The 55,462-nt window shown below is 56.8% G+C and carries 63 protein-coding genes and 1 tRNA gene (1 of these 64 cut by a window edge); 41 read left to right on the forward strand and 23 right to left on the reverse strand.

All coding sequences use genetic code 11. The features are described 5' to 3' along the window. From CMO10_RS05140 to trxB, 4 genes are all read right to left on the reverse strand, one after another. On the reverse strand, positions 1-1,576 hold a 1,576-nt coding region (locus tag CMO10_RS05140), incomplete at its 3' end, for an elongation factor G (RefSeq protein ID WP_297019276.1). Between the two features lie 823 nt (positions 1,577-2,399). Then, positions 2,400-3,833: an adenylate/guanylate cyclase domain-containing protein gene (locus CMO10_RS05145; protein WP_472910349.1), complete on the reverse strand. Its 1,434-nt coding sequence runs from the start codon at positions 3,831-3,833 to the stop codon at positions 2,400-2,402. Between the two features lie 995 nt (positions 3,834-4,828). Continuing rightward, entirely contained in the window at positions 4,829-5,755 is a 927-nt protein-coding gene (locus tag CMO10_RS05150; protein ID WP_044827851.1) for a LysR family transcriptional regulator, read from the reverse strand. Between the two features lie 330 nt (positions 5,756-6,085). Next, positions 6,086-7,036 carry a thioredoxin-disulfide reductase gene (gene trxB / locus CMO10_RS05155; protein ID WP_297019280.1) on the reverse strand — a complete coding sequence of 317 codons (951 nt, stop codon included), beginning with the start codon at positions 7,034-7,036 and terminating at the stop codon, positions 6,086-6,088. 324 nt (positions 7,037-7,360) lie between these two features. On the opposite strand from trxB, the gene CMO10_RS05160 reads away from it, so the two are divergent. The 3 genes from CMO10_RS05160 to CMO10_RS05170 all read left to right on the forward strand — a co-directional run bounded on the left by CMO10_RS05160 (position 7,361) and on the right by CMO10_RS05170 (position 10,074). Continuing rightward, positions 7,361-7,846 (forward strand): Lrp/AsnC family transcriptional regulator, encoded by a 486-nt coding sequence (locus tag CMO10_RS05160; RefSeq protein ID WP_044827853.1) that lies wholly within the window; start codon positions 7,361-7,363, stop codon positions 7,844-7,846. A 369-nt stretch (positions 7,847-8,215) separates the two neighbouring features. Further along, entirely contained in the window at positions 8,216-8,593 is a 378-nt protein-coding gene (locus CMO10_RS05165) for a hypothetical protein (RefSeq protein ID WP_297019283.1), read from the forward strand. A gap of 17 nt (positions 8,594-8,610) precedes the next feature. Next, positions 8,611-10,074 carry a methyl-accepting chemotaxis protein gene (locus CMO10_RS05170; protein ID WP_297019285.1) on the forward strand — a complete coding sequence of 488 codons (1,464 nt, stop codon included), beginning with the start codon at positions 8,611-8,613 and terminating at the stop codon, positions 10,072-10,074. A 151-nt stretch (positions 10,075-10,225) separates the two neighbouring features. On the opposite strand, the gene greA is transcribed toward CMO10_RS05170, so the two are convergent. From greA to carA, 3 genes are all read right to left on the reverse strand, one after another. Beyond that, positions 10,226-10,699: a transcription elongation factor GreA gene (greA, locus tag CMO10_RS05175; protein ID WP_044828214.1), complete on the reverse strand. Its 474-nt coding sequence runs from the start codon at positions 10,697-10,699 to the stop codon at positions 10,226-10,228. Positions 10,700-10,801: 102 nt separating this feature from the next. Beyond that, complete coding sequence (carB, locus tag CMO10_RS05180; protein WP_297019287.1) at positions 10,802-14,044, reverse strand: carbamoyl-phosphate synthase large subunit; 3,243 nt, start codon at positions 14,042-14,044, stop codon at positions 10,802-10,804. A 96-nt stretch (positions 14,045-14,140) separates the two neighbouring features. Beyond that, positions 14,141-15,307 (reverse strand): glutamine-hydrolyzing carbamoyl-phosphate synthase small subunit, encoded by a 1,167-nt coding sequence (gene carA, locus CMO10_RS05185; protein WP_297019289.1) that lies wholly within the window; start codon positions 15,305-15,307, stop codon positions 14,141-14,143. A gap of 368 nt (positions 15,308-15,675) precedes the next feature. Here carA and CMO10_RS05190 point away from each other — a divergent pair, with 368 nt between their 5' ends. From CMO10_RS05190 to CMO10_RS05205, 4 genes are all read left to right on the forward strand, one after another. After that, complete coding sequence (locus CMO10_RS05190) at positions 15,676-16,131, forward strand: GatB/YqeY domain-containing protein (protein WP_044827857.1); 456 nt, start codon at positions 15,676-15,678, stop codon at positions 16,129-16,131. Positions 16,132-16,292: 161 nt separating this feature from the next. After that, positions 16,293-18,191 carry a DNA primase gene (dnaG, locus tag CMO10_RS05195; protein WP_297019295.1) on the forward strand — a complete coding sequence of 633 codons (1,899 nt, stop codon included), beginning with the start codon at positions 16,293-16,295 and terminating at the stop codon, positions 18,189-18,191. Between the two features lie 116 nt (positions 18,192-18,307). Beyond that, complete coding sequence (gene rpoD / locus CMO10_RS05200; RefSeq protein WP_044827859.1) at positions 18,308-20,377, forward strand: RNA polymerase sigma factor RpoD; 2,070 nt, start codon at positions 18,308-18,310, stop codon at positions 20,375-20,377. Positions 20,378-20,483: 106 nt separating this feature from the next. After that, positions 20,484-20,560: transfer RNA gene (locus CMO10_RS05205), tRNA-Ile, on the forward strand. A gap of 83 nt (positions 20,561-20,643) precedes the next feature. On the opposite strand, the gene CMO10_RS05210 is transcribed toward CMO10_RS05205, so the two are convergent. From CMO10_RS05210 to CMO10_RS05270, 13 genes are all read right to left on the reverse strand, one after another. Then, positions 20,644-21,732 (reverse strand): tyrosine-type recombinase/integrase, encoded by a 1,089-nt coding sequence (locus CMO10_RS05210; RefSeq protein WP_297019298.1) that lies wholly within the window; start codon positions 21,730-21,732, stop codon positions 20,644-20,646. After that, on the reverse strand, positions 21,719-21,919 hold the full coding sequence (locus CMO10_RS05215) for a hypothetical protein (RefSeq protein ID WP_297019300.1): 201 nt from the start codon (positions 21,917-21,919) through the stop codon (positions 21,719-21,721). Before CMO10_RS05215 ends, CMO10_RS05210 begins: the two co-directional genes overlap by 14 nt. A gap of 2 nt (positions 21,920-21,921) precedes the next feature. Next, on the reverse strand, positions 21,922-22,731 hold the full coding sequence (locus tag CMO10_RS05220) for a hypothetical protein (RefSeq protein ID WP_297019302.1): 810 nt from the start codon (positions 22,729-22,731) through the stop codon (positions 21,922-21,924). A gap of 257 nt (positions 22,732-22,988) precedes the next feature. Then, positions 22,989-23,585: a hypothetical protein gene (locus tag CMO10_RS05225; protein WP_296988143.1), complete on the reverse strand. Its 597-nt coding sequence runs from the start codon at positions 23,583-23,585 to the stop codon at positions 22,989-22,991. Continuing rightward, the gene (locus CMO10_RS05230; RefSeq protein WP_297019304.1) at positions 23,582-23,884 is read right to left on the reverse strand and encodes a hypothetical protein; all 303 of its coding nucleotides are present in this window, start codon (positions 23,882-23,884) and stop codon (positions 23,582-23,584) included. Before CMO10_RS05230 ends, CMO10_RS05225 begins: the two co-directional genes overlap by 4 nt. Next, the gene (locus CMO10_RS05235) at positions 23,881-24,351 is read right to left on the reverse strand and encodes a hypothetical protein (protein WP_297019305.1); all 471 of its coding nucleotides are present in this window, start codon (positions 24,349-24,351) and stop codon (positions 23,881-23,883) included. Before CMO10_RS05235 ends, CMO10_RS05230 begins: the two co-directional genes overlap by 4 nt. Further along, positions 24,348-25,106, reverse strand: a complete 759-nt coding sequence (locus CMO10_RS05240; protein WP_297019306.1) for a hypothetical protein — start codon at positions 25,104-25,106, stop codon at positions 24,348-24,350. The genes CMO10_RS05235 and CMO10_RS05240 overlap by 4 nt, the downstream gene beginning before the upstream one ends. Next, complete coding sequence (locus CMO10_RS05245; RefSeq protein ID WP_297019307.1) at positions 25,103-25,489, reverse strand: ASCH domain-containing protein; 387 nt, start codon at positions 25,487-25,489, stop codon at positions 25,103-25,105. The genes CMO10_RS05240 and CMO10_RS05245 overlap by 4 nt, the downstream gene beginning before the upstream one ends. Further along, positions 25,486-26,013 carry a hypothetical protein gene (locus CMO10_RS05250; protein ID WP_297019308.1) on the reverse strand — a complete coding sequence of 176 codons (528 nt, stop codon included), beginning with the start codon at positions 26,011-26,013 and terminating at the stop codon, positions 25,486-25,488. Before CMO10_RS05250 ends, CMO10_RS05245 begins: the two co-directional genes overlap by 4 nt. Then, positions 26,013-26,429 (reverse strand): hypothetical protein, encoded by a 417-nt coding sequence (locus CMO10_RS05255; RefSeq protein ID WP_297019310.1) that lies wholly within the window; start codon positions 26,427-26,429, stop codon positions 26,013-26,015. The genes CMO10_RS05250 and CMO10_RS05255 overlap by 1 nt, the downstream gene beginning before the upstream one ends. Before the next feature lie 97 nt (positions 26,430-26,526). After that, on the reverse strand, positions 26,527-27,306 hold the full coding sequence (locus CMO10_RS05260) for a hypothetical protein (RefSeq protein WP_297019311.1): 780 nt from the start codon (positions 27,304-27,306) through the stop codon (positions 26,527-26,529). 105 nt (positions 27,307-27,411) lie between these two features. Beyond that, entirely contained in the window at positions 27,412-27,684 is a 273-nt protein-coding gene (locus CMO10_RS05265; RefSeq protein WP_297019313.1) for a hypothetical protein, read from the reverse strand. A gap of 394 nt (positions 27,685-28,078) precedes the next feature. Beyond that, positions 28,079-28,807 carry a S24 family peptidase gene (locus CMO10_RS05270; RefSeq protein WP_297019315.1) on the reverse strand — a complete coding sequence of 243 codons (729 nt, stop codon included), beginning with the start codon at positions 28,805-28,807 and terminating at the stop codon, positions 28,079-28,081. 89 nt (positions 28,808-28,896) lie between these two features. Between CMO10_RS05270 and CMO10_RS05275 the strand changes: the two genes are divergently transcribed. From CMO10_RS05275 to CMO10_RS05320, 10 genes are all read left to right on the forward strand, one after another. Beyond that, positions 28,897-29,169: a helix-turn-helix domain-containing protein gene (locus CMO10_RS05275; protein ID WP_297019317.1), complete on the forward strand. Its 273-nt coding sequence runs from the start codon at positions 28,897-28,899 to the stop codon at positions 29,167-29,169. A gap of 89 nt (positions 29,170-29,258) precedes the next feature. Further along, positions 29,259-29,780: a hypothetical protein gene (locus tag CMO10_RS05280; protein ID WP_297019319.1), complete on the forward strand. Its 522-nt coding sequence runs from the start codon at positions 29,259-29,261 to the stop codon at positions 29,778-29,780. After that, positions 29,777-30,199 carry a hypothetical protein gene (locus tag CMO10_RS05285; RefSeq protein ID WP_297019320.1) on the forward strand — a complete coding sequence of 141 codons (423 nt, stop codon included), beginning with the start codon at positions 29,777-29,779 and terminating at the stop codon, positions 30,197-30,199. The genes CMO10_RS05280 and CMO10_RS05285 overlap by 4 nt, the downstream gene beginning before the upstream one ends. Continuing rightward, positions 30,196-30,870 carry a hypothetical protein gene (locus tag CMO10_RS05290; protein ID WP_297019321.1) on the forward strand — a complete coding sequence of 225 codons (675 nt, stop codon included), beginning with the start codon at positions 30,196-30,198 and terminating at the stop codon, positions 30,868-30,870. The genes CMO10_RS05285 and CMO10_RS05290 overlap by 4 nt, the downstream gene beginning before the upstream one ends. Beyond that, positions 30,867-31,580 (forward strand): class I SAM-dependent methyltransferase, encoded by a 714-nt coding sequence (locus tag CMO10_RS05295; protein WP_297019322.1) that lies wholly within the window; start codon positions 30,867-30,869, stop codon positions 31,578-31,580. The genes CMO10_RS05290 and CMO10_RS05295 overlap by 4 nt, the downstream gene beginning before the upstream one ends. Before the next feature lie 283 nt (positions 31,581-31,863). Further along, complete coding sequence (locus CMO10_RS05300; protein ID WP_297019323.1) at positions 31,864-32,208, forward strand: hypothetical protein; 345 nt, start codon at positions 31,864-31,866, stop codon at positions 32,206-32,208. After that, complete coding sequence (locus tag CMO10_RS05305; RefSeq protein WP_297019324.1) at positions 32,205-32,621, forward strand: hypothetical protein; 417 nt, start codon at positions 32,205-32,207, stop codon at positions 32,619-32,621. Before CMO10_RS05300 ends, CMO10_RS05305 begins: the two co-directional genes overlap by 4 nt. Beyond that, positions 32,621-33,022 (forward strand): hypothetical protein, encoded by a 402-nt coding sequence (locus tag CMO10_RS05310; RefSeq protein WP_297019326.1) that lies wholly within the window; start codon positions 32,621-32,623, stop codon positions 33,020-33,022. The genes CMO10_RS05305 and CMO10_RS05310 overlap by 1 nt, the downstream gene beginning before the upstream one ends. A gap of 3 nt (positions 33,023-33,025) precedes the next feature. Then, positions 33,026-33,373, forward strand: coding sequence for a DUF4406 domain-containing protein (locus CMO10_RS05315; protein ID WP_297019328.1), 348 nt, complete (start codon positions 33,026-33,028; stop codon positions 33,371-33,373). A gap of 249 nt (positions 33,374-33,622) precedes the next feature. After that, entirely contained in the window at positions 33,623-33,763 is a 141-nt protein-coding gene (locus CMO10_RS05320; protein ID WP_297019330.1) for a hypothetical protein, read from the forward strand. A gap of 25 nt (positions 33,764-33,788) precedes the next feature. Here CMO10_RS05320 and CMO10_RS05325 read toward each other — a convergent pair whose 3' ends face one another. The 3 genes from CMO10_RS05325 to CMO10_RS05335 all read right to left on the reverse strand — a co-directional run bounded on the left by CMO10_RS05325 (position 33,789) and on the right by CMO10_RS05335 (position 35,370). Beyond that, positions 33,789-34,154, reverse strand: a complete 366-nt coding sequence (locus tag CMO10_RS05325) for a hypothetical protein (protein WP_297019332.1) — start codon at positions 34,152-34,154, stop codon at positions 33,789-33,791. Further along, positions 34,147-34,437 (reverse strand): hypothetical protein, encoded by a 291-nt coding sequence (locus tag CMO10_RS05330; protein WP_297019334.1) that lies wholly within the window; start codon positions 34,435-34,437, stop codon positions 34,147-34,149. Before CMO10_RS05330 ends, CMO10_RS05325 begins: the two co-directional genes overlap by 8 nt. Before the next feature lie 177 nt (positions 34,438-34,614). Further along, entirely contained in the window at positions 34,615-35,370 is a 756-nt protein-coding gene (locus CMO10_RS05335) for a hypothetical protein (RefSeq protein ID WP_297019336.1), read from the reverse strand. Positions 35,371-35,525: 155 nt separating this feature from the next. Here CMO10_RS05335 and CMO10_RS05340 point away from each other — a divergent pair, with 155 nt between their 5' ends. From CMO10_RS05340 to CMO10_RS05455, 24 genes are all read left to right on the forward strand, one after another. Beyond that, positions 35,526-36,173 carry a DNA methyltransferase gene (locus tag CMO10_RS05340; protein ID WP_297019338.1) on the forward strand — a complete coding sequence of 216 codons (648 nt, stop codon included), beginning with the start codon at positions 35,526-35,528 and terminating at the stop codon, positions 36,171-36,173. 218 nt (positions 36,174-36,391) lie between these two features. Then, a complete protein-coding gene (locus tag CMO10_RS05345) occupies positions 36,392-37,267 on the forward strand; it encodes a BRO-N domain-containing protein (RefSeq protein WP_297019340.1) in 876 nt (291 codons plus the stop codon). Further along, a complete protein-coding gene (locus tag CMO10_RS05350; protein ID WP_297019341.1) occupies positions 37,260-37,574 on the forward strand; it encodes a hypothetical protein in 315 nt (104 codons plus the stop codon). The genes CMO10_RS05345 and CMO10_RS05350 overlap by 8 nt, the downstream gene beginning before the upstream one ends. Next, positions 37,574-37,801, forward strand: a complete 228-nt coding sequence (locus CMO10_RS05355) for a hypothetical protein (protein WP_297019343.1) — start codon at positions 37,574-37,576, stop codon at positions 37,799-37,801. The genes CMO10_RS05350 and CMO10_RS05355 overlap by 1 nt, the downstream gene beginning before the upstream one ends. Next, positions 37,801-38,205, forward strand: coding sequence for a DUF6210 family protein (locus tag CMO10_RS05360; RefSeq protein WP_297019345.1), 405 nt, complete (start codon positions 37,801-37,803; stop codon positions 38,203-38,205). Before CMO10_RS05355 ends, CMO10_RS05360 begins: the two co-directional genes overlap by 1 nt. 54 nt (positions 38,206-38,259) lie before the next feature. After that, on the forward strand, positions 38,260-38,910 hold the full coding sequence (locus tag CMO10_RS05365) for a hypothetical protein (RefSeq protein ID WP_297019346.1): 651 nt from the start codon (positions 38,260-38,262) through the stop codon (positions 38,908-38,910). After that, positions 38,907-40,700, forward strand: a complete 1,794-nt coding sequence (locus CMO10_RS05370) for a hypothetical protein (RefSeq protein WP_297019348.1) — start codon at positions 38,907-38,909, stop codon at positions 40,698-40,700. Before CMO10_RS05365 ends, CMO10_RS05370 begins: the two co-directional genes overlap by 4 nt. A 530-nt stretch (positions 40,701-41,230) precedes the next feature. Then, on the forward strand, positions 41,231-41,821 hold the full coding sequence (locus CMO10_RS05375) for a hypothetical protein (RefSeq protein WP_297019351.1): 591 nt from the start codon (positions 41,231-41,233) through the stop codon (positions 41,819-41,821). A 470-nt stretch (positions 41,822-42,291) separates the two neighbouring features. Further along, positions 42,292-42,906: a hypothetical protein gene (locus tag CMO10_RS05380; RefSeq protein WP_297019353.1), complete on the forward strand. Its 615-nt coding sequence runs from the start codon at positions 42,292-42,294 to the stop codon at positions 42,904-42,906. Further along, positions 42,881-44,893 (forward strand): phage terminase large subunit family protein, encoded by a 2,013-nt coding sequence (locus CMO10_RS05385; RefSeq protein ID WP_297019354.1) that lies wholly within the window; start codon positions 42,881-42,883, stop codon positions 44,891-44,893. The genes CMO10_RS05380 and CMO10_RS05385 overlap by 26 nt, the downstream gene beginning before the upstream one ends. Positions 44,894-44,900: 7 nt before the next feature. Next, a complete protein-coding gene (locus tag CMO10_RS05390; protein ID WP_297019356.1) occupies positions 44,901-45,098 on the forward strand; it encodes a phage head-tail joining protein in 198 nt (65 codons plus the stop codon). A gap of 1 nt (position 45,099) precedes the next feature. Next, positions 45,100-46,608, forward strand: a complete 1,509-nt coding sequence (locus CMO10_RS05395; protein WP_297019357.1) for a phage portal protein — start codon at positions 45,100-45,102, stop codon at positions 46,606-46,608. Between the two features lie 8 nt (positions 46,609-46,616). Beyond that, complete coding sequence (locus tag CMO10_RS05400; RefSeq protein WP_297019359.1) at positions 46,617-48,716, forward strand: ClpP-like prohead protease/major capsid protein fusion protein; 2,100 nt, start codon at positions 46,617-46,619, stop codon at positions 48,714-48,716. Between the two features lie 75 nt (positions 48,717-48,791). Next, positions 48,792-49,154: a capsid cement protein gene (locus tag CMO10_RS05405; RefSeq protein ID WP_297019363.1), complete on the forward strand. Its 363-nt coding sequence runs from the start codon at positions 48,792-48,794 to the stop codon at positions 49,152-49,154. Between the two features lie 64 nt (positions 49,155-49,218). Further along, positions 49,219-49,530 carry a head-tail joining protein gene (locus CMO10_RS05410; RefSeq protein WP_297019365.1) on the forward strand — a complete coding sequence of 104 codons (312 nt, stop codon included), beginning with the start codon at positions 49,219-49,221 and terminating at the stop codon, positions 49,528-49,530. After that, positions 49,530-50,201, forward strand: coding sequence for a DUF6441 family protein (locus CMO10_RS05415; RefSeq protein WP_297019367.1), 672 nt, complete (start codon positions 49,530-49,532; stop codon positions 50,199-50,201). Before CMO10_RS05410 ends, CMO10_RS05415 begins: the two co-directional genes overlap by 1 nt. After that, on the forward strand, positions 50,188-50,622 hold the full coding sequence (locus tag CMO10_RS05420) for a hypothetical protein (protein WP_297019369.1): 435 nt from the start codon (positions 50,188-50,190) through the stop codon (positions 50,620-50,622). The genes CMO10_RS05415 and CMO10_RS05420 overlap by 14 nt, the downstream gene beginning before the upstream one ends. A gap of 29 nt (positions 50,623-50,651) precedes the next feature. Further along, positions 50,652-51,632: a phage tail tube protein gene (locus CMO10_RS05425; RefSeq protein WP_297019371.1), complete on the forward strand. Its 981-nt coding sequence runs from the start codon at positions 50,652-50,654 to the stop codon at positions 51,630-51,632. Between the two features lie 43 nt (positions 51,633-51,675). After that, positions 51,676-52,200: a hypothetical protein gene (locus tag CMO10_RS05430; protein ID WP_297019373.1), complete on the forward strand. Its 525-nt coding sequence runs from the start codon at positions 51,676-51,678 to the stop codon at positions 52,198-52,200. Between the two features lie 35 nt (positions 52,201-52,235). Then, positions 52,236-52,472: a hypothetical protein gene (locus CMO10_RS05435; RefSeq protein WP_297019375.1), complete on the forward strand. Its 237-nt coding sequence runs from the start codon at positions 52,236-52,238 to the stop codon at positions 52,470-52,472. Further along, on the forward strand, positions 52,462-54,267 hold the full coding sequence (locus tag CMO10_RS05440; protein WP_297019377.1) for a hypothetical protein: 1,806 nt from the start codon (positions 52,462-52,464) through the stop codon (positions 54,265-54,267). Before CMO10_RS05435 ends, CMO10_RS05440 begins: the two co-directional genes overlap by 11 nt. Continuing rightward, positions 54,264-54,890, forward strand: a complete 627-nt coding sequence (locus CMO10_RS05445) for a hypothetical protein (RefSeq protein ID WP_297019379.1) — start codon at positions 54,264-54,266, stop codon at positions 54,888-54,890. Before CMO10_RS05440 ends, CMO10_RS05445 begins: the two co-directional genes overlap by 4 nt. Then, on the forward strand, positions 54,887-55,450 hold the full coding sequence (locus CMO10_RS05450) for a hypothetical protein (protein ID WP_297019381.1): 564 nt from the start codon (positions 54,887-54,889) through the stop codon (positions 55,448-55,450). Before CMO10_RS05445 ends, CMO10_RS05450 begins: the two co-directional genes overlap by 4 nt. 10 nt (positions 55,451-55,460) lie before the next feature. Further along, positions 55,461-55,462 carry a 2-nt sliver of a DUF6950 family protein gene (locus CMO10_RS05455; protein WP_297019383.1) on the forward strand. The gene runs 418 nt beyond the window's last position, so a 2-nt sliver of its 420-nt coding sequence is all that appears in the window; the start codon is cut by the window's right edge — 2 of its three bases fall inside, at positions 55,461-55,462; its stop codon lies off the right edge, out of view.

Raw genomic sequence — 55,462 nt, forward strand, 5'->3', positions numbered from 1 at the left:
GGCGGGGAATGGCACCGCCGACGATTTGTTCGCTGAATTCGAAACCTTCGCCACGGCCAAGCGGGCGAATGTCGATTGCTACATCTCCAAACTGGCCGTGACCGCCGGTCTGCTTTTTATAGCGTCCACGTGCGCTGGCCGGTTTGCGTATGGTTTCCTGATAGCCTGTCTGGACGGGTGCTGTTGAGATATCCAGATGGTAGGTCTCGGCAAGGTGTGCCAGCGCGCATTGCAAATGAATGTCGCCCTGACCCGATAACAGAAGTTGTCCGGTTGCCTGATGATGGCCAAAACCAAGCGCGCGATCCTGTTCGCAAAGATGACGCAGGGCTTCGTTCAGTTTCACATCGTCGCCGGGGTTTGCAACCTTAAGCCCTGTTTCATAAAGCGGGGGCAGGGGATCGGGCCAGAGATTTTCCATTTCACCATCCGGACCGATCAGCATGCCGGTGCGCAAGCGTTCCACCCTTGGCAGACCGACAATCGCGCCAGTCAAAGCCTGATCAATCTTTTCATGTTTGTCGCCCAAGACGGTGCAGATTCCAGATAGCTTGTGGCCACCCAAAGTATCACCGTTTGACAAGCTGCCCGACAGAACGCGGGCAAAACAAAATCGTCCGGCATGGGAAAGGTGAACGGTTTTGAAAACTTGCAGGATCGTCTGGTCTGGGTCGGGTTCGGCGCCAAGGCGGTGGGCGCAGACATCTGAGCAAGGTGCTTCATGACGCAGTGCTTTTAGCAGTCGGATGATCCCGCGGTCATGTTCGGCAGACCCGAAAAACACCGGTACGATCAGGTCCTGTGCCAAATCGCGTTCAAGATTGTCATAGATGGTGGCCGTGACGGGTGTCTGGTCTTCAAGAACCTGTTCAAGCAATGCGTCATCAAAGTCCGCCAATGCTTCGAGCAATCCTTCGCGGGCCTCGTGTTCGCGATCCTTGATGTCTGATGGAAGGGCGGTGAGTTGCGATGGCTGTCCTTCGAGATAGGCATAGGCGCGTTCCGAGACGATATCGACAAAGCCGGTAATGTGTTCATCATTGGCATCAGCATCACGAATGGGGATTTCGCGCATGACAAGCGGCCGCTCTGAAATGGCCTGTAACGCATCAAGGCAACTGCGCAGGCGCACACCGGCATGGTCAGTCTTGTTGATGAAAATCAGGTGCGGAATACGGTTTCGGTCCAGAAACTTAAGGATCGGGGCCACTGTCATCACCCGGGCAGGATCCGGGTCGACGACCACGATGGCGACATCACAGATCATTGCGGCTTCACGGGCATCCTGGGCGAAATCGACAGAACCCGGACAATCAATGAAGTGCCATTCTTCGCCAAGGTAGGTGGCGTGTGCGGAGGTAAGTTCGGTGCTCATGCCGCGGGCGCGGGCTTCGCGTCCGGCGTCACCAACGGTGTTGTGATCGCGCACAGACCCCTTGCGATGCAGGGTGCCGGTCGCAAGAAGCAGGCTTTCAAGCAGGGATGTCTTGCCGCTGGAATTGGGGCCGATCAGGGCGGCAACCCGCGGGGCATGCGGCTTGGTCGATGAAGCGCTTTCAGGTGTGCTTGCAGGCATTGGCATCTCCTTGACGAGGAAGACCGATCCCCCAGCCATCGGTCAGCACAAAAAGGCCCCAACCATCATGATCCGCAACCATGACCTGTTCTGGCAGCATTATCGGGGCCAGCATCCTATGGTGTGCTTCAGCCTGTCATGTTTGATGCGTTCACGCGACCGCGACAAAGAAAAAAATGTCGTCCTGACCGAGACACCTCTGATTAGATCATGATCGATGCCAATGAAATCAAGGGGTTGGTTCCGGCTTGCCTTTATTGGAACACAATTCGCCCCGAAATGGCCCAATGTGACCTGTTTTCCCGCCTTGATTTCAGGGCATATTCACAACTGTCAGTCGAGGACGCGGTCAGCAGTCTCTGTCCCCCCTCACGTTGCTGGCCAGATTGATTTCAGGTTGTTCCCCCACCTGAAATACCCCGGCTGACCTGGTCTCCCCAAGACCATAATGACCCCGAATAGATTGGGGCGGGTTTTATCCCGCCCCACTTTTTTGTCCGGGTCCGGGTGCGCGGTGCACTGAATGGAAACGCTGCCGCAATTGCCCCAATTTGCCCCCAAAAGGTCACCAGACACCGATTTTTGAGCCGCATTTCAAAGGCATATTCCCAACTGTCGGATACGAAAACATCGATGCCGTGCACTCCCTCACGTGCATCGAGGCCCGGATCGGCGCCTGTCCTCCCCCAAGGCGTCGTGCACCCCGCGGGCAAGGCAGCGTATCCGACCGGTCTCCCCAAGACCATCTGTCCCCAAAGCCCGGGCGAGCATCCAGCTCCCCGGGCTTTTAATTTGTCCGCAAGCCGGGAAGAATTGGGTTTGATCAATCGCGTGACGTGATCGGGCTGTCGGATTTTTGTTGAAGTACTCTTGGCGCAGATTTCAGAGGTGGAAGGGAAAAGATTTTTGTCGATTTCTCACGGCCGCGCACGGTGACGTCTCCGCGTTCTTCCCATTTCGGGATGTCGTCGTGATTGCCGCAGGCACGCATGGTGTCCTCGGTTGCAAGGATATAGGTGCCAAACTCCTTGTTGAGCGATTCGAGCCGGGAGGCAATATTGACGTTGTCACCATGGACCGTGAATGTCAGGCGACTTTCCGACCCGATGGCGCCAATGACGATTTCACCGGAATTAATCCCGCAGCGAGTCTTGAGCGGACTGCCATGGCTGTAAATGCGGCGTTCCGAGAGGTCCTGAATGGCAAGGGCGGTGCGCACGGCGTTGAGCGCGTGATCGGTGTCTGGCGTGACGGCGTTGAAGGTGATCAGCATGGCGTCGCCTTCGAACTGCGTGATGACACCGCCAAAACGCGAAATCAATGCGCTGGTTTCGGTGAAATACTCGTTGAGCATTGTCGCCAGTTCTTTTGGCGAAAGTTTCTCGGAAATCGATGAAAAGCCTTCGATGTCGGTAAACATCACTGTGGCATTGACCGCATCACCGTCGCCGGGCCGGATCTGTTGTTCGGCATGGGTAATTCGATTGGCAATTTCGGGCGACACAAACCGCGACAGGTCACGGGCGGCAATTTCATCAGTAACAGCCCGGATAAACGATCTTTTGGCGCGCATCACGGCAATCGCCAGAACGGCCGTGACCAGGACAATGGCAATGATCTTGTCGACTTCGGCCCCGATCAGAATCGAGTTTGAGGTCAGATAGGTCACATAATCACGTGTGATCATGCTTTTGCCACCCTCCGACCAGATGACATAGCCGGTCAGAATAACCCAGCCAGCCGCCGCTGTGCCTCCGGCAATCAGGATATAGCGCGGATCAAAGCGCAGGCTGCGCAGGGCAATGAATATGAAGACATACAGAACGGTCGGCGCCTTGAGATAGAAGCTGGCAGGTTGCATGTACTGGATGTGGAAGCTCCAGATCAGCACCATCAACAATCCGATATCAGCCACCACCGAAAGGGTCAGGAACCAGGTCGACAGCTTGTTGCGATAGGCAAGCGCCAATCGCTTGAGGGTAAAAAGATAATACAGTCCCAGCGCCCATGGCACAGGCTGGATGCCATCGGACATCGGCTTATTGGGTGAGATGATATAAAGGGTGGCAAAGATCGTCACCAGCAGCAGCTGCACCCAGCCGATCAGCTTTTCGCTCTCATATTGCTGCTTTTCAATCGCGTNTTGCACACGTTCAGGCAGATGACTGTTGGCATTCTTGCCAAACAGGAAGGCACTAAGCGTGCTTTTCATGGTGCCGATGTCCCGATCATGTCGATGGATGTCCTTTGTGGACATATTGAATGCACCATAGTGAAACGATAGGCGCAACTTGCCAAGTCGCGATGCGATGACAGGTGATCACAGCTACGTGCGGGTCGACAGGAATGGCTGGATGTTGCCGGTGATTCAGGCAAAAAAAAAGCCGGGCAACAAATGTGCCCGGCAAGTTTATCAGGGAGGCTTCACGTCTGGGAGACGTAGGACCCTTCTCAGGGCCCTGGGTAAGCCGGACAGGGCGTCCGGCTAAGACCGACATAATCGGTCAGGGAGAAAACTCTGTACCGCGGTGCGGTGTTTGCCGCTGCGGTTCGAGAGGAAAGATAGCGTTTTTGACGATAATGACCACTGCCAAATTGCTTTTTCAGCCATGCATTTTCTGCATAAATCTTCAGGAAGCGGAGATATCGATATAAGTGTTTGATATTAAATATAAATATATGCGGTATTGAGGCCGTTTCCCGGCTGGATCACTGTTTGGCGGGTGAATTCATTGTGCAGGAGCACAAAAAAAAGCCGGGCATCAATGTGCCCGGCAAGTTTATCAGGGAGGCTTCACGTCTGGGAGACGTAGGGAATCTAGGGAAGATTCCCGTGCCGGATATCGTTCCGGCGGACGAAACGTCCAAATTCAGGAAGTCGGAGCGATCACGCTTTGTGCGATTGCTCACAACTTATGATGTGAATATAGGTGAGCTCTGAGTGGATTAAAAATTGAATAACTACAAAGCAACCATGCGCTAAACGCATGACGATAAAATGTCAGCAATTTTAAGACATTATGGCATGGTTATTTGAGAACACGCTGTGATGTGCCTAACAGGTGGCCCGATTTTGCCCCTGAGGTTTGAAATTTTGGGCCGGGGTCACAGTCAGATTATGCGCGACTCATGGCCGGATCCGTGCGGGTTGGGGGCGGGATTCGGGTGCGGATAGATTGGGGGGTCTCATACGCAAACAGCCCGGCGTGGCCGGGCTGTCGAAAATCTCTTATTGCCGTGGTTTGCTGGCGCCTATTTGTCGGTGGTTGCGCTGGCAGCGGCTGCGGCCTTTGCCTTTACCTTAGAGATTTCTTCGATCAGGAAGTCTCTGAAGACCGCGATGCGTTTGGAATGACGCAGTTCTTCCGGATAGACGAAATAGGCATCGAAGCTTGGCCCTTCGAGTTCCGGCAGAATACGGACCAGATTGCTGTTGGACGGCAACAGGTAATCAGGTAGGGCCGAGATCCCCAGACCGGATTCGGTGGCGCGGAAGATGCCATAGATATTATTGAGCTTCAGAATCGGGCGCATGTCCGGCTTGTATTGCTGGGCGGTGGCCATCATCCAGTTGACGTTCGACACCGGCGGACGCGCATCCGCACCATAGATGATCAGACGGTGATCCTTAAGCTCTTCGGGTGTTTTGGGCATGCCGTGCTGCTTGATATATTCCGGCGATGCAAACACGTGATAGCGCAGTGTCATCAACTGACGCTGGACAAGGTCGGCCTGACGCGGTGGCTGCATGCGGATGGCAACATCGGCCTCACGCATGGCGAGATCGAGTTCCTCGTCATTGAGCACCAGCGACAGTTCGATTTCCGGATAGCGTTCAAGGAATTCATTAATGCGCGGGGTCAGCCAGGTCGAGCCAAAGGCCACGGTTGTCGTGACCTTGAGTGGGCCGCTCGGGCGTTCCTTTGATTCGCGAATGCGGGCTTCGGCCATGGAAAGCTTGGCGAAGACATCATGGGCGGTGCGATAGAGCAATTCGCCCTGTTCGGTCAGGATCAGGCCACGCGCATGGCGATGGAAAAGCGGGACTTTCACGCTTTCTTCAAGAGCGCTGATCTGTCGGCTGACGGCCGACTGGCTCAGATTAAGGTTTTCCCCTGCGTGGGTGAAGCTCCCGGCTTCGGCAACAGCGTGAAAGACACGCAGCTTGTCCCAGTCCATAGACCTGCTCCTAGATTCACCAGCGCACGGTCGATGCGCCAGACCCCTGATAATGGTTCTCTTCTTTTATGGTCAATTTGGTTTCAACACTGTTAAGTGCCTCACAGGCTTTGACCAAGTACATGATTATTCAATCAATATGAGGCCTGTGACGTTTTCTGCAAGAAGACATTTTCCAGCAAACACCATGGTATGTTGCGATTTTCGGTCCAATGTCAGGCAATTGGCGGGATCGCGGCAGGTTGGAGTCATTAAAAAAGGGGACGCAATAAGCGTCCCCTTTGCTGTTTACATCGTGCGGATCGGGCCAAAGAGGCCCGTGCACGGAAATCAGCCTTCGTGTTCGGCGATGAATTTTTCGGCTTCAAGGGCGGCCATGCAGCCCATGCCAGCGGCGGTCACAGCCTGACGGTAGACTTTGTCGGTCACGTCGCCTGCGGCAAAGACGCCTTCGATATTGGTGACCGTGCTGCCCGGTTTGACCAGAACATAGTTTTCGTCATCCATGTCGACCTGGCCTTTGAAGACGGCCGTTGCCGGGTCATGGCCAATTGCGACAAAGAAACCGTCCGCCGGGATGTCGGTGACGGCATCGGTTTTGACGTTGCGCACACGGACAGCCTCGACACCGTCCATCGGGCCATCGCCACCAAGAATGTCTTCAACAACGCTGTCCCAGACCACGTCGATCTTTTCATGCTTGAGCAGGCGTTCCTGAAGCATCTTTTCCGCACGCAGTTCATCGCGGCGGTGGATCAGGGTGACCTTGGAGCAGATACCGGCAAGGTAAAGGGCTTCTTCAACAGCGGTATTGCCGCCACCGACAACCGTGACCGGCTTGTTGCGATAGAAGAAACCGTCGCAGGTTGCGCAGGCCGAAACGCCGCGGCCATTAAACTTCTCTTCGCCCGGAAGGCCCAGCCAGCGGGCCTGTGCGCCGGTCGAGATGATAACGGTTTCAGCAATATAGGTATCGCCGGAGTCGCCTTTGCAGACGAACGGGCGTTTGGAGAAGTCGACCTCGGTGATCAGGTCATGGACCATCTTGGTGCCGACATGTTCGGCCTGGCCCTTCATCTGTTCCATCAGCCACGGGCCCTGGATGACATCGGCAAAACCCGGATAGTTTTCGACATCGGTGGTGATCGTCAGCTGGCCACCCGGCTGAAGGCCCATGACCATCATGGGTTCAAGGTTGGCGCGCGCAGCATAGATCGCAGCAGTGTATCCGGCAGGGCCGGAGCCGATGATGAGGACTTTGGTTTTATGTTCCTGGGCCATGGTCTTTGTAATTGTCCGAGATGAGTAAAAAACTGACGTCGAACATATGAGGAGACCGTGCAAGACGCAACCGCCAGAGGAAAAGTTTGCAGTACCCAGACGCGGTTTTGGGCAGGCCGGAAATTTCAGAATGATGGAAGCTGTGGGATCGGTCACGCGAATGCGCCACGGATGGCCGCCAAAAACCGGATTTTGCAGCATTTTCAGTTACGGCAACCAAGCACAAGATTGCATTCTTGCCTCGATTATATTATTGCCTGCAACTTGCCTCGCTGTAATATTGTTTCAATCGAGGTAACTTTCGCGCACAGAATCGAGGAATAAATGCAACGGGTCAAACTCGACAAGATCGACCGCAGAATCTTGCGCGATCTGCAGGAAGATGGCCGCATGACCAATGTGGAACTTGCACGCCGTGCAGGTATTTCGGCTCCTCCCTGTTTGCGTCGTGTGCGCGCACTCGAAGAAACCGGATTCATTCAGGGCTATCACGCCGAAGTCGATGCGCAGGCACTTGGCTATAACGTCACGGTGTTTGCGATGGTCGGTCTGGCAAGCCAGGCCGAACACGATCTGCGTGCGTTCGAGGCCCGTGCGGCCAGCTGGCCCGAAGTTCGCGAATGCCACATGGTGGCGGGCGAGATGGACTTCCTGCTTAAGATCGTGTCGCACAGCTGGGATGAGTATCAGAAATTCCTGACCACCGAGCTGACGGTTGCCGAGAACGTCAATCACGTCAAATCAGCCCTTTCGATTCGCACCGCCAAAAACATGCCGGGCGTTCCGATTGATATCGAGGTCGAGGACTGATTACAGGCCTTTGACCCGCGACTGACAATTCCAAGAAGATCAGAAACCGGCGCAAAACTGCGCCGGTTTATTTGTTTCCCGACCCTTGCAAGGGCGAGGGCACGCTATCACCTGCATGAAACCTATACGTGTTGTTATAGGCTATTCGATCCGGGCAATGGAGCCATGCGCCGGTCAATAAATGTGATCCGGATCGCGATTTGTCCGTAAAAAGGTCACGAAAACAGCCATTTATCGCCTTGTCGCGATCAGGTGTGCTGGCCGCCCCTTATTAAACGTATGGATGAAAGTCCTTGTCAGTGACGGGGGAAGGGCATAAATACAAGATACCTATACGAATGGTATATAAGCTATATCTAGGGATAGTAATTGGAAGCATTTCAAAAAACCCCGGAAGCCACTCGAATTCTGGCAATCGACGATGACGGTTGGCGCGGGATTGTACCGACCATGCTGTTTGCGTTTGTCGGTGTGATGTTGCTGGTGGTTCTGTCCTATCGGCCGTCCGATGCCATGTCGGGTGTCGGGATGGTGTTTCCTTTTGATATGAGCGAACAGGAAATCCTTGAGCGGGTGGGGGCTTCCGGTGGTCGCGTTGCGAGATTTGGGGGCTTTGGGCATATGGCTGTCGTTGTGCGTGACGATGGTACGTTGCCAGAGGCCGGGGATTTCGGCGCATTGTTTACCCTGTCTCCGCTAATTGCATCGGCCTGTTTTGATGCTGACGCACCGAAAAACGCCTTCTGATATTTGGGTTTAAGCCAATGGAAAAGTTACTCGAAATTCGTGCCAATGCGATCAAGGCACTGTTTGTCATTCTGGCCGTGCATATTCCGCTCAGTGCGATTGCCGGTTACTTCGCAAGCGGTGATGCCGTCTCGCCGCTGATCGCCAGTGCGATTTTTGCGGCCATTGCATTTGTTGTGTGCCGGGCCGCTGGTCCGCAGGCGCAGATTTCGCGCTTTATTGTCTCCTCTGCCATGCTCTTGCAGGTCGCCGTTCTGGTTTATGCCTTCCGCGGACATGAATGGCAGATCGACATTCACATGTATTTCTTTGCGGCCCTGGCTGTGCTTGGCGCGCTGGTCTGCTGGAAAACGATTGTGGTCAGCACCGGCGTTATTGCCCTGCATCACCTGATCCTGAACTTTGCCGTGCCATACTGGGTGTTCCCGGATGGTGCCGATTTCTTCCGCGTGGTTTTGCATGCAGTGGTCGTGATTGTTGAGGCCGGGGTTCTGATCTGGTCGTGCAAAAGCCTCTATGCGACGCTGGCCAATGCCGAAACCGCCCGTGCCGAGGCCGAAGAAGCGGCAAAATCTGCACAGGACCTTTTGGCGCAGAACGAGAAGCTGCGTGCACAGCGCAAGATTGAGCGTGATAACTTCAAACGCGAACTGGCAGGCCAGATCACTTCGATGATCGGCAAGTCTGCCGGTGCGGTTGATGCAGAATCCGTTCAGCTGCAAAAGCGTGCCCAGCTTCTTGATGATCGCGCACGTACCGGTCGTGAGGCATCTGTTGGTGCCGTGCATGCGTCCGAGGAAACCTCGCAGAACGTTCAGTCGGCAGCATCCGCCGTTGATGAGATCAATGCATCGGCCGATGAGATTTCCCGTCAGATCGTCCGCGCGCGTGAGATCACCGATAACGCAGTTTCGCGGTCCTCGACCGCAAGCGAGCGGATTGAATGGCTGTCAAAAGCGGCCGAGAAAATCGGTGAAGTCGTTAACCTGATTACCGATATCGCGTCCCAGACCAACCTTCTGGCGCTGAATGCGACGATCGAGGCTGCCCGCGCTGGTGAAGCCGGCAAAGGCTTTGCCGTGGTTGCCAACGAGGTCAAGAACCTTGCCAACCAGACTGCGCGTGCAACTGACGAGATTGCCCAGCAGATTTCTGAAATTCAGGCGGCAACGGGTGATTCCGTTTCTGCGGTCAACGGGGTTTCGGAAACCATCGGCGATCTGGTGGAAGTCACAACGACCATTTCCTCGACCATGGATCAGCAGCAGGCTGCATCGCGCGAGATTGCTCAGAGCCTGAATGTTACGGTCGATGCAACCCGTGATCTTTCGGACCTGATCCATCAGCTGTCGGAAATTTCCGATCAGACCGGTGCGACTGCGACCGAGCTTCTGGGCAGTGCCGATCACCTTGGATCAGAAGCAACCGATCTTAACCGCAATATCGAAGCGGTTCTCGATCAGCTGGCCAAAGCTGAATAAATCAGAACAAGCGTCCCAACCTGCGAAAAAAAGCCGGGCATTTGCGTGCCCGGCTTTTTCTTTGTCTTTTTGTCTCAGTCTCGAATGAAATTCTGCAACGAAAAAGGCCCGGGAATTTCCCGGGCCCTGATGCTGATCAGTTGTTTCCCGGTCAGGAAAAATCGACCTTGAGAATTTCATAGCTTTTGGTGCCGCCCGGTACGGTAACTTCGACAGAGTCACCAACCGATTTGCCGATCAGGGCACGACCGATCGGGGACGTGGTCGAGATGCGGCCGGCATTGATGTCGGCTTCGATCGGACCTACCACCTGATATGTGGTTTCCTCGTCGGTGTCTTCGTCAACGAGATCAACCTTGGCGCCGAATTTAACGGTATCGCCAGCCAGTGACGGCACGTCGATAACTTCGGAGCGGCTGAGCACGTCTTCGAGCTCGGCAATACGACCTTCGCAGAAACTTTGGCGTTCGCGTGCGGCATGGTATTCGGCATTTTCCGAAAGATCGCCATGCTCGCGGGCCTCCGAGATCGCCTTGATGATTTCAAGACGTTCGACAGACTTGCGATGCTTCAGTTCTTCTTCGAGACGCTGATGCCCCTGGGGGGTCATTGGTACTTTTTCCATCGCGCTCACAGCCTATTCTTATTAGCGGTCGATACTACAAAATCAACCGCCCGGCATCCCGCCGGGCGGTCTGAATTCTTGCCTTTGGTTCGCTAGAGAACCTTAGTACTTGTCCCCAAGATATTCCTGAACGGGACGGACTGCAAGTGCGCCGCGTTTCAGGTTGTCGATGGCGCGCAGGGTAGCGCGGGCACCGGCGACAGTGGTGTAGTACGGGATGTCATCGGTAAGGGCAGTCCGGCGGATCGAGAAACTGTCGACCACGGCCTGCTTGCTTTCGGTGGTGTTGAACACCAGCTTGATATCGCCGTTCTTCATCATGTCCACAATATGGGGACGTCCTTCCTGTACCTTATTGACCGGGGTGACGTCTAGCCCTTCTTTTTCAAGAACTTCCGCCGTTCCGTGGGTCGCTACCACGCCAAAGCCAAGGGCAATCGCGTCGCGTGCCAGTTGAATAGCGGCAGGCTTGTCATAGTTTTTGACCGAGATGAACACCTTGCCTTCAAGCGGCAGGGTGTGACCGGCTGCCATCTGTGCCTTGGCAAAGGCGCGACCGAAATCGGTATCAAGACCCATGACTTCACCGGTCGAACGCATTTCCGGGCCAAGCAGGGTGTCGACACCCGGGAAGCGGTTGAACGGAAGGACGGCTTCCTTGACCGCGATATGCTTGAACGGACCGTGATCAATGTCGAAGTCGCCAAGTTTTTCGCCAGCCATGATACGGGCACCGATCTTGGCGATCGGGTTGCCGGTTGCCTTGGCGACGAACGGAACCGTACGCGAGGCACGCGGGTTGACTTCGATCAGATAGATCTCGTCATCCTTGATCGCGAACTGAACGTTCATCAGGCCGACAACGTCAAGCGCCTTGGCCAGTTCAACCGTTTGCGCCTTGAGGCGTTCGATCATGGTTTCATCAAGCGAGTAGGGCGGCAGCGAACAGGCCGAGTCACCAGAGTGAATACCGGCTTCTTCGATGTGCTGCATGATGCCCGCAACAAAGACGTTTTCTCCGTCCGAGACCGCATCAGCGTCAATTTCAATCGCATCAAGCAGGAAGCTGTCGATCAGAACCGGGCTTTTGCCGGAAACCTGAACGGCTTCGTGCATATAGCGCAGAAGGTCTTCGGTGGTGTGAACGATTTCCATGGCGCGACCACCCAGAACATAGCTTGGGCGGATGACGATCGGGTAGCCAATGCCTTCGGCAATCTTGACGGCTTCGTCGACCGAACGGGCAATGCCGTTGGCCGGCTGCTTCATGCCAAGCTTGTTGACCAGTTCCTGGAACCGGTCACGGTCTTCGGCAAGGTCAATGCTGTCCGGGCTGGTGCCGAGGATCGGGATGCCTGCCTTTTCAAGGGCGGCGGAAAGTTTCAGCGGGGTCTGACCACCATACTGGACAATCACACCGAGCAGTTCGCCATTGCTTTGTTCAAGCTGGCACAGCTCGATCACGTCTTCGGCGGTCAGCGGTTCGAAATACAGACGGTCGGACGTGTCATAGTCGGTTGAAACCGTTTCCGGGTTGCAGTTGACCATGATGGCTTCGACGCCTGCTTCGCGCAACGCATAGGCCGCGTGCACACAGCAGTAATCAAACTCGATGCCCTGACCAATACGGTTCGGGCCACCACCAAGGATGATGACCTTCTTGCGATCGGTGACTTCGGCTTCGTTTTCCGGCTCAAAGAAGCCGTCGCCTTCATACATGGAATACATGTAGGACGTGCGCGACGGGAATTCGGCAGCACAGGTATCGATACGCTTGTAAACCGGGCGCAGGCCAAGGGCCTGACGATCAGCACGGACAGCGTCTTCTTCCTTGCCTGCCAGTTCGGCAAGACGTGCGTCCGAGAAGCCAAGCTTCTTGAGACGCAGCAGTTCCTGCTTGTCTGCCGGAATGCCATTGGCGCGGACTTTTTCTTCTTCCGCGACCAGCATTTCGAGCTGTTTGAGATACCAGGGATCGAACTTCGTTGCCGTCTGGATTTCTTCAAGCGTCATGCCATGGCGGAAAGCTTGGGCAGCATAAAGAATACGGAACGGGATCGGCTGGGTCAGCTTCGCACGGATCGCAGCCTTGTCCGGTGCGCCTTCGATTTTGACTTCATTGAGGCCCGTGAGCCCGGTCTCCATCGAGCGCAGACCTTTCTGCAAGCTTTCAGCAAAGCAGCCACCGATCGACATGGCTTCGCCAACCGATTTCATCGCGGTGCCGAGAATTGGCTTGGCACCCGGGAACTTTTCAAAGGTGAAGCGCGGGATCTTGGTGACGACATAATCAATGGTCGGCTCGAACGAGGCCGGGGTCACACCGGTGATGTCATTATCAAGCTCGTCGAGCGTATAGCCAACCGCAAGCTTGGCCGCGATCTTGGCAATCGGGAAGCCGGTTGCCTTGGATGCCAGTGCCGAGGAACGCGATACACGCGGGTTCATTTCAATAACGATCAGACGGCCGTCATCCGGGTTGACCGCGAACTGAACGTTCGAGCCGCCGGTATCCACACCGATCTCGCGAAGTACCGCAAGCGATGCGTCACGCATGATCTGGTATTCTTTGTCGGTCAGGGTGAGCGCCGGGGCAACGGTGATCGAGTCACCGGTATGGATGCCCATCGGGTCGACGTTTTCGATCGAACAAATGATGATGCAGTTATCCGCATGGTCGCGGACGACTTCCATCTCGTATTCTTTCCAGCCCAGAATGGACTCTTCGATCAGAACCGTGTGGGTCGGGGAAATTGCCAGACCGTTGCGCACAATCTGTTCGAACTCTTCACGGTTATAGGCAATGCCGCCACCTTCACCACCGAGGGTGAAGCTCGGGCGGATGATTGCCGGAAGGCCCGTGACCTCGAGCGCCTTGACCGCATCTTCGAAGGTGCTGACCATCGCAGAACGGGCGCTTTCAAGGCCGATCTTGTCCATGGCTTCACGGAACAGCTGACGGTCTTCGGCCTTTTCGATGACGTGCTTTTTCGCACCGATCATCTCGACACCGTATTTTTCAAGCGTGCCGTCATCATGCAGGGCAAGGGCCGTATTCAGTGCGGTCTGGCCACCCATGGTCGGCAGGATCGCGTCCGGGCGTTCCTTTTCGATGATCTTGGCAACCATCGCCGGTTTGATCGGCTCGATATAAGTCGCATCGGCCAGGTTCGGGTCGGTCATGATGGTCGCAGGGTTCGAGTTGACCAGAATGACGCGGTAGCCTTCTTCCTTCAGCGCCTTACAGGCCTGGGCACCGGAATAGTCAAACTCGCAAGCCTGACCAATAACAATCGGGCCGGCGCCGATGATGAGGATTGATTTGATATCTGTACGTTTCGGCATGTCGTTTTCCGCTTTTCGCAAGGGCAGGTGCGATGGCTGCACCGCCTCGTTTAAGTCCGTTAATCGCGTAATCTTGGGCGTGTCCTGATCAGGTGATCAGGCTTTGGCTTCCTCGATCAGACCAACGAAACGTTTGAACAGGTAGTGGCTGTCATGCGGCCCCGGCGATGCTTCGGGGTGATACTGAACAGCGAAGACCGGCTTGTCTTTCAGGCGCAGACCGGCAAGCGATCCGTCAAACAGCGAGAAGTGGGTCGCTTCGACGTTTGCCGGCAGGCTGTCCTTGTCGACAACAAAGCCGTGGTTTTGCGATGTGATTTCAACGACGCCTGTGGTGGTGTCCTTGACCGGGTGGTTCGCACCGCGATGGCCGACATCCATTTTCATGGTTTTGGCCCCAAGGGCGAGCGCCATCATCTGATGACCCAGGCAAATCCCGAATACCGGTTTGCCGCTGTCGATCAGGGTTTTGATGGTCGGAACCGCATATTCACCGGTAGCTGCCGGATCGCCCGGGCCGTTTGACAGGAAGATGCCATCCGGGTTCATCGCAAGAATTTCATCAGCCGGGGTGGTGGCCGGAACAACCGAGACCTTGCAATCAAGGCTGGCCAGGTTGCGCAGAATGTTGCGCTTTACGCCGTAATCGATCGCAACGACATGGTGCTTGGCATTGCCAACCTTGCCGTATCCGCCTTCGCGGGTCCAAAGCGCTTCGTCCCAGTCGTAACCGGTTGTGCAGCTGTTGTCCTTGGCAAGGTCCATGCCTTCCAGGCCCGGCCATTCGTTGGCCTTGGCGATGAGAGCCGGGATGTCAAACGTGCCATCCGGGTTGTGGCAGATCACACCGTTCGGCGCACCCTCGTTCCGGATGCGTTTGGTCAGGCGGCGGGTATCGACACCGGCGATCCCGATCCGGCCGTGTTCGGCCAGCCATTCGTTGAAATGTTTCTGGGCACGGTAGCTTGACGGGTCAGTAATGTCCTGGCGCAGGATGCAGCCAAGGGCGACCGGTTTGGCGTTTTCGATATCTTCGTCGTTGGTGCCGACATTGCCGATATGGGGGAAGGTAAAGGTGATCATCTGACCGGCATAAGATGGGTCGGTCATGATTTCCTGATAGCCCGTGATCGAGGTGTTGAAGCAGACTTCACCAACGACCTCCCCTCGGGCCCCGACGCCGCGTCCCCAAAAAACTGAACCATCTGCGAGAACCAGGACGGCAGAAGCACCAGGTGGCGGGGTGTGCGTGGGCGCTGACATTGGCAAATGTCCTTTCGATCTTTCCACGGTGAAACACGGAGTCTTTTTATATATACTATTTCTGCGCAGGCCGACAAAAACGGCTGCTTTTAACCTGCATACCGGCCATGCAGACGCGCCAACTGGTTTCCAGCAAAATGAGCTGACCATGATATAAGCGTCAGCGTTGTATGCTGAAAGCGGGGCAAAGCGTGATCCCGGCAGGCAAATTGGCGGATGTCTACGGGAGTCGGCATGGCGTGTCAAGAACGCATCTAAACTTTTATTTATTCAATAAAATCAACAACTTATGCGTTAACGTTTTCTTTGCGTCAAATGCCGTTTTGCGGTATGTTCGCTCCTTTCTTCCACAGAATCAGAGATGAGCCATGCTGCGATCGCAGCTTAATGACGCTTTGAAAAAGGCAGTCCTTGCTAAGGATGCCTGCTCCGTTACCACCGTGCGCCTTATCCTGGCGGCACTGAAAGAACGCGATATCGCGGCACGGGGTGAAGGCAATACCGATGGCATTTCGGATGATGAAATCATCAATCTGCTGCAGGCGATGGTCAAACAGCGCCGCGAAAGCATCGAAATGTACACCAAGGGCAACCGCCCGGAACTGGCCGAACAGGAAGCCTCCGAGATCGAAGTGATCGAAAAGTTCCTGCCTGCCCAGTTGTCCGATGATGAAATCGAAGATGCCGTGCGCGGCACCGTTTCGGAAATCGGTGCGACTTGCCTTAAGGATATGGGCCGCACGATGGCAGCCCTGCGCGAGAAATACAGCGGCACCATGGATTTCGGCAAAGCCGGTGGTGTTGCCAAAAAACTGTTGGGTTAATCTCAACAGCACACTGTAATTTGGAAGCCGGGCGTGTAAAATCGTCCGGCTTTCGTCGTCCCGGGGCCGGACAATAATCACATCAAATCAGGTCGACCGGGGCAGGGACCAATCAACACAGTTGCAGCATCATGCTGTGACATTACGGGAACGGGGCACACATGAGCTTTCCCCAGTCGTTTCTGGACGACCTGCGGGCACGGGTGGGACTGGCGGATGTCGTCGGCACATCGGTGAAGCTGATCAAACGCGGCCGGGAATATTCCGGGCTGTGCCCGTTCCATTCTGAAAAATCCCCGTCCTTTACGGTCAATGAGCAAAAAGGGTTCTATCACTGCTTTGGCTGTGGTGCGCATGGTGATGTCATCAGCTTTGTGATGAATACCCGTGGCCTGACCTTTATCGAGGCGGTCGAGGTGCTGGCCAATCAGGTCGGCATGGAAGTCCCGAAACAATCGCGCGAAGCCCAGGAACGCGAACAAAAGGCCAAGACCCTTTATGAGGTCATGGAAGCGGCCTGTGCGTTTTTCGAACGCATGTTGCGCATGCCCGAAGGCAAGGAAGGGCTTGAATACTTCCATCAGCGCGGACTGGATGACAAAACCATCAGTGAATTCCGGCTGGGCTATGCGCCGGACAATCGCGGGGCGCTCAAGGCGGCACTCAAGCGCGAAGACATTGACGAAAAACTCATGATCGAGGCCGGGCTTCTGATCGAGCCCGAAGATAGTGGACGTCAGAGTTACGACCGGTTCCGCGGGCGCGTCATGTTCCCCATCCTTGATCGGCGCGGCCGGGTGGTGGCCTTTGGCGGGCGCGTCATGGGCGATGGCAAGCCGAAATACCTTAATAGCCCGGACACCCCGCTGTTTCACAAAGGCCGGTTGCTGTATGGCCTGCCGCAGGCGCGCGAGGCATCGCGCAATGACGCACCGATCATTGTCACCGAAGGCTATATGGATGTGATCGCCCTGCACCGTGCGGGTTATCGCGGGGCAGTTGCCCCACTTGGCACCGCGGTGACCGAGGAGCAGATTGGCGAGCTTTGGAAAATGACCAACGAGCCGATCCTGTGCCTTGATGGTGATGCGGCGGGTAAGCGGGCAGCGGTGCGCGCGGCCGAACGGGCCTTGCCGATCCTGCGGCCGGGCAAGTCATTGCTGTTTTCCATCCTGCCCGAGGGTGAAGACCCCGACAGCCTGATGGCGGCCCCGGACGGGTTTGAGAGTTTCCGCAAGATCATTGATCATGCCGTGCCGCTGGCCGAGCTGGTCTGGCGCATGGATGTCGGTGCACACAAGATCGATACCCCGGAACGCCGTGCAGCGCTTGAAGCGACGATCAATCAGCGCATTTCCGTGATTGCCGATGAAGCGGTGCGGTCACAATATAATGCGATGTTCCGTGACCGGGTCTGGAAGCTGTTCAAGGGCGATCGCGGTGGCAAGCCGGCAAACCGGTCCGGTTACGGCGGGAAATCCGGCGGTTTTCAAAATAAAAAAGCCGCATGGGGTGGCAAACGCGGAAAAAATGACCATTTCTGGGTTCCGGCCGGTAAAGCGGTTCCGGGCATGTCGCGACCACCGATGCAAAAGAAACGCGACCTGCAGGACTCCATTCTTTTGCTGACACTAATCAATCATCCTGCCCTGCATGATGAGATTGGCGAACAGCTGGGAATCTATAGTTGTGCAGACTCCGCGCTTGACAATCTTCGTCGGGCCGTCTTAAAGCTGCTTGACGACGATCCTGGACTTGATTGCGAAACGATCAAGGCTCAATTGGAGCGCGACGGGCTGTCAGAGACAGTTTCGCGGGTGGTCAGTGCGGACGTAATTGCGCACGCCGCTTTCGCCAAGCCCGAAACGCCGCTCGAACGGGCCCTGACGGGTTGGAAACAGGTTTTTTCCATGGCTGTAAGCTCCCTGGAGGACGAAGAGGCAAAATACGCCGTCCGACAGTTGGCAGCAGATACCAGCGAGGAAGAATGGGAAAGGTTTTCTCACAGACGAGAGGATCTCGCCCGACGCCGGGAGAAAGTGTTTAAGCTCGACGACTGATCATTGATCGCGTGTGTGGTCTGGATCAGCGATCGGGCTATTTGTGATTTGCGCTGAGAGACACGGCGCTTGGGACAACAACGGTACGAACGTACCCAGCGGGAAACGGGGAATAGATGTCGTCTAAGACTTCGAACGCTGAAGAGAAAAAGAACTCTTCTGAAAACGCAGACGGACCTCTTCTCGATACATATAAGTCGGCCATCAAGAAGCTCATTGCCAAGGGCAAGGAGAAGGGCCACATTTCGGTCGATGAGTTGAACGCAGCCCTGCCTTCCGAGCATTTTTCCTCGGAGCAGATCGAAGACGTGATGAGCAATCTCAACGAGATGGGCATCAATGTCATCGACGGCGATGAAGCGGACGACAACGACGACAGCGATGATTCCGATGCCGATCCGCGTGGCAACATCTCCGAAGAGGATGTTGGCCGGACCGATGACCCGGTTCGCATGTATCTGCGTGAAATGGGCAGTGTTGAGCTGCTGTCGCGCGAAGGCGAAATCGCCATTGCCAAACGTATCGAAGCCGGTCGTGACATGATGATTGGCGGGATTTGCGAATCCCCGCTGACCATTCGTGCGATTGTGAACTGGCATGACCAGCTGCAGGCTGGCGAGCTTTTGCTGCGTGACGTTATTGACCTTGAAACCACCTATGGCGGTGGCCCGGATGCGGAAATCGCAGCCGAGGAAGGCGAGGAAGAAGATACCGACGTCGATGCAGAAGCAGATGTCGAAAGCTTTGACTCTGCCAATGACGACGACGATGAGGACGCCGAAACCGAAACCCCAGAAGGCATCTCTGACGAAGCCGAAGAAGACGAGGACGAAGACGACGACGAGTCCGAAAGCTCCGAGGGTGAAGACGGTGAGGGCGACGGCGAAGACGACGATGATGACGAGAACGAGCAGGTCAACGTTTCGCTTTCCAAAATGGAAGAGGAACTGACCGAACAGGTTCTTGAGAAGTTCGAGCTGATCGCCAAGACCTATGAGAAATTGCACAAGGCGCAGGAACAGCGTCTCGTTGCGATGAACAAGGGTGAAAGCGTCCCGGCCGCGACCGAGAAGCGCTATAACAAGCTCAAGGGCGAGATGGTCGACCTGATGGAAGATGTTCACCTGAACAACTTCCGCATCGAGGAACTGCTTGATCACCTGACCGGTTTGAACAACCGCCTGCTCGGCCTTGAAGGCAAGCTTCTGCGCTTTGCGGATCGTTGCAAGATCAAGCGTCCGGACTTCGTCAAACAGTATCAGGGCCATGAACTTGACCCGAACTGGATGGAGCGCGTTGGCGGTTTGCCGGGCAAGGGCTGGAAAACCTTTGTCGAACGTTATTCCGAAGAAATCGCCAACCTGCGCGAAGGTGTTGGTGGCGTTTCGGCCGAGGTCGGTTTGCCGATTGGTGAATTCCGCCGCGTTTATGGCGTGGTCAACAAGGGCGAACGCGAAGCCGGTCGTGCGAAAAAGGAAATGATCGAGGCCAACCTGCGTCTCGTGATCTCGATCGCCAAGAAATACACCAACCGTGGTCTTCAGTTCCTTGACCTGATTCAGGAAGGCAATATCGGCCTGATGAAGGCGGTGGACAAATTCGAATACCGCCGTGGGTACAAATTCTCGACCTATGCGACCTGGTGGATCCGTCAGGCCATTACGCGTTCGATCGCTGACCAGGCCCGTACGATCCGTATTCCGGTTCACATGATAGAGACCATCAACAAGTTGGTGCGTACCTCGCGTCAGATGTTGCATGAAATCGGCCGTGAACCGACCCCGGAAGAGCTGGCAGAAAAACTGCAGATGCCGCTTGAGAAGGTCCGCAAGGTTCTGAAAATTGCCAAGGAGCCGATTTCTCTTGAAACCCCGATCGGGGACGAGGAAGACAGCCATCTTGGCGATTTCATCGAAGACAAGAACGCCGTTCAGCCGCTTGATGCAGCGATCCAGGCCAACCTGCGTGAAACCACCACGCGCGTTCTGGCATCGCTCACCCCGCGTGAAGAACGTGTTCTGCGTATGCGTTTCGGCATCGGCATGAACACCGACCACACCCTTGAAGAGGTTGGTCAGCAGTTCTCCGTGACCCGCGAACGTATCCGTCAGATCGAAGCAAAAGCGCTGCGCAAGCTCAAGCATCCGTCGCGCTCGCGCAAACTGCGTTCGTTCCTCGATTATTAAGAAATCACATGCGGTTCGGGCTTGACCTTGCCCGGAAAATCGCTAGTTTTCGGGACCGCACCGGACCACCGGTGCGGTCTTTTCTTTACCCGGACTTTTGTCTTGGGGGCCCGTAGCTCAATTGGTTAGAGCCGACCGCTCATAACGGTCTGGTTGGGGGTTCAAGTCCCTCCGGGCCTACCACTTCTAAAAAATATTTATTAAAATCAAGTGCTTAAGTGGTGATGTGTACTGCGGAAAATGGGGCGCAGTACACTTTGGTGGTTTCACCAGTCCAGACCGGCCAGTTTGTCCATGGCGTTTTCGGCGTGCTGGCGGCGGTTGAATGACTTGGTGTAGATGTCCGATGTTTTTGAATCGCTGTGCCCTTGCACCGACATGACATCATGCACCGAACAGCCCATTTCAATCATCATCGTGCCGGATCCTTTGCGGATGCCGTGGCTGGACAGGTGGGGCAGGCCCGCCTCATCGCACCATTTGCGCATGCGGTTGCGCAGTCCTTCGGGGCTTGCGAACGGTTGGCCGTATTCGGTCAGCAGATAGGTTTCGCCCACCACGGTTTGCGATCGGAGCGCCTTCATCAAGGGCGGCAGGATCGGGATATCGACAAAGGTTGATCCCTTTTTGACCGGTTGCCAGCCGATCCATGTGCGGCCCTTGTATTCAAACTCGTTCTTGCGTCCGAGCCTATAGGCATCGCTGATGCGGCACGATGTAAACATGAACAGCGTTACCGCCAAATAGGCCATCGTGCCAGGCGGGTGCCTGTCGCGGAACTGGTAAAGGTCATCGACCGTCCAGGGGATCGCGCCCTTGCCCTTTGGCCGGGGTGGGGAAATGTTGATCGCCGGGTTGGTCTGGGTGATGCCGGTTTCAAAGGACCATTTGTACATTGCCCGGATCGCCTTGACCATGTTGGCCGCAGCGCCCGGCGTCTTTGCCATCTGGTTGCGCGCGCGTGTGATGAAATGGGTTGGCATCTCCATTTCGAAATCACCGAACCGGTCGCCCTCCTCTGTCACCATATCGCACATGCGCATAAGCAATCCCTTGCGCTGCTTGTGCGTCTTGTCGGATGCCTCCACCGCATCGACCATCGCCTGCAGGTGATCCAGATATTTGACCCGAAGCCAATCCAGCGATGACCGCATAACCCTGTCTTCCGGATTGCCCTGTGGCATCGCCTTGATGCCGGCGCGGGCGGCGCGATACAGTTCCATGAATTCCGGATGGTCGGGATTGACCGGCAGCGTGATCTTGCGGCGCGCATCGCCCTCGACCCGGACGCGCCAGGAAGGCGTTCCCGATCGATTGCGTTCAACGCACAGTCCCGGTAAATCAAGCTTCGCCATTTCCCGCCTTCGGCCATTTCTTCGGTTTAGCAAGATTGTCATTTACGACGGGCCGGTCAACCTTGTTGTAAATCAGGCGCACACCATCAGCGGTCACCACGATCTCGCAGACATCAAGGCCGCACGCATTGGCGGCCTTGATGATGCGGGTGACCTCTGCCTGTGTAACAGCGGCCTTTTTTGCCATCCTTATCCCTCCTCGATCACGGTGCCGATGACCACGACGACGGGGCGGACAAGGTCGCGCGGGTCGGTTGGTCTGGCAAGAAAGCAGCGGTCGAACCAGTTTGGTGCGGGCGGGGTGCTTTCGATGGCAAAGCGGGCCGGGCCGGTGTCATCGGCAACCGCAATGGCGATCACTTCGCTGCCCGGTTTCGGGCGGGCGTCGGTGATGTCCGTCAGGACCATGCGGCCCTCAATGCAAAAAAGCGCCTGACCATCGTCAAGTTTTGGCAAGCCGGGATCATTGGACGGCAGCAACGTGGTCGGTTCAATCGCATAGTCCGATAACGGGCGAATATGGCCCGCCAGCCGATCGGCCCGGATCTGGGCGACCAGCGCATCACGCACCGCGCCAAAGCGGGTCTGCAATATCTGGCTGGCGCGTGAATTGATGTCGCGCATTTCGCCCCGCGTCGGGGTCCATCGGGGCAGGCGGGTTGGCAAGCTGCCGCGCCGCCATGCCAGAAACACCATGATCAGTTCGCGCCGGACCTCTGCCGCCCGATCGGTGCGGGCAAAGGTGCAGACCAATAAAGCCTGCGCTTCATTCAGCCAGTATTCCTCAAAATCCTGACCCCGCGACTTGCGCCACCGTGGCGCGAGTGGGCCAAAGCCCTCAAGTTCGGCCCGGTTGCGATCGATCAGCTTGCGGATGTCACGCGGTCGACTGAGCCCTAGGCGTTCGCCAAGGCGTTCGTCCTGAATTCGGGGCTCTTTGGTGTCTGTGGAATCAAGATCGGCTGCGGACAGAGTCCGGCTGTTGGTTGGTACGCTCATGGCGACCTCCTTGTGTGAACGGTTTTTCCGATCACTGAGAGGCCAATCTCTGGTGATCGGACGTACAGGGTTGGCCTTACCGCCACAAGGAACGGCGCACCCGAAGGTGCCCCCATACGCCCGACCATAAGAAAACCGCGCAGCAACAGGTTGGGCGCGGTTCGAGCGCCTTGTGACAGACGGGAGACCAATCCCGGTCATGGATGCGTCCATGACAGCCGGGATGCTACGCCCATCTTTCTGCGCGGTCAAGTGTGTCATGCCGCCGTGTCCTTTCGGTTGGCGGTCTTGGCTGCAATCAGGGCAGCGGCGGTGACGGTGGTCCGGTATTTGCCGGGATTCCATGCCAAGACGGGCTTGGTTTGTTGGATGATATCATTCACCTTTGCGACGGCTTCTGCCAGTTCTGGGGCTATGTCGCTCAGATATAGATCCTCGGGCAGTCGATCGACCAAGATATCGTCAAAGTCAACCATCTTCAGGATGTCGGGTTCGCAGATCGCCAGACGCATTTCACCGGGCAACACATTATGCTCAAGCGCGAAATCGATAAGTTCCTGTTCATCGAAGAAATACCGTTCGTGGCTGTAGCTAAAGAGCCGTTCGCCATCCCATGCCTTAAAAGGCTTGGCGTTGTATCGCTCTATCACGTGTTTGTCGCGGCATGTTTCGCAGCACGTCCAGCTTTTTTCGTGTTCGTGTTTGCCGCATTCCCGGCAAAGAATGTGCGTGCATCCAGCCCAGCGGGCCAAATGCTCGTTATCGCCATAGAAACGGCCATCAGCACTAACCCAGCCGGTGACCTCTTTGCGTTCGGCAGCTTCGGGGCTGCTGTAAAGAATTTTCTCGTTCATGCCGCTGATCCTTCCTGTTTGCTTTCGTCGCCTTCGGTGTCGTTGGCGGCGGTGACGTGGGGCGGGTATCCGGCGCTGGTCAGGGCGGCGTTGGCCTGATCAATCAGGTGACGAAACCAGTTCGGATCGGCGCATTGGTAAACTGCCCCGCCAATCTCAATCGTTATGGACGTGCGGCCCGCCATTTTTGAATCGTCGCTGTGGCGGTAGCTGCCACCCTTGATCCATTCCGGCGGTTTCGCGTAGGCACCGACGTCGATGTTTGCGGCAACCGGGCTTTTAAAGGTTGGCTTGCTCATGCTGCTGCCCTTTCTGCAATGCGTTTCCAGCCGATGACGGGGGTGCTGGCGTTGCCTTCGGCGTTGCTGTCCCAGCATGCGCCGTCGTGCCAGCTTTCCGGGTGGTCTTCGCCGTCTTCGGCTTGCCACTGGTCGCAGGGTTCGTGGTCTTCATTCAGGGTCGCATCCTTGACCCATCTGGCCCACATCACGCAGCCATTGGCGAGCTTGACCCGGACCCGGACGCCATAGGGGGCTGGGCCGGTGTTCCATTCCTCGTTCGCCGGTTCCGGATAAAGGCCGGGGAATTTGGCGCGCCAGCGGCGCACGGCATCAATGACCAGATCGGCATCGATCTCTTGCATGCCATCGCGGCCATCGACATAGACCTTGAAGTCCTGCCGGTCGCGGGTATCGACCCGGATGGTCAGGTATTTCAGGTCCGAATTCAGGCACCAGAAACCCGGTGCGCTGCAGATTTCCTTCATGAATTCACCGGCATGGAGAAACCATTTGTTCGGTTCGCCGGTGTTCGGCCATGGGGTGGTTGGCTTGGTCGTGCTGCTAACTCCTGTAATGCGTGCCCGCCCCACTGTTCGGCGCAGGCGTCGGCCATGCCGGGGAAGAAGCGGGCGCGTTCCTTGCCGCGATCTGCACCAGGTGGCATACGCCAGACCCGGTTCCATGTTTTCCATTCGTCGGATCCGCGTTCCGGTTCGGGCAGTTGGTTGGTCGCCTGCAGTCGGGGCAGGTTTTTCAAGTACCAGCCGGTCGCCTTGAATTCCGGGTGTCCGAACTGGTTGGGTTGGACGATCTGGGGATCGGGCAGGTCATCTGGCATGTGCGCCTTTGCGATGTCGTGCATGATCGGGTTTTCGATGGCGATGCGGTCGATCGGGGCGCGCCAGCAGGTGACAAACAGGTCAACCCCGTCCATGAATTCCTGCTGCATGCTTTCCCATGTCCGCCCGCGGGGCAGGCTTTTGGGTGGGGTCATGAAACCCGGCCCCGAAAGCCAGCGCCGCCCGGCCCTGCACAGGCGCGTGCAGGGCGGGTGGATCACCGCCAGCAAATCCCAGCCATCATTCAGCACATCGCGAATGTCGCCTGTGATGTGATGGTTTGACCGGTCCTCTGCTGGCAGCAGGTCACAGGACCATGCATCGTGCCCGCGTGCTGCAAAGGCGCGCCGGACAATGCCGGAATACTCACAGCCGATCAGAACGCGGAGCGGGCGGGTCATGCTGCTTCACTCCGCACTTGCAGAAGGGAGCGATTAAAGACCGGCGTAAAGAAGCCGAGTGCGCCCTTGCAGGGGATGAAATCAAGCGGGATGGGGTTGCGGAGCACGAAACCGAACCGGCCATAGAACCATTCGCTGGTGCTGCTGCTGACACAGTCGGTGATTTCGACCATGCCGACGATGCCGCCAAGATGACTTTCCGGATGCTTGGCGACAAACGCCCGCCGATCGGCGGCATAGCCGTCAAAGCTTGCCGATGCATGGATGAGGACCGGCCCGCGATAGGTTGTTTGCCAGTCGCGGTTTTCGATGTCCTTGCCGTCAAACAGGATGTGATGGCACCACGGCTGGCGGATGCTTATTGCTTTGGTTGGGAAGGTCATGCTGCTTCCTTTCGTTCATCAAGCAGCATTTGCAGCTTGGCTTCGCTGATTTCCTCGCAGCCTTCCGGCACCGCCATGTTGGCGATGATTTCCAGTTGGCCTTTGACCGAAAAGCCGAACATGTCCTTGTCTGTCAGGAACAGGTAAAGCAGGTCGGGTTCGTAGCCGAGCTGGCAGCGGCAGCTTTGGTGAATATCAAGCCATTGCGCAATTTCGCTGCTGCGGCGGTCGTGACCAGGAATGCACGGCAGGGCGCGGATTTCATCCCAGATCGCAGCCGCGTCCTTTTTGCGTTTGTCATTGGACGGGTGCCAATATCCCTGCCGCTTGTCCTTGACCCATTCCGGGCCGGGTTTCTGACTGGCGGTGATGCCGATCAGGCGGCCATTGATGCCGGACCAAAACCGGGTGCCGCCATATTTGCGAGCGAAATCCTGTGCGGCATCATAGGCGGTTGCGTGACGGCGGCGGTAGTCTTCGGCCTTGGTTTTCAGCGGGCCGGAATTGATTTTGAAATAGCGCATCACACCACCCCGCAGTCTGCGTTGCGGTGCGGGAAGCTGAGTTGCGACAGCGTGACCCATGCGGCACTGGTGCCCGGCTCGCCCTCGCCATAGGTGAACTTGACCAGGATGCGTTTTGCATCAAGGGCCAAGGTGCAGCGGGCCGGTTTGATGGTGCCGATAAGCTCGGCACGCTGGCCGCAATTGGGGCCGATCAGAACGTTGAGGGATTCGCCCGGTTCGGGCAGGGCAATGCATTCGCTTGCCAGTCCGGCGGCGTGGCGCTTGCCTGCGTCATCCAGAACATCCTTGGGGATGTGGAGTTTGATCGGGCCGGGGATGCCATCATTGGCCGGGTTGGCCCCGGCGAGATAGGGGTGGGGCGGGGTGACAGGCTTGTCGCCAATCGGGATATGCTTGATGTTGGTCGGTTCCATGGGTCTGATCCTTGAAAGCTGATGGCGGCCGTCTGCCCGATCACAAGCGCAATCAGGGCAGCGCAGCCAAACAGAAGAAAAGAGGACGGGCGCGGCATCAGGCAGCCGATCTGCCGGATTTAACCAGTTCGGCTTCGGCGTCGTTGGCCGGTTTTGGTTTGCGTTCCTGCTTGGCGGGCAGGTGCATCCAGTAAGGAATGGTTGCCTGGTCACTGCTGGCGCGGCGTGGCATCAGGATGCCAAAGAAGTCCGGAACAAGATCGGCGCGAATGACGATCGGGCTTTGCTCATCCGGCGGTGTCACAAGGTTGATGCCGACGTGTTTCTTGCTGTCCTGCAGCGGCGTGATCGCCTTGGTGAAGCGATCGAGCAGGGTGACATCAAATGACATTTGCTCTGCCTGTTTGTTAAAGTCCTTGGGCACCACGGCGCGCCAGTCGGGGTATCTGCCATCAATCGGCTTGGCATAGGCGATGGCATTGTGAAGCGGGGTGATTTGCGTCGGGTCAAATTCGGTGTCTGTTGCCGCCGCGCCGATCAAGCTGTCGGTCAGATAGGCGGTGCTGCCGACGAAATGCAGTGTGCCTGCGTCCTTGCGTTTGAGCGCATTGGTAAACGGTCCCTTCGGTACCGGGCATATCCAGCCGCCATCGCCTTCGAACAGTGCTGTTTTGTCGCGTACACAGGCCATCGTCCAGCCATCGGTCGCAGTCATGGTTACCCCGCCATCCTTATGCGGTTCGATGAAAACGCCATTGAGGTAATAGCGGGTTTCTTCGGTGCTGATGAATTGCAGCGCTGCATAAAACCGCTTGGCGCATACGCTGATGCGGCGGTTGGCCGGGATGAAATCGGCCTGTTTCTGAGTGGTGGTCATCGCAAAAACACCCTTTGCTGGTTGATGATGTCGCAAAGGGTGCGTGTTTGGTTCGCGTTTGTCAACGATTATTCGTGATAAAAAACGAATGGCATTCGTAAAGGATCAGTGCAAAACGCTTCTGGCGGGGATCATTGTTGGCTTTTTCGGGTGGATGACGGCGCTGATGCGATAGAGAATCGGGCCACGGGCATAATCGATATGCAAGGCGCTTTCGCGCACAAGTTGGCGAACAATCAGGCCGCGCCCGGTATACTGGCAGAATTGCCCCAATATCAGCCTGCCATCATTGGTTGAACAGGCGATATCGTCACCGCTGCGCAGTTGGTCATGGACCGAGCAAAACCGTTTTAATAACAGTTCATCCCCCGGTTTCATGCGTGGCATCATACAGGTTGTATCGACAATAAGGCGCGAAAGCGCATGGCTGCAATGTGTCACAAGGCCCCCCCAATACCCCTCAAATGAGGATGGTTTCTTATACGTCGGTATGGTCCCTTGCGTTATCCCGCGCGGGCCAGGGAGCGACGTTTTACGTCGGGCGCTGTGAGTGCAGCGTTGCTTGACGGTGTTGACGCACCGTCGGCCTCCCGCCTGCTGGCGGTCTGACTTGTGCAGCCGCAACATCCGGGGGTTGATATCAAGTGTTCCCCAAGATCGCGGGCGGTTCTACTGTGTAAAGGGGTAGGGCAGGCTCAAAACCCATCCCGATTAAGGATAGGTTAACTATACCAACACATGTGAATTTGTGCATGTATGGCAGGTTTGCTGCCTAATGTCCGATCAACAGCCCGACAACGCGGGCGATCATCTTGCTGTTGGCGGTGCGCGATGCCTCGACCCTCTCGGCGTTGGCATTGCCCGCAACACTGTTGATGCCATAAAGCGTTTCACCATTCGCACTCATGCCGCTGCAGGTCACGATCTGCACCGGGGTCTCGCCAGACATATCCACATAAACGAATTCATCGCCCAGTGTCGGTGCCTCGTTCGGGTCGCAGAGCAGGATCTCGCGCGGTTTGAAACGCGGGGCCATGCTGCTATCTGGCATGCGAATCGCGAAAACATCACCCGAAAGCGTCATGCCGGCAGGGGCTTCGACAAAGCCGGTCGGGTGCTGTGACCAGTAAAGCGACCCCTTGGAAAGCTTGCCATGCACCGGAACCGTGGCGGGCTGGGTGCCCCCTGCCGGGGTCGGGTGCGTGGTGGCAAGGGCGGTTCCCGTTCCGGTTTCCCCATCAAAGATCGCGGCCACCGTGGTGTTGAATGCCTGGGCCAGCTTCATCTTGTTCTTGTGCATCATGTCGTCGGTCTTGCCGTTTTTATATTGGCGCAGACCAGCTTCGGACAGGTTGGCGCGTTCGGCAATCGCCAGAAGCGACATACCCGTGCCTTGCTGCCAGCGAATAAAATTCTGGCGTTGTTGTTCGATGATGCTGTGCATGAGCCTGTGACCGGTTTTTGGCGGTTTGCCGCGTTTTTTCTGGCTTGGTCGGCACATTTTGCACAGTCCTTGTCCGAGATGACATTGTGTTATTGCACGAATTCGTGTTGACATCCGTGTTAAAACACGAATAAGGTGCGAGCATCATGAACATTGATGACAACCTAAAGCGCATTCGCGCCTGGCGTCTCAAAGTTGGTGGATCGCTTCTGGCGTTCGCGGAAAAGGTCCAGGTTAACGAGGCGACACTCCGGAAACTTTCCGATGAAAACTGGAACCCGACGGTTTCAACCATCCGGAAATGCGAAGCGGTGATACCGCCGGAATTCATGGCCAACGCCAATGATGACATCGACCCGTCATCGGAACCGCAGGCCGCCCCGAGTGATCGGGGTGAAGACCACACACAGGCGGCCTGACAGGCTCAGAGCTTGACCAAATGCCGGGTGCGGCGGGTGTTTCCGCATCCCTGACTTTGCAACCATCGCATGGATTGAGGGAAAATTTTATGTCGAATGATGATGCAAATGCCCATCTGACTGCCGAAAAGTTTCAGGGCGCGTTCTCTGCTGCTTTTGCGGCCAATGTCGGAACCTATCAGGGCGACGGAAAGATCACGATCAAGGATCTGGCGGCGCGCACCGGTATCAAGACGCGCACGCTTGAAGGCTATCGCGATCATGATTGCGGGCCGAGCGGGCACAAGTTGATGGTGCTGATGGATGCGTTGCCGCCGCGCTTTGCCAATCAGATTTTGGCGATGATCGGCATGGGTGGCGCCAAGCAAATGACGCCCGAGGAAATCAGCTTCCATGAAGTGGCAGAGGGCGCGGCAAGCTATACCGCCATGTTCCTCAATTTCATGGCCGATGGCCGGATTGATCACGTTGAACGCCCGGAGCTGGTCAAGGTTGCGCGGCGCATGCATGACAATCTTGCAAGCTTCCTGCATGCCAATGACGCCCCGAAAACCAACAAGCCCGGCAAGGGTAATGTTGCCGAGCTTCCGAAGCGGGGTGCGGCGCGATGAGCAATTCACAAACGGATCTGATCAACGCGGCGCGCGGCTTCATGATCGATGTCTTTGCCAAGGCCCCGGTCGAAGCACTGCAGGGCCGCACGGCAGAGGGCTTGTTTAACGAGCTTTATGCCCTGACCGCCAAACAGGCCGCAGCCCAGATCAAGCACGCGCCCGACGGTGCGGCCAGTGTGATCCTGGCGCAGGCGATCAAGGCGGCCACGTTGGTAAGTTCCCGTGATCTGAGCGAGTTGGACGAAATGCGCCGCACGCTTGCCCGGTATGCCGTCACAGAGGATTTCGATTTTCCCGGTGATTCTCCGGTGTCTTGCGGCCTGTGTAACGAGTCCGTTGCCAGCGATGGGGTAGGGCATTCCGGCACCTGCTTGATCTTTGGTGAGCCGGGTCAGGCGAAAGGCGGCCAGTCATGACCGCCACAAAAACCCTCATTCCCCTGGCCGAACCAACTCCGGCACCCTATGTGCCTGCGCCGGCCAATGATCCGTTGCCGGTGGGGACGCTGACCATGGCAGATATTCGCCAACGTCTGCCGCGGGGCCGGTCCAAGGTGGTCGGGGTGGAGGTCATCCGCCCGCGCAAGGTCCATGAAATCGATGTGGCCGAGGCCGCGATTTTCCCGCGCCTGTTCTGGGCGGTTTATGTCTCGCCAGATTTCGCCGGGGATGGCGATAATGATCGGCTGGCACGCGCCTTTCGCGCCGATATGGATTGTTATGCCGGGTTGATGGCCCCGTCACAGTTCCATGATTTCCGCCGCGAGATGGACCACGGGGCCGATAGCGTTCTGGCCGTGCTGCTTGACCGGCAGGTTGGCGATGATGGCGGCTGGCACAGCCTCAAGGTGTTTGCCGTGATCTTCCTTCTGATGCTCTGGGTCGATCGATATGCCGCCCAGGCGATGTTCACCACCGATTTCGAACGCGCAAGCGCAGAGGTCTTTGACCATATCCGCGCCCTGCATGGCGATCAGTTCGCCGCCATCGAACCCTCGGCGCACAAGATGCTGCCCAAGGTCATCGCGCGGCTCAAGGCCTGCGGCCTGTTCCTGTGGCTGCCGGATTATCGGGGGGCAGAGGAATGACCCAGCTTGCCAAAGTCCAGACCGGTCTTGGGGCGATGATGTCGGGCGGTCGGCGTGAAGTTGCCGAGGGCGACCGCACCCGCCAAGCCGATGATTTCTACCCGACCCCGCCAGAAGTGTTCGAGGCATTGTTTCGCCGCTTCCCGCATCTGGCAGGCAAGCGCATCTGGGATATGTCCTGTGGAGATGGCGTTCCGGCCCGTGTGATGGAGGCCCATGGTTGCAAGGTGATCGGTACTGATCTGATCGATCGCGGCTATGGCACCGGCGGGGTGGATTTCCTGTCGGTCATGCGGCCCAAGGCATCGGTCCTGATCACCAACCCGCCTTATGACAAGGATCTGCCCGCCTGCTTTATCGAGCATGCCTTGCGGATGCAGGTCGAGGAGCTTTGGCTGCTGCTGAAATCGACCTATTGGCATGCGGCATCGCGCCAAGGGCTGTATCGCCGCCATCGTCCCAAATGGAAGTGTGAGCTGCTTTGGCGGCCTGATTTCCTTGGCCTTGATCGCCCGACGATGGAATGCGCCTGGTTTGGCTGGCATCGCGACTGGTCACGCGATGAAACAATGCACGACCTGCTGCCCAAACCGCAGATGGATAACCTTGATTTGTTTCAACCGGCCCCCGGTGCGCGGGTCATCAATTACCAGAACGACAACCCGATTGATGCGGATTTGTTCGATACCCCGGCTGCCGGGGCGGTGTGAACCGATAGGGCAGACAGGGATCAGACGGCGAGTGCCCTGATTAAGCAAAACCCCGTCATCCGGTGGGCCTCTCCTCCCTAAGCCTTCGGGGGCCGCGACTGGAAACTGACCGCCGGGTTTGACGGTGGATACGAGCAAACCTTAAGCCCCTTACCCGCTTGCGGGTGGGGCTTAAGGCAATAGGAAGGCCGGGCGGTTTGCTCCTTTAACCGTGTTGTCCGCACTCTGCAGCGCCCGGCCCTTCCGTCCTTTTGCTTTCATCATGCCATAAAGGGTGAATGACATGACCAAGCCGACAATCTCAGACGACATGCGCAAGGCCCTGATTGCAGCGGCCCATACCGACAATATCGACGGCCCGCGCGGGCGTGCCCTTGCGGTGATTCGCACCGGCATCGATCGCTATGCCAAATATATCGGCGGGTATCGCCATGTGATCGTGGTCCATAACCGCCCGGTGATGGTCTGTCAGGCCGTCGATCTGGCAAATGATTTCCTCGCCATGGTCGAACTTGGCAACCACCGGATCGATTATCCGGGGGCCAAGTACCAGTCGGCCTTTATCAACGGCGTCAATGACAACCTGCCGGCACACGCCATGGCCGATATGCGCGGGGGTGTGTCATGAGCGAGGCAAGTTTCAACGCCATCCTGACCACGCTGCGCGATGCGGCCAATGACAATCTTGATCACGATGAAACCGCGCGCCAGATCATCAATGACCTTGATCTGGGCGGCTTTGCCATCCGTCGCAGTTATGAGGTCGTGAATTACGACCTGCCGGTGCTGGTCCTCCATCAGCCAACGCGCGGATCTGGCGAAAGCTTTGGCGGCAACCCGGTGATGAAATCGCCCAGTGCGGCGGACCTTAATGGGGAAACCGGCTGGCTGGTGTCCTGGGTCGAACATGGCCGCACCAAATGCGCCTGGTTCGACGGCGAAGGCACCGCGCGCAAGCTGCCCGACTACCGCGTGATCAACCCCAAAACCCCGTGCGCCGGTGCCAAGGCCGCCCGCGCCGCAATCGGAAAGGCTGCGTGATGGCTTATGGCGATTACAACGGGCCTGACAAGCCAAATAAAGGCAAAGAAGGTGGTGCTTGCAATCGCCGACTATGCCAAGCGGAGCCTGCAGATTGGTACAATCACGGGTCTTTGGCATGGTACTGCGCTGACTGTCGGCGACAGATCCAGTTTGACAGGGTGAATTACCTCAACTGGATGGTCAATCATGCCCCGGAGTGCGGGCATCAAATGTTCGAAACTCGGGAAATGATGACCGAGCGCGAGCAGATTCCGTCGCCTGATGACGGTATCGAAGTTGTCGCACTGGACTTCGTGGATGAGCTTGAAGCCGCGCGCATTTTCCAGCCGGGCAATTGCCTTCGCGCCATCAATCCCCGCGTTGTGGTCTGCCACTGCGCAACTTGTGGAGGGAAATAACCAATGACCATCATCTATATCGCAGGTCCGATCACCGGCATGCCGGCGGGCAACAAACCGGCCTTTGATGCCATGGCGAAATACCTGGCCACCAAGGGTCATGCGGTGATGAATCCGCAATCGCTGCCGCCGGGCATGAGCGAGGAAGCCTATATGGACATCTGCCTTGCCATGGTCCGCCATGCCGAGGCCGTGGCCCTGCTCAAGGGCTGGCAGCAATCGGACGGCGCACAGGCCGAGCTGGCCTATGCCCGCAAGCGCGGCATCCCGGTCATGGATATGACCGACGATACCGACCACATCACCAAATGTGCGGCCAACGACGCCGAACCACAGCGGGGTGCGGCATGACGTTCGTAGCAGGCATGCCCGATCATTTGCCATCTCCGCGTCGCGAGATCGCAAAGTTTCGTTGCAAGGAAACCGGCATTCAGTGTGGCGGTGTCCTTGCCCAGATCGACCCGACAGGGCGCGTGTTCAATGAACTGGTGGTCCTCTGCAAGGTTTCCGAGCAAGAGCGCAGCGAGGTCATGACCCGCACCGATGGCTTTGTCCAGTTCGGCAGTGGCCCGACGCCGATCATTCCGAAGGTGGGCGGTGATGTCAGTCAGCGTCGGGATTGTTTTTGCCGGGATCGTGACCGGGTCGATGTTCGCGTGCCTTTATACGCGTCATCGGATCTGGCCGGTTGCATGTGTTGCAATCACCCTGACCGGCCTTCACATGGTCGGGGTGTTGTGATGCGCGGTATGGATCGTGGCCCGGATTATGGTTTTGGTTGGGGTGCAGGCGGTTGCGCCGGTGCTTGTTGCGTCGGCGCGGGTGCGGAAACGATCGTGGTGCGCAGCGCGGAAATCTGGTCTGAGAACAGCCAGCCGAGGAAGCCCAGCGCAATGCCCGCTACAATCAAGCCGCCCTTGATCTGGGAAATTCCGCTCTGGATTTTCCGGTCATTGGCGTCGAGCTTGTCTACCTTGTCCTGCAGGCCTTCAATTGCTGTGGTCATCTTTCCGATTTCAACCATGACGAACCGTATGTCAGACGTATCGTGCAAATTCTGCACTCTAGGTGTGACGTTTGGCAGCTCGTTTGGTGTTGTATTTTGTGCTTCCCTTGGCGGGCGATTAGTCATTGTTGCCCCCCTCAAGTTTCACTTTCATCCATTCCCAGATGGTGTTGGGTGCCCGGCCATAGTAGCTTTCGACCTTGGTGACGATGGCCGCAGGGATGCCGTCTTGCTTCGGCCCGACGATGCCGATTTTCTTGGTGACATCAACGGTCGACTTATTGTCGGATACCATCCAGTACAATTCGTTAATGCGCATGCGGTCGCTTTCGTCGTAGGCCTTTGCGATGGCTTGATCAAGCGCGCCGATGTTCTCGCGTGTCGTGGCGACGATGTTGAATATTGCCATTTCTTTCCCCGCAGTCTTATTCGAATCATATCCAACGGACGTACCTTAGCACCGTCGCGGCGGTTTCCTACTAAAATTTGGACACATGCGCAACCTTTTGCAACCGCTCTATCGGTTGGCTGCCATGCATTTGCGTCGGTTGCACGCACGTATTTGCACGCATTTGGTGCGCTGATGTCACTGACCAGCAACAACATGCACGATTTCCATGGGCAGCTTTTCGATGTTGGGCATTTGCTTGATTTGCGGGCGGAGGGCCTGCAGGGCATCGCCATAGCCTTCGGAAAGGGTTCTGATGCTGTCCCTGATCACTGTGATGCTGCCATAGACGGCGTTGGCGGTGATGGTGTCGATCGGGGCGGCAGACAATTCGAGGGGCAGGCGCATGTTGCGCAGCGCAAGCTGGAGCTTGTGGCGACCGGCGGCAAAGGTAAAGACGCACGATATGCCGGTTTCGCAATTGATCTTGGCGGCAACGTCATTATCGATCGCGGGGTTGTCGCCCATGGCATCCATCAGGAAATCGGGCACGGGCATTTCCTGCAAGGTCTTGCGGGTTTTTCGGGCCTTGGCGCGGTTTGCGGCTTCCTCTGTCTCATAGACGGTGTTTTCGTCGTCGTCTTCGTCGGAGGGTTCCTCCTCGGCAAAGCTGCTGATGGTGAAAATATCAACATAATCCATGGTTTTCCGCTCGCCGCCGCGCAGCTTTTCCAATCCGTCGTCAAGGATTTCGACAATCGCCCAGGCGCTGATGATGTTCGCCAACAAGGGCGACGGGCAGGCGCGCCAGAACATGGGCTGAAAGCCGGTCAGGGTGATCGCGCCCAAGGTGATCGGGGCGATATTGCATTCGATGCCTGCGACCGTTTCGCGCCCGCCAAAGCCGGATTTCTCGACCGGTCGCGTGGTGTGGCTGGTGTTGATCAACAGCATGCCAATCCCCCCAAGTTGTATGATTGCGATGATCATGCCTCTTGGGTTGCGGGTTCGTCAATGTTGACTGTCACGGGCAGGGGGCGGTGATGCAATTTGAACGTAAAGAAGTCATAGGAAATTGCACCTTGTTTTTGGCGGACTGCTTGGCGGTCATGCCGCATCTGCAGGGTGTCGATGCTGTTGTCACAGCCCCGCCATACGGCATCAACGAGAACCACAAAAAGAATGCATCACGGGAAAAGAAGGCGAAGCCGCGTGATTACGGCACATTCGAATGGGATAGCCAGCCTGCCAGCCTTGATCACATCAAGGCAATGCGCGCCATCAGCCAGCATCAGATCATCTTTGGCGGCAACTACTTCGAAGGTCTGGGGCCAACGCCCTGCTGGCTGGTATGGGATAAGCAAAACACTGGTGATTTCGCTGATTGTGAGCTTGCCTGGACAAACCTTGATAAAGCTGTCCGGCGGATTTACTGGCGCTGGAATGGGATGATTCGCAAGGGCAACGATGTTCGCGAACATCCGACGCAAAAGCCGGAAGGTGTCATGGCGTGGTGCCTTGAACAGCTGCCCAAGACAACGAAAACGGTGCTTGATCCGTTCATGGGAAGCGGCACAACGCTGGTCGCCTGTGCAAAGGCCGGGATGTCGGGCATCGGGATTGAACGCGATCCTGCTTATTTCGACATCGCATGCCGCCGCGTCCATGCGGCTTATGACCAAAAGGATCTGTTTGCGGTCAACGACGACGCGCCCGTCATGAAGCAGGCAAGCTTCCTTGATGGCGGTGCGGCATGACTCATCCAACCTCATTGACTGTCACGGGCAGGGGGCGTATGGTGATGCCCATCGGCGGGAAAAATCCGCCGTGGGGGCGTCGAAACTCCCTGCACAGACGGTCAGCCGTCACGTTAGTAACGGCTATTTTTGTGTCCGGATTCCGGGCGCATCTTCTCGCTTATGGCGGGAGGGCGGTGAATATAAGACCCTTCGGGGGAATAAACCCGCCTGCCTCTGTGACAGGTTTCGAACCTCCCGCCACCAGTGCGGTCGTCGAAAGCCTCGCTGGTGGTGCTGTTGACAGCATCACAGAGGGCTTTGATATGACCAAGCATGACAACGCGGGCAATCTGCCTGCTACGCTGACTTTCCAAGATACCGAACTTTCCATCATCGACCGCGACGGGGTGCCGTGGCTGACCGGCCCGGATATTGCGCGGGCTTTGGGCTATTCCGATGCCAGTAAGGTGTCGAAGCTGTTCAATCGTTACAAAGACGAATTCACCGACGCTATGTCCCTCAAGACCAAATTGGGCTTGAGGGGGCAAATCCAACCAGCCACGGTTCGCGTCTTTAGCCCGCGCGGGGCGCAATTGATCGCCATGCTGGCGAAGACAGACCGGGCCAAGGCGTTCCGGCGCTGGGTGCTGGATGTGCTTGAAGCACAAGCGGACCCGGCGGCATCCTCTGCCACGGATGGTGCGGCGCTGCCGGATCTGACCGCCTTGCGCCAGCAGGTGGTGGGCGATGTGGTGACCCTGATCATGGACAAGATCGGCCCGATGATTGCCGCCCAATCTCCGCGCAAAATGCCGCCCCTGACCAAGCCCGACGATCCGATGCCGCGGCTTGTGGACGGGCATGCGGTGTTTCGCCTGGGCAATCGCATGGTGATTGTCGATACCAATGATTTTGACGTCAAACGCGGCGAACGCGCGGTTGTCATCCGCATGGAAGACGGCGAATTCCCCAAGGTTGTCACCATCCTTGGCGACCCGCCCGTGCGCGCCGAACTTGACCGATGCAGAACATTTGATTGCGGGGTGTCCTGGCTACTCCCCGTCGGGGCCGTTCTTGGCCGTGTTGTTTGGGAGGGTGCTTGTTATGAGTGAAGTTTTTGACCGGCTGAGAAAGGTTGCAGATGCTTATCCATCTGGCAGTCATCACATGGTTGTCGATGTCGAGGACATTCGTCTGGCTCTGCACCTGCACGAGGGGGCGGAGCGGCGCATCCAACTGCTAGAAGAAACCAGAGAGGCGGACTTCGGGCAAGGCGTGAAGATGCGTATGGCACTTGAATTCTATGCCGCGAAGGAAACATGGCAGGTCAACGGTCACCCGCAGGTCGACGCCGATACCAAGCCGATTGTCCGTGACGGCGGCAAGGTTGCGCGGGATGCGCTGAAAGGGGGTTTGTGATGCGGGTTGGTAAGATCAGAAACCTCTATCTGCGGCGAGCGGCGATTGTTGTGATGTATTCGATCACCATGCCGATCGCGCTGTTCCTGCTGATTTTGCTTTTCGTTTGGGACTCTGTCTTTGCGGTCCGCGATGCCGTTGTTGCTGTCTGGCGGCAAGAGTTTATCGGCGAGTTTACCCGGTTTCATCGGGCGGTCGCGGGATCATGGCGCGGAGGGTCTAAGTGATGTCTGACCCCATGAAAGGTAAAACACTGGTCGAGATTCCTCTGATCGAGGGATTTCATGTCCTGATCGCGCATCCGACCGGTGTGGTTTACGAGCAGCAATGTGGCGGCTGTGAGTTGACCTATCCCCGCGAGGAGGGGTTTCTGGTGCCGTGCTGGGTGACGCATTTGCGCGGGGTGGAGCGGTTGCTTTACCTTGCGCGGCGGCTTGAATTCGGGGCTGAATTCCGGTCGCTGGTTTCATCTCAATTGTCGGTTTTCATGGCGTCGGATGCCACCACACCGGGTGCTTCCTGCCATCGCCTTGAGGTCGATGACCCGGATCCGCTTTATGGCTGGGTCCATGTCAAGGCGGGGTCGTGGCACGGCTGGCTGATCTGGGCCAATGACAAGGGGGTAGCGTGATGGAAAGCAATGAAGATATCGCGCACGCGATGGCGCGTGGGGAGGGTGAAGCACATGTCATCAGAGCTTGATAAGCTGTTTGAGCCGGTCAATGACGATGAGCGGGAACGGTCTTTCGGGCTTGGTCGGCGGTCGTCTGGTCGCGGGTTGTCCGAGTTCGCCCGTGCGGCGATCGATACGACGGCCAAGCAGGATGACTGGTTGATCGGTGCCGGGGTCGATGCCGGGTGGCTGCGCGGTCGTATGGCGCGCTATGGCTATGTCAAGGCAGCGGTCAATGACAACGGTTTGTGGCAGCCGGATGCTGCCGGCAAGGGCGTTATTGTCGTGCCTGAAATTCCGGTTTTAAGTCCGTCCGGGGTGACGTTGGAGCAAGGCGACCTTGTTGCCTGTGACCCCCGCGCCCCCGAAAAGATGTATTGCCGCGTTGGCACATATTGCCCGCTGATCAACCCGGATGCGCCGCAATGGTCGGCTTTTCACGGGTTTGATCTGCGTGTTTTTGCCAATCCGGTGCGCTATCTGGCGGGCTATCAGATGGGCTGTGTTGTCGTCAATTGGGGGCAGGTCAGTGCGATGGATTTCATCGGGCCGCGCAAGATCATCTGCGACACGCTTGAAATCGGGGAGCGCATTGACCGGCTGTTTCGGGCCGTTCGGGCACCGGAAATTCACATCCAGCAAGACGCCGCGGAGGCCGCATGACCAACAATACGGTGCCGCTCAATCAGGCGCGGCGCAAGCCGCCAGCCAATGAGAATGAGCCGATTCATGATCACGGGCCGGATATGGATGATGCCCCGCCGATGATCGAGCCAGAGGGCTATGCCGGGGCGTGCCCGGTCAAGTGCCTTGGTGTGGATGAAGGCAATTTCTACTTTGTCACGCCGCGTGGTCAGTTGCGCTGTGTGCCGGATACGCGCATGGGCAACCGGCAGGTGATCGAGGGGTTGTTTGGCGCGCAAAGCTGGTGGCTTGCCATGGCCTTTCCCAAAAAGGACAAGGACGGTCAGTCCGGCAATGAACCGGTGGCCGACATCGCCAAAACCGCGCACTGGATGATGGCCGAATGTGACCGCAACGGGTTGTTCCAGCCCGATCGATTGCGCGGCAAGGGCGTTTGGGCCGATGTCAAAGGCGGTCTGATCATTCATTGCGGTGATGTTCTGGTGCTGTCATCTGGCAAGAAGATGGTCACAGCGGGGGAAAAGCTCGATGACGGGTGGGTTTATCCGGCCCAGCCGCCGATGCCGGCGGATTTGCGACCGGATCTTGACCGACCCGCCACGGTGGAACAGATGCGTCTGGTGCGCGAGCATATTGACAGTTGGCGCTTTTCGACAGAGGCCGACCCGGTCATATGCCTTGGCGTGATGGGGATGGTGTGCATCACCGGGGCGTTGGACAAGCGCCCGACCTTGTGGCTTTGTGGGCCGTTTTCGGCGGGTAAGTCGAGCTTGCTTGATTTGCTGACCCTGCCGATCGGCGGGGCCAATGCGGCGGAAAAGACCACCGATGCGACGGATGCCTATATCCGAGGGGCGCTTAATGGCGCGGCCAAGCCGGTGTTCATGGATGAAATGGAGCCGGAAGACGGCAAGGCGGACGGGGCAATGCGCCTGGCGCGCTATGGCTTTAGTGCTGATCAGGGGATCATTGGCCGGTCGAGCGCCTCGCAAAAGGTGGTTGCGCAGCGGATTATTGCGCAGTTTATCTTTGGCTCTATCAAACATCCGGAACCCAGCCCGCAGGACCGGTCGCGCATTCACTTTGTGACCTTGCGCGATCGCGAGGTTTCGCAGGAAGCCACCGACAGATTCCGGGATCGTCGGGACTTGCTCAAGCCGCTGGGGCCGCGCATCTGGGCGCGGATGATTGTTGGCTATGACCGGTTTCGGGCCAATCTGGCGGTCTATGAGCGCATTCTTAGCAGCGTGTCATATACCGCGCGCATGGTGGACCGCATGGCGCCGGTTTTGGCGGCCTATGAAACGCTGATGCATGATGATGTGATCGAGGTGGCCGCCGCCGTTGATCAGATCAACGTTCTTGGCCTTGATACCCCGCAACAGAGCGACAGCGAGTTTGACGAATGCTTGCGCCATTTGCTGACATCGCAGGTCGAAACATGGCGCAATGGTGAACGTTACACCATTGGTCGGCTTTTGAAATATGTGATCGAGCGCGAGGAAGATGACCGCTTTACCATCGGTGATTTCAGGCGGATGGCAGATGAAACGCTGCCTGCAATTGGTCTTCGGGTGGTCAAGGATGGCAAGTCGCCATCAGCAACGGTTACGCACCTTATGATCGCCAGCAACCATGCACAGCTTAACCGCATCTATCGCGGCACCAAGTGGGACCACGGCGTTTACCGGCAGCCTTTCAGTTGTGTTGATGGTGCGATCACCAAGAAGGCACGCTTCACGGCGGCCCCGTGCTGGGCGACTGTGGTGCCGATCGATTTGATCCTTGGTGGGGGTGATGAGGGATGATTTTAACGCTCTATATCCTTCCCCCGTGCCCCCATCAGAAAAAGGGGCTTCGCAGGTTTGAAGGGGTGATTTGGCTATTTTTGAACATTACGGGAAACGCATTTGTGCGGTTGCGTCATAGGTGTAAGTCAAGTGATATTGTCTTGTTGATAGTCATAAACTATCGAAATGGTGGTTTGTTCCGTCGCTGTTCCGTGGTTGTTCCGTTGGTAAATGGCATCATGTTTTGTGGTTTATCAGGGTGTTATGGGAAAAGTGTTCCGTTGTTCCGCTTGTTCCGTCGATTTTGGGGTTGTGGAAGTATAGCGGGTGGGTGCGCGTATAAGTGTGTCTGAGCGGATATTACGGAACAACGGAACACTTTATAGATAAGATATTGATATATATAGAAAAAGACTGTTCCGTTGGGCGTTCCGTAAATCGTGCCCAACGGAACAGAATTCCGATAACTATCTGAAACTAAACAAATGGTGCAGTGCTTTTGCTACGGAACAAACGCAAAAACGGCTGATTGATGGAAGGGTGAAGCAATGGCTAAGCAGGATGTGATGGATATCTGGTCAGCGCTGCAGTGGGCGGTGCGTGATCAGAAGGCGGACCGGGCTTTTGCGGCCAATGATGATTTCCGGCATCTGTCGCGGGGTGGTTCTGTGACGGCGGCGGTCATGCAGATGGGCGAGCTTAATGCCCGCATTGATGGCGGCGGTTCGATCAGTGGGGCGGATCTTGACCCGGATGCCGAGCGCATCTGGATGGGGATGCTGTTGCTGTGGTCGCAATGGCGGGCTGGTGGATTGCGCGATCAGATCGGGGTTGGCCTGCCGGTGCATATGCAGCGCGCCATGGTTCGGATGTCATCGGACCCCGGCAGCAATCCGGTGGCGGCAACGCTTGAGGCGGCCCGGACGGGTGACATGCCGGAATGGCTGACCATCGAAAGCGGGCAGTCGCGACGCGTGGTCGAGGAATCGAAGCTGTTTTACGTCATGGTATGGGATGTTCTGGCCGCTTTGTACAATTGCCTGGTGGTGAGTGATAGCATGGGCATTGATATTAAAATGCCCAGTATTCCGCGCCTTCCATGGCAGTCCCGAAAAAAGGTGTTTGACAAGGTTGGGTGATCCGGGGTATTGACTTTCGTTGTCGACACAAGTGCGCCCGTTGGAGGAATCCAGCGGGCGTTTTCTTTTGCCGATAGGCTTCCGGATGTTCCTTGCGGTTGATGATGCTGGCTTGGTTTCCTGATAGCTTCCTCCCTCAATCTGACATGATTGCACTCGCGGCGATGTTCCCTATGCCTGACTATCCAGCTCATGCTGGTGTGGATGATGGCGGCTGGGGCATCGCCGCAATCTTTTGGTGGTGATGTCAAAAGAGATAGATATATCAAGCAACTACAGAATGTGTCGCGGGTCCTTCCCAGCGCCAAACCTATACGGGTGGGCGAAGCCCGTTTCTTCGGTAGTTTTGTGAGTTTGAAAGAGGGTTGACAGGTTGACGGGTTGACATACCCGGTTGACGGTTGACCGATTTCGATATGGCGGTGCCAAACATGGTGGACAATCGGCAATAAGGCATGGTGTGAGGCAGTATGAACGGTGCATCAACCGGACCTGTCGGCAACCAAGCGGCCTATGCCAAGCATCGTGGCGTTACCCGGCAGGCGATATCAAAGTTGGTCAAGAGCGGGAAAATCCCGTTCACGCAAACAGGCAGTCGGATCGAGATCAATTTTGCCCAGGCTGACAAGGCGCTGGGCCAGACAATCGACCCGTCTCGGGCACTTGCGGCGCAAAGCGCCAGCCAGCCGATCGGGAAATCTGAACCAAAGGACGATCTGTTTGATCAGCCGACCGTAACAACGGCGGATGTTGGTCAATCGGGCGAACAGGGAACCGATTATCAACAGCATCGCGCGGCCCGTGAAGGATACAACGCAGAAATCGCCCGGCTTGACCTTGAGGAAAGGTTGGGCCGCCTTGTCGACAAGCAGGATGTCGAGGAAAGCATGGTCACAGCGGGTCGCCATATCCGCCAGGGCCTTGATGCAATTCCCGGCTGGTCCGATGAAATCGACGCGGCAGCGCGCAATGGCGGTGTTAATGCGGTGCGCGCGCTTCTAAAAGAGAAAGTTCGCGGACTGGAAGAAATGATCGCGGATAGCTTGGTGGTGCTTGCAGATGATGATAGCGGGGGACAAACCTGAAGCGCTGTCGATCGTTGCAAGCGCGCTTGCGCGTGGCCTTCGTCCAGATCCGCAGGTCATGCCTGCCGAATGGGCGGAAACGCATCTGATTTTGGCTGATGGGCCGAAGGCCGGGTTCAAATGGGACCCGGCGGTAACGCCTTATGCGGTAGAGATCCTAAACTGCCTTTCGAGTACGTCACCGCACACGCGGGTCAGCGTGCGAAAATCGGCGCAGGTCGGCCTGACCGAGGCCATGATCGCATGGCTTGGCACGATCATCGATACTTCGCCCGGCAAGGCGATGTTGGTGTTGCCAACGATATCGACGGCGCAGGACTTTAACCGCGAAAAGCTTGGCCCGACCATTGAACAGACCAAGCCGCTTAACCGCAAGGTGCGGCAGGCAAGCAGCCGATCGTCACAGTCATCGACAGCACTGTCAAAGCGGTTTGCCGGTGGGTCGCTGACCCTGACCGGCGCAAACAGCACGGCAGACCTGCGTTCGAAAACGATCAAGTATCTGGCTTGCGACGAAATCGACGAATGGCCGCTGGACCTAGATGGCCAAGGCGATCCGATGAAAATGGCGGATGCCCGCCAGATTTCGTTCCATGCGACAGGCGACTACAAGAAATTCGAGGCGTCAACACCGACCATCAAGGGGCAGTCGCGCATTGACGCGGCATTCGAGGAAGGTGACCAGCGTTACTGGAATTGCCCTTGTCCGCATTGCGGGACCTATCAACGGTTGGTCTTTGGCGGACCAGACGAACCGCATGGCCTGAAATTCAACAAGGTCTGGCCGTACAGCACGCACTATGTCTGCATCGAATGTGGTGGGGTGATCGAGAACTACCATAAGCAGCAAATGCTGTTGGCTGGTGACTGGATACCCGAAAGACCAGAACCGGGAAGGCACCCGAGTTTCCATATTGATGCGATCAGCTCCAACCTGACCACTTGGGACAAGATGGTCGAGGAATTCATCAAGGCAAAGGATGATCCAGGGCAGCTCAAGGCGTTTGTCAACCTGTGGCTTGGTCAGGTATGGGAAGAACGGGGTGATGCGCCGGAATGGGGCCGCCTGTTTTCACGCCGCGAAGATTATGCACCGCGCACGATCCCGCCTGGCGGGCTTGTGTTTACCTGCGGCTGCGACGTGCAGGGTGATGGCGCCTATTACGAGGTTGTCGCCTGGGGGCGGGACAAGCAAAGCTGGTCTATTGATCAGGGGTTCCTGGTTGGCAATACGGCTGATCCGCATGATCAGGTGTGGCGCGATCTGGATGATCTTTACCAGCGGCGCTATCCGGATGTATATGGCAACTATTGGCCGGTTGACGCGCTTGCCATCGACTCAGGCTTTAACACCAATCAGGTCTATATGTGGGCGGCAAAACATCCGCGCGCACGGGCCATCAAGGGTGATGACGGATGGCAAAAGGCTGCCATTTCTGCGTCGCCATCCAAGGTCGATATCAACTGGCAGGGCAAGCGCCGCAAATACGGGGCGCAGCTTTGGCATGTTGGGACGTGGGGCCTGAAATCAGAGCTTTATGCGAACTTGCGCAAGGAAGGTGCCAGGGATGGTCAGGAATATGACCCGCCTGGCTACTGTCATTTCGCGATGTTCCATGATGAAGCCTATTTCAAGCAGCTTACGGCGGAATATCTCAAGGAAACGGTGATCAAGGGCCGCAAGGTCAAGGTCTGGCACGCATCTGCGCCAAACCACTTGCATGATTGCCGGATCTACAACATGGCGATGGCGGCCCACCTTGGCGTGGATCGCATGAACGTTGCCGAATGGGATCAGGTCCAGCATGACCGTGCCGAACCGCCGAAAGCGCCGCAAGGTGATCTGATCGACCGCATGGGGCCAAAGCAGCAGGCAGAGGCGCGGGCAAAAGTCGCAAAGCCGACCGCAAAGCCGTCGGCCAAGCGGCCATCAAACGACAATGCCGGCTGGCTTGGTTCCCGCAAGGGTGGATGGCTTAACAAATAGGTGACGCATGGCGTGGACCCAGACCGATCTTGACAATATCGAACGCGCCATGGCCCAAGGCACCCGCAAAGTGGTGATCGAGGGCAAGGAGGTCGAATATCGTACACTTGATGAAATGATTCAGGTGCGAAACCTGATCAAGACGTCATTGGGCACCACGTCCACCTCCAAGCGCCGCTATGCTACGTTTTCACGGGGATTTTGATATGAAGTTCCTTGAAAATGTGATCAAGGTTGTCGCGCCGGAAACGGCACTTCGCCGCGAAAAGGCGCGCATGCGTTTGAAGGCGATGTTCGAAGCCCGCAATATGTATGATGGGGCGAGTATCGGGCGGCGAACCGCCGGGTGGCGTCGTGTTTCGACCGATGCCAATTCCGAAACGGCATTCGGGACGTTGGCACGCTTGCGCGACAGCGCCCGTGATCTGGTGCGCAATAACGAATTTGCCGAAAGTGGCATTGACGGAATTGCGACTTACACCGTTGGTGCCGGCATCGTACCCCATTTCAAAGGGCCAACGGAACAGATCACTGAAACGCTGGAACGTCTGGCAATAGCGCATTTCGATAGCACCGATATCGACGCGCAACAGCAACATGATCTTTATGGTTTGCAAAGCCAAGTCATGCGCACGGTTGCGGAAAGTGGCGAATGCCTTGTGCGTCGCCGCCGTCGTCGCCTGAGTGACGGTTTGGCGTTGCCGTTTGCCATTCAGGTCCTTGAGCCAGACTTTCTTGACGCAACCAAGGACGGTGACGCCGGGAATGGCAATGTTGTTGTCCAAGGTGTCGAGTTCGATTCCCTGGGCCGTCGCGTTGCCTATTGGTTGTTTGATGAGCATCCCGGTTCGCGGTCTTCGTATCGCTTGCCGACGTCTCGCCGGGTTCCCGCGCGCGACATCGCACATATTTACCGGCAGTCGCGTCCCGGCCAAGTGCGCGGTGTTACCTGGTTGGCATCGACAATGGTTCGCCTGAATGACTTTGGCGATTATGAAGATGCACAATTGATGCGACAGAAGATTGCGGCATGTTTTGCGGCTTTTGTTACTGATATCGAAGGTGTTAGCGCGGGTGATGGTGGTCATTTGACCGCGGTTGGCGGAGACACTTCCAACTATCGCGAAAACCTGGAGCCGGGGTTGATTGAAACCCTGCCGCCTGGTCGTGACATCCGGTTTGGCGACCCGCCAGGTGTGGATGGATACGGGGAGTATTCAAGTCGCCAGTTGCATGCCGTGGCAGCGGGATTAAAGGTGCCTTACGAACTTCTGACAGGTGACTATTCGAACGTGAACTATAGTTCTGCGCGGATGGCTTGGCAGAACTTCTATAAAAAGGTCAATGTCTGGCAAAAACAGATCATGATCCCGCAGTTTTGCCGGGCGGTTGAACGGTGGTTCCTTGAGGCTGCAGCCGTATCAAACGGTACGGGCGGCTCCATCAAGGCGATCTGGACGCCGCCGCCACCATCAATGGTCGATCCGACCAAGGAAATTGCCGCCCAGCGTGATGACATCCGGTCCGGCACCAAGACGCTTTCGGATGCCGTGCGTGAACGCGGCAAAGATCCGAAAGAACATTTTGCAGAGCTTCAATCGGATATGGCGCTGCTTGATGAACTTGGTCTGACGCTTGATTGCGATCCCCGTCGGGTGTCGCGCACTGGAACGATGCAGCGCGATCAGGTTGCATCGGAACCGCAAGAAACCTAGGGGTTATCATGAAAAACAAAGCCTCGGGCCGTTTCGGCCCGCGTGCGCTTTCCGTTCTGTCGAACGGGGAGGTGCTTCTTTATGGCGTGATCGGTGATGACTGGGACGGGCTGGACAGCGCGACTGTCATTCGTGACATCGATGCGCTGGGCGACATTCCGGAACTGCATGTCCGGATCAACAGTCCAGGCGGGTTCGTCCATGAGGGTCTAGCGATCTACAATTACCTGGTTGCGCACAGTGCCAAGGTGATCGTCCATATTGATAGCCTTGCCGCGTCGATGGCGTCGGTGATTGCCATGGCCGGCGACCAGATCATCATGCCGCAGAATGCCAGCATGATGATCCATAACCCTTGGGACGTTGCCTTTGGTGAAGCGGATGATTTCCGCAAGAAGGCAGACAACCTTGATCGTCTCAAGGATCAGATTGTAGGGATCTATGCCGCCCGCACCGGTCAGGATGCAGCGCGACTTTCCGAATTGATGGATGTCGAAACATGGATGACTGCGCAAGAAGCGGTCGCCGATGGTTTCGCCGATGAAATTGCCGAAGCTGACACAGCGGCGGCAATGCAGCGATTTGACTTGTCGCTGTTTAACAATGTTCCGGAAACGGTTTCCGGGGCTGTTTTGGCGGGTCGCGATAGCGCCGCCGCGATGGCGGATCTTTCCGCCGGGCATGCAACAAGGAGTGACCAAATGCCTAAACCAAACGTCGCGAACGGCACTGCGCCTGCAGATGTAGCCAACCCGACCCCGGCTGTGGATCCGGCTGATCAGCCGCAGAATACCGTTGATGCCGCGACCATTGCAAAGGAAGCAACCGCTAAGGAACGTGCGCGCGTCTCCGAAATTCAGGCAGCAGTCCGTGCGGCAAAGCTGGATAACGATTTTGCCAATGATCTGATTGCACAGGGCGTTTCGATCGATCAGGCCCGTGCGGCAATCATCGACAAGTGGGCGGAAGCCGATAACACGCCGGAGCCGTCCAATCAGGTTCGTGCGTCTGTCACCAGCGACGGTGTCGACCGTTTCCGCCAGGGTGCGACCATGGCCCTGATGGAGCGCGCCGGTCTGGATGGTGGCGAGCGCAACGAATTCACCGGCCTTAACTTGCGTGAGCTGGCCCGTGAATCTCTGAATGTACGCAACATTTCTTCTCGCGGTATGCCGGTGATGGAAATGGCGGGCATGGCGTTTTCGCCGCGCAACTTTGGTCATCATTCCACGTCCGACTTTGGTAATATCCTTGCAGATGTTGCGAACAAGTCGATGCTGATTGGTTACGAGGAAGCCGAAGAAACGTTCAAGCACTGGACGTCCAAAGGTGTCCTGACCGACTTCAAGCCGACCAAACGTGTCGATCTGAACCTGTTCGACAATCTGCTGGAAGTTGGCGAAGGGGCCGAATACCAGTTTGGCACCATTGGTGATCGCGGCGAAACCGTGATGCTTGCGACCTATGGCCGCAAATTCAGCATTACCCGCCAAGCCATCATCAATGATGACATTGGCGCATTCACCCGCATCCCGCGCAAGATGGGACGTTCTGCAATCCGCACTGTCGGCAACCTGGTCTATGCGATCCTGACCAGCAACGCGACGCTGTCGGATGGCGTTGCGCTGTTCCATGCTGTTCATGGCAACTTGGCCGGGTCCGGTGGAGCACCATCGACCGCGACGCTTGATGCCGCCCGCACCGCCATGGCGACGCAGAAAGACCCGGACGAAAAGGCTGCTGGCGGCCTTAATATCCGTCCGGCTTATGCGATCGTCCCCGCGGCCCTTCGGGGTACGATGGAAACCGCCATTTCGTCGGAATACGACACTGCCAAGGGTGACAAGAAATTGCCGAACAGTGTTCGCAACATGGCAGAGGTTGTTTCCGAGGCGCGTCTTGATGCGGACTCGGCCACGGCCTGGTACCTGGCGGCAAACCCGAATTCCACCGACACGATCGAGGTCAACTATCTTGACGGTATGGATACGCCGTACCTCGAAAACCGTGAAGGGTGGGACATCGACGGTGTCGAGATGAAGGTGCGCATCGATGCGTCTCCTTCGGTCCTTGGTCATCGCGGCCTTTATAAGAACGCCGGCGCATAAGCCATCGTTCATGTGATCTGATCGGCGGCGGGTCAAGGCCCGCCGTCCTTGTTTCCTGAAATCGGAGTTTGAGCGATGGATAATTTTGTACAGCGTGGTGAAACCATGCCGTGGACCAATGGCACTGGTTCTGATGTGTCATCCGGTGATGTGGTCGTTGTTGGTGGGCAGATTGGTGTTGCTGTCACTGATATCGCGGATGGTGCAGCCGGTGATCTTGCAATGGATGGTGTGTTCTCTCTGCCGAAATCTACGGGTGCCGCGATTAACCAGGGTGACGCCGCGATGTATGATGTCTCGGCATCAGCCTTTGTGGCATCTGGTGGTACGCCTGCGACTGGTGATGTAACCGGTGCGGTCGCGTGCTGGGAAACTGCCGCAAGTGCGGCGGTAACGGTCAAGGTCAAGATCAATGCTGGCGTTGGTACGGTAAACTAACGGCAATTGGTTGATTGATGATTGAAAGGCGGGCTTCGGTCCGCCTTTTTGCTTGGGGGTGATGATGGAAGCGGCGTTTTTTGAGACGGTGTTTTATGACCCGTTTTGCTCCGCATCTGCGGATTACACCCCAAAGGTCGGAGATGTGGTTGCCGATATTCGCGTGATCAAATCGATGGCTGATCAACAGAACGAGATTCTCGGTCAGCCGACTGTCACCAGCGACATCGTAATTGAGGTGCGCGCAGATGACCTGTCGGCACCAGAAAAAGGCGGTCAGTTTTCGGTCGATGGTGCAGTGTTTGAGATCAATTCACAGCCAACCCGCGACATGACCAGAAATGTCTGGCGATGCACCTGCTTTGAGGCGACGTGATGCGCATCAAGATGACGCGCAATGGTGACTTTCGCAAAGTATTGGATATCAAGCGCATCGCGGTCGAGCGGGCGGTTGGTGATGCCGTGCGGCAATCGGGAAGCAATCTTAAGCAACGCCTGCGCGGACAAACGATCGGTTCCGGGCTTGGTCGCCGTCTGGCAAATACATGGCAAAACAAGAACTATCCTGATCAGCGGATTTCGGCAGCAAGCCCGGCCTCCATTGTTTATTCAAAGGCGCCGAAGATTATTGACGGATTTAGCCGCGGCACGCCGATCAAAAGCAAGCGCGGCTTTTTCCTGGCGGTTCCGACGGATGTGGCGCCAAAGCGCGGGTCCGACGGCAAGCGGATCAAGCCGGATAACTTCCCGGAGTGGCGGTTTGGCCGTCTTGAGATGGTCTATCGCCGCAATGGGCCGAGTTTTCTGGTCGTCAATGGAAGTTCTATCACGAAATCCGGTCGTGCCGGTCGACGCCGTAAGGGTGGCGGGCGCACCAAAAGTGGAAACTACCGCAAGGGAACGGCATCGGTGATCATGTTCCTGCTTTATCCGCAGGTCCGGTTGCCCAAGGTGTTCAAACTCGATAACGAGCGCCGCCGTGCAAGGGCAGATTTGCAGCGCAATGTGCGCTTGCGTCTGCAAAGGATGGCAAATGGCAACCGGTAAAACAGAAACAGCCCTGCAGGCGCTTTTCACAGTGATCAGTGCCGTATCTGGGCCAGAGATTGTGCGAAACGCGGTCGAGGGCGATGACATCCCGTCTACTGGGCGGGTCAATCAGCTTGACGGCAATCGTGGGGAGCCAGAGGCGATCCTTTCGCCGCTGCGATATGAGTTCCAGCACAGGGTCGAATTGATCGTGATGGTGCAGGAAAACGATCAGGCGGTGCGTGACGCAAAGCTGGACAACATCCTGCAGGACATCGTCGCCGTCGTGCGTGCAAATCCGACGCTTTCTGGCGCGGTTGACTATGCCTATGAGGCACCGCCGGAAACCGATGACGAAGCAATCGCCGGGGCCGAAACCATCAAGGCGGCCCTGTTGCCGATCATTCTTGAATACACCGCGCCAACCGCCGTTGGCTGACGCAAACCATACCTTACGGAGAACCGATTATGGGTACCAAAACGCGCGCTTATGGATCTGATGCGTCGTTGCTGGCGGCATTTGAAAGCACGTATGGCACCGCGCCGGATGGGTCTGGCGGGGGTGTCTATAAACAGCTTTCCTACAAGTCATCCAGCGTTGGCGAGGAAAAGCCGCTTGGCTATGACCCGATCCTTGGGCAGGGACGCGATGCGCAGGACCCGTATTATGACGCGCCGACTGTTGGTGGCGATATCGTGGTGCCGGTTGATTTGCGCGCGACTGGCTTCTGGTTGAAGGGTTTGCTTGGGGCGCCTGATACGACCGATAACGGTGACGGAACCTACACCCATGTGTTTGAATCGGGCGGGGCGCTTCCAAGCCTGTCGCTTGAGACCGGGCATACCGGCCTGACCACAGAGGTCTATCTGATGGCAAGCGGTGCAAAACTGGGCGGTCTGCAGGTTGATATGCAGCGCACCGGGCCGGTCAACGCCACTATCAATGGCGTCGTTGCCCAAGGCGAGGCATCCGCTTCATCAAGCGAGGATGCAACGCCTGGCACTTATGCCATGCGTCGTTTCTCGCAAAGTTCGGGCGCGATCAAGCTTGGCGGGTCGCAGCTTGCCGCTGTGACTGGCGGGAATATGACGTTCTCAAACAATCTTGAGCCTGTCGAAACCATCCGTTCCGACAGCAAGATTGATGGTGTCGATGAAACAGAGGCAACGGCGGAAGGTTCCGTTACGCTGCGCTATTCAACCGATAGCACGGTGCGTGACGCGGTTGATGCGGAAACGTCGGTCACCATGGAGTATGGCTGGACCATTCCGGGTTCCGAGGGTTACGAGCTGAAATTCAATTTCCCGCGTGTCTTCCTGCCGAAACCCAAACAGTCGATCGACGGTCCGGGCGGCATTCAGGCGGAATATAACTGGCGTGCGGCATATGATGCATCGTCCGGCTACATGATGCAGGTGACGCTGACCAACGATGTCGCAAGTTATTGATTAATAGGGTGCGCAGGGCGCGCCCTTTTTCTTTGGGGTTCTTATGACCATCAAACTTTCCATCGCCCGCGAACCGTACTGGATTGATTTGCCGCTTGATGTGCGGTTCAAGGTGCGGCCCTGCACTACGCCGATCATTGAATGCGCGATGAACAAATCGGTGCGGGTGATCGGCGACATCGAAAAAGGTATTTCCGATATCGAGATGGTCGGTCATGACGCCGACAGCCTGCGGGAATCAATTGTTGATCGCGACTATCGGTCGGGGATCATGCAGTTTTCCTATGCGCACGCACTTGCGATGGCGGCTGTGATGGAGTGGGATGGCGCCGGGGTTGAAACCGAAACCGGCGAGGTTGCCCCTATCACATCGACATTGATGCGTGACGTGATGTTGCATCCGGCGATCGCGCGCACATTCGTTGCGGAATACATCAAACCCGTGACCGCGATCGAGGCGGAGGGAAACGGCTTGCGGCCCGCGCGAAATGGCACTTCGGGGACGGGCCGAAATACTGCCAAGCGTGCCGCGAAGACGGCCTCCCGTGCGCGGAAGGCCGCGAAGTAACCAAGCCGGACGGCGAAAAGTGCCGTTGCCCGTATGTGGAGAATGCCCCGGAAACCATTGATGGTGCGGCTGCTTGGGAACTGGTGATCAGTTCGCCGGGGCAGGTACGTGTCGCCGGTATGGGCGGGATTATCGGGCTTGAGGTCGGGGCGCTGGTTGATCTTTCAGTGCATCAGGGGAATGACCCGGCGATCATGTCGCGGTTGATCCCTTCGATTGAGCGCGGCCTTTTGATGGCTGTTTCGGACAAGGGAAGTGACGATGGCATCTGATGTATCCATTCGCTTGTCTGTCCAGGACGGTGAGATTGTCCGCAATGCCCTGAAAAACATCGGGCGGGATGGTGAGGCAGCCTGGGGGCGGATCGAGGCGTCAGCGGTTCGGGCCAGCGCTGTAACCCAGCGTGCCGGCAAGGCTGTTAATGACAACGCGGCGAACTATCGACGTTTTGGTGCGGTAGCACAGCAAGCCGGTTATCAGGTTGGTGACTTTGCCGTGCAGGTTGCCAGTGGTGGCAACCCATTGGTTGCATTGACGCAACAAGCATCGCAGTTCCTTGGTGTTATGGGGCCATGGGGTGCTGTCATCGGTGCGGCGGCTGCGATTGCTGGTGGCCTTGCGATTGCCTTCTGGGATACCGAGAGCGCGTCAAAAGATGCCGAACAGGCTATCAAGGACTATGAAAAGGCGATTGAATCTGCTGAGAACTTTATCAAGCGCCTGAATGATGAAACCAAAACCAGCGCCGAGCTTTTGCGCGATGAACGGGCGGAAATCCTTGCCAATACCCGTGCGCGGGTTGATGCCGCACAGGCACAGCTTGATATCCTTCTTGCGCAGGCAGAGGCGGTCAACAAGTTCCAGCAGGATCCGAATGCGGATCCGATGTTTGGAAGCTTCGTTGATTACGCTGCCATCAATGATCAGGTCGCAGCCCTGCAGGAAGTGCAGGCGGAATATGACCGACTGACCCAGCGCATTGATGAAGCACTGCAGAAGAACCTTGAATACAAGGAAGCAGAAGAGTCCAACAAAGCGCGGGAAAAGGCGGCATCAGAGGCCGAGCGGCAAGCGGAGAAAATTCAGGGTGTCATCGATGGCCTTGAATATGAAATCGACGCCTTGTCTATGTCAGAACGCCAGCAGGCGATCAACAATTCGCTGCGCCAGGCGGGTGCAGATGTAACCGACCAGCAGGCGGAAAGTATCCGCAATCTGGCTGGTGAGCTTTATGATTATGAGCAACGTCTCGATGATCTGAATGATGCGCTTGATCGCGAACAAAAGACCATGGAAGACGGCGAGCGCGTCCGCGAGGCCAATCGCACAGCGCTTGAGAAATACAATGATGAATTGGAGCGCCTGAACGAGCTTCTCAGGGCCGGTGCAATTGATCAGGAAACTTACGGCAGGGCTGCGAAAAAGGCTCAGGAAGACCTCGAAAAATCGCAGGAAAAAGCCAGTGAGGCCGGGCGTGATTTCGGTCGCGTGGTTACTGGGGGGTTGGAGGATATCGCGGTTGGCGCGAAAACAACGGGTGATGCCTTCGAAGACCTTGGTGAGCAAATTGGCCGCATTATCCTGCGAATGACCATTCTCAAGGATCTTGAGAAAAGTATTGGTGATATCTGGGATAGTGTTGATTTCGGTGGGTCTGGTGGCGGTATAACTGGCGCAGGTTCTGGCTCGTCTGGGGGCATTTTCGGGGCTATTGGCTCTGGAATTTCGTCACTCTTCGGGTTCGCCGATGGTGGGGTCATGACGGGCAGTGGTCCGGTGCCGTTGCGGGCGTACTCAAACGGTGGTGTTGCGTCTTCGCCGCAGCTTGCCTTGTTTGGTGAGGGGCGCAGGCCAGAGGCTTATGTGCCGTTGCCAGATGGCCGCAATATACCGGTCAAGATGGAAGGCGGCGGGGAGCCGTTTACCTATTCACCGATGATCACAATTGATGCGCGCAACTCGACTTTGTCGGCAGCGGAAATCAGATCAATCGTCAAGACGGCGGTTGATGGTTCGGTTGCCGAAGTGCGCAGCCTGCAACGTCGCAAGGGGAATGCACGGATATGACCATTACCTATCCGCTGACATTGCCCACCAATCCTGGCGTTCAGGCGATCCGGTGGCGTCCGATGGCGGTTGTTGCGGTTGCGGTGTCGCCTTTCACCAAGCAACGGCAGACGCAGCGCAATCAGGGTCAGGTATGGCAGGCAGATATTACCCTGCCGCCGATCCGGTCGCGTGAGGTTGTCGGGCAGTGGATAGCCTTCCTTTTGTCGCTTAACGGCGCTGAGGGTTTTTTCAAGATGGGCGACCCGGACAATTTCGGGCCGCAGGGGGTGGCAACCGGTTCGCCTGTTGTTTCTGGTGCCAATCAGATCGGCGGGTCGCTTGTGACAAGCGGCTGGACGGCGTCAACAGCTGGCATCCTCAAGGCGGGGGATCGCATCGGGTTGACCAGCGGGTCGGTGATGCGGTTGCACAAGGTTCTGAAAGATGTCGATAGCGACGGTTCGGGGAACGCCACGCTGGATATCTGGCCGCGTGTGATCAGTTCACCATCGGACGGATCTCCGATCGAGCTTGCCAGCCCGACATCGCTTTTCTGGCTGCCTGACGGTATTCCGGAGCATGACATCGACCGCCTTGGCCATATGACAGTCACGCTTAATTGCATGGAGCATCTGACGTGAGCCGCGATGTTGACCCGGATCTGCTTAACCATCTGATGGGGGATCAGATCAGCCCGGTGTTGTTCGGGCGGATCGGGACCGATGCGGGTGATGTGCGGATGTGGACGGGCTATGGCACGTTGCCATGGGGCGGTTTTGACTGGCTGGGTGGTGGTGAGTTTATCGGTATTTCCGAGGTTGAAGAAACCGAGGACGTGCAGGCAAACGGGCTTGTCTTCACCATGTCAGGCATCCCGACGGATCTTCTGTTGGTGACCATAGCATCCATGCGCCAAGGCCTGCCGGGTGAGCTTTTTGTCGGAGCACTGTCTGATTCAGGCGCGTTGATCGGCGAGCCGTATTCGGTTTTTACCGGCGGCACGGATGTGCCGATTGTCGATGATCCGGGGGATACGGTGACCATATCGGTCACGGTCGAAAGCGATCTTGTGGATATCGAACGACCGCGCATCCGCCGCATGACAGATGAAGATCAGAAATCAGATTACCCGGATGACAAAGGGTTCGAGTTCGTCAATGGCCTGCAGGAAGCCGAAATCACCTGGGGTCAGATCGGTTGATGGTGCTGTGAT

Source organism: Thalassospira sp. (genome assembly GCF_002709775.1).
Classification (GTDB): Bacteria; Pseudomonadota; Alphaproteobacteria; order Rhodospirillales; family Thalassospiraceae; genus Thalassospira.

Excerpts from the sequence above, each read along its gene's own strand:
- CMO10_RS05440 (WP_297019377.1), top strand. The coding sequence starts at position 52,462 with ATGGCATCTGATGTATCCATTCGCTTGTCTGTCCAGGACGGTGAGATT.
- carB (WP_297019287.1), bottom strand. The coding sequence starts at position 14,044 with ATGCCGAAACGTACAGATATCAAATCAATCCTCATCATCGGCGCCGGC.
- CMO10_RS05420 (WP_297019369.1), top strand. The coding sequence starts at position 50,188 with ATGGCAACCGGTAAAACAGAAACAGCCCTGCAGGCGCTTTTCACAGTG.
- CMO10_RS05275 (WP_297019317.1), top strand. The coding sequence starts at position 28,897 with ATGAACATTGATGACAACCTAAAGCGCATTCGCGCCTGGCGTCTCAAA.
- CMO10_RS05430 (WP_297019373.1), top strand. The coding sequence starts at position 51,676 with ATGACCATCAAACTTTCCATCGCCCGCGAACCGTACTGGATTGATTTG.
- dnaG (WP_297019295.1), top strand. The coding sequence starts at position 16,293 with ATGAGCTTTCCCCAGTCGTTTCTGGACGACCTGCGGGCACGGGTGGGA.
- CMO10_RS05330 (WP_297019334.1), bottom strand. The coding sequence starts at position 34,437 with ATGGCAATATTCAACATCGTCGCCACGACACGCGAGAACATCGGCGCG.
- CMO10_RS05325 (WP_297019332.1), bottom strand. The coding sequence starts at position 34,154 with ATGACTAATCGCCCGCCAAGGGAAGCACAAAATACAACACCAAACGAG.
- CMO10_RS05260 (WP_297019311.1), bottom strand. The coding sequence starts at position 27,306 with ATGACCACCACTCAGAAACAGGCCGATTTCATCCCGGCCAACCGCCGC.
- CMO10_RS05360 (WP_297019345.1), top strand. The coding sequence starts at position 37,801 with ATGTCTGACCCCATGAAAGGTAAAACACTGGTCGAGATTCCTCTGATC.
- CMO10_RS05365 (WP_297019346.1), top strand. The coding sequence starts at position 38,260 with ATGTCATCAGAGCTTGATAAGCTGTTTGAGCCGGTCAATGACGATGAG.
- CMO10_RS05220 (WP_297019302.1), bottom strand. The coding sequence starts at position 22,731 with ATGAGCGTACCAACCAACAGCCGGACTCTGTCCGCAGCCGATCTTGAT.
- CMO10_RS05400 (WP_297019359.1), top strand. The coding sequence starts at position 46,617 with ATGAAAAACAAAGCCTCGGGCCGTTTCGGCCCGCGTGCGCTTTCCGTT.
- CMO10_RS05405 (WP_297019363.1), top strand. The coding sequence starts at position 48,792 with ATGGATAATTTTGTACAGCGTGGTGAAACCATGCCGTGGACCAATGGC.
- CMO10_RS05240 (WP_297019306.1), bottom strand. The coding sequence starts at position 25,106 with ATGACCCGCCCGCTCCGCGTTCTGATCGGCTGTGAGTATTCCGGCATT.
- CMO10_RS05225 (WP_296988143.1), bottom strand. The coding sequence starts at position 23,585 with ATGAACGAGAAAATTCTTTACAGCAGCCCCGAAGCTGCCGAACGCAAA.
- CMO10_RS05410 (WP_297019365.1), top strand. The coding sequence starts at position 49,219 with ATGGAAGCGGCGTTTTTTGAGACGGTGTTTTATGACCCGTTTTGCTCC.
- CMO10_RS05415 (WP_297019367.1), top strand. The coding sequence starts at position 49,530 with ATGCGCATCAAGATGACGCGCAATGGTGACTTTCGCAAAGTATTGGAT.
- CMO10_RS05445 (WP_297019379.1), top strand. The coding sequence starts at position 54,264 with ATGACCATTACCTATCCGCTGACATTGCCCACCAATCCTGGCGTTCAG.
- CMO10_RS05245 (WP_297019307.1), bottom strand. The coding sequence starts at position 25,489 with ATGACCTTCCCAACCAAAGCAATAAGCATCCGCCAGCCGTGGTGCCAT.
- rpoD (WP_044827859.1), top strand. The coding sequence starts at position 18,308 with ATGTCGTCTAAGACTTCGAACGCTGAAGAGAAAAAGAACTCTTCTGAA.
- CMO10_RS05310 (WP_297019326.1), top strand. The coding sequence starts at position 32,621 with ATGGCTTATGGCGATTACAACGGGCCTGACAAGCCAAATAAAGGCAAA.
- CMO10_RS05395 (WP_297019357.1), top strand. The coding sequence starts at position 45,100 with ATGAAGTTCCTTGAAAATGTGATCAAGGTTGTCGCGCCGGAAACGGCA.
- CMO10_RS05300 (WP_297019323.1), top strand. The coding sequence starts at position 31,864 with ATGACCAAGCCGACAATCTCAGACGACATGCGCAAGGCCCTGATTGCA.
- CMO10_RS05265 (WP_297019313.1), bottom strand. The coding sequence starts at position 27,684 with ATGAAACCGGGGGATGAACTGTTATTAAAACGGTTTTGCTCGGTCCAT.
- CMO10_RS05320 (WP_297019330.1), top strand. The coding sequence starts at position 33,623 with ATGTCAGTCAGCGTCGGGATTGTTTTTGCCGGGATCGTGACCGGGTCG.
- CMO10_RS05170 (WP_297019285.1), top strand. The coding sequence starts at position 8,611 with ATGGAAAAGTTACTCGAAATTCGTGCCAATGCGATCAAGGCACTGTTT.
- CMO10_RS05380 (WP_297019353.1), top strand. The coding sequence starts at position 42,292 with ATGAACGGTGCATCAACCGGACCTGTCGGCAACCAAGCGGCCTATGCC.
- CMO10_RS05150 (WP_044827851.1), bottom strand. The coding sequence starts at position 5,755 with ATGGACTGGGACAAGCTGCGTGTCTTTCACGCTGTTGCCGAAGCCGGG.
- CMO10_RS05235 (WP_297019305.1), bottom strand. The coding sequence starts at position 24,351 with ATGAAGGAAATCTGCAGCGCACCGGGTTTCTGGTGCCTGAATTCGGAC.
- trxB (WP_297019280.1), bottom strand. The coding sequence starts at position 7,036 with ATGGCCCAGGAACATAAAACCAAAGTCCTCATCATCGGCTCCGGCCCT.
- CMO10_RS05385 (WP_297019354.1), top strand. The coding sequence starts at position 42,881 with ATGATGATAGCGGGGGACAAACCTGAAGCGCTGTCGATCGTTGCAAGC.
- CMO10_RS05250 (WP_297019308.1), bottom strand. The coding sequence starts at position 26,013 with ATGCGCTATTTCAAAATCAATTCCGGCCCGCTGAAAACCAAGGCCGAA.
- CMO10_RS05280 (WP_297019319.1), top strand. The coding sequence starts at position 29,259 with ATGTCGAATGATGATGCAAATGCCCATCTGACTGCCGAAAAGTTTCAG.
- CMO10_RS05315 (WP_297019328.1), top strand. The coding sequence starts at position 33,026 with ATGACCATCATCTATATCGCAGGTCCGATCACCGGCATGCCGGCGGGC.
- CMO10_RS05425 (WP_297019371.1), top strand. The coding sequence starts at position 50,652 with ATGGGTACCAAAACGCGCGCTTATGGATCTGATGCGTCGTTGCTGGCG.
- CMO10_RS05350 (WP_297019341.1), top strand. The coding sequence starts at position 37,260 with ATGAGTGAAGTTTTTGACCGGCTGAGAAAGGTTGCAGATGCTTATCCA.
- CMO10_RS05230 (WP_297019304.1), bottom strand. The coding sequence starts at position 23,884 with ATGAGCAAGCCAACCTTTAAAAGCCCGGTTGCCGCAAACATCGACGTC.
- CMO10_RS05210 (WP_297019298.1), bottom strand. The coding sequence starts at position 21,732 with ATGGCGAAGCTTGATTTACCGGGACTGTGCGTTGAACGCAATCGATCG.
- CMO10_RS05215 (WP_297019300.1), bottom strand. The coding sequence starts at position 21,919 with ATGGCAAAAAAGGCCGCTGTTACACAGGCAGAGGTCACCCGCATCATC.
- CMO10_RS05335 (WP_297019336.1), bottom strand. The coding sequence starts at position 35,370 with ATGCTGTTGATCAACACCAGCCACACCACGCGACCGGTCGAGAAATCC.
- greA (WP_044828214.1), bottom strand. The coding sequence starts at position 10,699 with ATGGAAAAAGTACCAATGACCCCCCAGGGGCATCAGCGTCTCGAAGAA.
- CMO10_RS05285 (WP_297019320.1), top strand. The coding sequence starts at position 29,777 with ATGAGCAATTCACAAACGGATCTGATCAACGCGGCGCGCGGCTTCATG.
- CMO10_RS05160 (WP_044827853.1), top strand. The coding sequence starts at position 7,361 with ATGCAACGGGTCAAACTCGACAAGATCGACCGCAGAATCTTGCGCGAT.
- CMO10_RS05370 (WP_297019348.1), top strand. The coding sequence starts at position 38,907 with ATGACCAACAATACGGTGCCGCTCAATCAGGCGCGGCGCAAGCCGCCA.
- CMO10_RS05390 (WP_297019356.1), top strand. The coding sequence starts at position 44,901 with ATGGCGTGGACCCAGACCGATCTTGACAATATCGAACGCGCCATGGCC.
- CMO10_RS05270 (WP_297019315.1), bottom strand. The coding sequence starts at position 28,807 with ATGTGCCGACCAAGCCAGAAAAAACGCGGCAAACCGCCAAAAACCGGT.
- CMO10_RS05295 (WP_297019322.1), top strand. The coding sequence starts at position 30,867 with ATGACCCAGCTTGCCAAAGTCCAGACCGGTCTTGGGGCGATGATGTCG.
- CMO10_RS05375 (WP_297019351.1), top strand. The coding sequence starts at position 41,231 with ATGGCTAAGCAGGATGTGATGGATATCTGGTCAGCGCTGCAGTGGGCG.
- CMO10_RS05305 (WP_297019324.1), top strand. The coding sequence starts at position 32,205 with ATGAGCGAGGCAAGTTTCAACGCCATCCTGACCACGCTGCGCGATGCG.
- CMO10_RS05255 (WP_297019310.1), bottom strand. The coding sequence starts at position 26,429 with ATGGAACCGACCAACATCAAGCATATCCCGATTGGCGACAAGCCTGTC.
- carA (WP_297019289.1), bottom strand. The coding sequence starts at position 15,307 with ATGTCAGCGCCCACGCACACCCCGCCACCTGGTGCTTCTGCCGTCCTG.
- CMO10_RS05290 (WP_297019321.1), top strand. The coding sequence starts at position 30,196 with ATGACCGCCACAAAAACCCTCATTCCCCTGGCCGAACCAACTCCGGCA.
- CMO10_RS05355 (WP_297019343.1), top strand. The coding sequence starts at position 37,574 with ATGCGGGTTGGTAAGATCAGAAACCTCTATCTGCGGCGAGCGGCGATT.
- CMO10_RS05340 (WP_297019338.1), top strand. The coding sequence starts at position 35,526 with ATGCCGCATCTGCAGGGTGTCGATGCTGTTGTCACAGCCCCGCCATAC.
- CMO10_RS05190 (WP_044827857.1), top strand. The coding sequence starts at position 15,676 with ATGCTGCGATCGCAGCTTAATGACGCTTTGAAAAAGGCAGTCCTTGCT.